This is a genomic window from Streptomyces araujoniae (genome assembly GCF_050871195.1).
GTDB lineage: Bacteria > Actinomycetota > Actinomycetes > Streptomycetales > Streptomycetaceae > Streptomyces > Streptomyces bacillaris.
Genome location: NZ_CP194070.1, coordinates 1,485,578 through 1,542,392, shown reverse-complemented (window position 1 = coordinate 1,542,392; position 56,815 = coordinate 1,485,578). Strand labels below are relative to the sequence as shown.

The 56,815-nt window shown below is 71.4% G+C and carries 52 protein-coding genes (2 of these 52 cut by a window edge); 35 read left to right on the top strand and 17 right to left on the bottom strand.

Annotation, left to right across the window (positions count from 1 at the left end):
- Positions 1-130: the 3' portion of a DUF7873 family protein gene (locus ACQ9ZG_RS06575; RefSeq protein ID WP_019763392.1), read on the top strand. Its footprint begins 602 nt before the window's first position; 130 of the gene's 732 nt are visible here — the last part of the coding sequence; its start codon lies off the left edge, out of view; its stop codon occupies positions 128-130.
- A 464-nt stretch (positions 131-594) separates the two neighbouring features.
- Here ACQ9ZG_RS06575 and ACQ9ZG_RS06570 read toward each other — a convergent pair whose 3' ends face one another.
- Entirely contained in the window at positions 595-1,806 is a 1,212-nt protein-coding gene (locus ACQ9ZG_RS06570) for a pyridoxal phosphate-dependent aminotransferase (RefSeq protein WP_109916445.1), read from the bottom strand.
- An 86-nt stretch (positions 1,807-1,892) separates the two neighbouring features.
- On the opposite strand from ACQ9ZG_RS06570, the gene ACQ9ZG_RS06565 reads away from it, so the two are divergent.
- Together ACQ9ZG_RS06565 and ACQ9ZG_RS06560 are read left to right on the top strand one after the other, a co-directional pair.
- Positions 1,893-2,570: a winged helix-turn-helix transcriptional regulator gene (locus tag ACQ9ZG_RS06565; RefSeq protein WP_237523383.1), complete on the top strand. Its 678-nt coding sequence runs from the start codon at positions 1,893-1,895 to the stop codon at positions 2,568-2,570.
- A gap of 264 nt (positions 2,571-2,834) precedes the next feature.
- Positions 2,835-3,479 (top strand): nucleoside/nucleotide kinase family protein, encoded by a 645-nt coding sequence (locus tag ACQ9ZG_RS06560; RefSeq protein ID WP_109916446.1) that lies wholly within the window; start codon positions 2,835-2,837, stop codon positions 3,477-3,479.
- A gap of 203 nt (positions 3,480-3,682) precedes the next feature.
- On the opposite strand, the gene ACQ9ZG_RS06555 is transcribed toward ACQ9ZG_RS06560, so the two are convergent.
- Both ACQ9ZG_RS06555 and ACQ9ZG_RS06550 read right to left on the bottom strand, forming a co-directional pair.
- A complete protein-coding gene (locus ACQ9ZG_RS06555) occupies positions 3,683-4,600 on the bottom strand; it encodes a carbohydrate kinase family protein (RefSeq protein WP_499281577.1) in 918 nt (305 codons plus the stop codon).
- A gap of 128 nt (positions 4,601-4,728) precedes the next feature.
- A complete protein-coding gene (locus ACQ9ZG_RS06550; protein WP_109916212.1) occupies positions 4,729-5,661 on the bottom strand; it encodes a pseudouridine-5'-phosphate glycosidase in 933 nt (310 codons plus the stop codon).
- A 105-nt stretch (positions 5,662-5,766) separates the two neighbouring features.
- Between ACQ9ZG_RS06550 and ACQ9ZG_RS06545 the strand changes: the two genes are divergently transcribed.
- A complete protein-coding gene (locus ACQ9ZG_RS06545) occupies positions 5,767-6,129 on the top strand; it encodes a cupin domain-containing protein (protein WP_018488094.1) in 363 nt (120 codons plus the stop codon).
- Between the two features lie 171 nt (positions 6,130-6,300).
- On the opposite strand, the gene ACQ9ZG_RS06540 is transcribed toward ACQ9ZG_RS06545, so the two are convergent.
- The 3 genes from ACQ9ZG_RS06540 to ACQ9ZG_RS06530 all read right to left on the bottom strand — a co-directional run bounded on the left by ACQ9ZG_RS06540 (position 6,301) and on the right by ACQ9ZG_RS06530 (position 9,448).
- Positions 6,301-7,512, bottom strand: coding sequence for an MFS transporter (locus tag ACQ9ZG_RS06540; RefSeq protein ID WP_239008997.1), 1,212 nt, complete (start codon positions 7,510-7,512; stop codon positions 6,301-6,303).
- A gap of 306 nt (positions 7,513-7,818) precedes the next feature.
- Positions 7,819-8,376, bottom strand: a complete 558-nt coding sequence (locus ACQ9ZG_RS06535) for a methylated-DNA--[protein]-cysteine S-methyltransferase (protein ID WP_109916215.1) — start codon at positions 8,374-8,376, stop codon at positions 7,819-7,821.
- 160 nt (positions 8,377-8,536) lie between these two features.
- Entirely contained in the window at positions 8,537-9,448 is a 912-nt protein-coding gene (locus ACQ9ZG_RS06530; protein WP_499280092.1) for a glycerophosphodiester phosphodiesterase, read from the bottom strand.
- Between the two features lie 192 nt (positions 9,449-9,640).
- On the opposite strand from ACQ9ZG_RS06530, the gene ACQ9ZG_RS06525 reads away from it, so the two are divergent.
- From ACQ9ZG_RS06525 to ACQ9ZG_RS06505, 5 genes are all read left to right on the top strand, one after another.
- Positions 9,641-10,321 (top strand): MHYT domain-containing protein, encoded by a 681-nt coding sequence (locus ACQ9ZG_RS06525; RefSeq protein ID WP_084996125.1) that lies wholly within the window; start codon positions 9,641-9,643, stop codon positions 10,319-10,321.
- Between the two features lie 110 nt (positions 10,322-10,431).
- On the top strand, positions 10,432-12,579 hold the full coding sequence (gene uvrB, locus ACQ9ZG_RS06520; protein WP_028419289.1) for an excinuclease ABC subunit UvrB: 2,148 nt from the start codon (positions 10,432-10,434) through the stop codon (positions 12,577-12,579).
- Between the two features lie 216 nt (positions 12,580-12,795).
- Positions 12,796-13,374, top strand: coding sequence for a TerD family protein (locus ACQ9ZG_RS06515; RefSeq protein ID WP_026237542.1), 579 nt, complete (start codon positions 12,796-12,798; stop codon positions 13,372-13,374).
- 115 nt (positions 13,375-13,489) lie between these two features.
- Positions 13,490-15,595: a TerD family protein gene (locus ACQ9ZG_RS06510; protein WP_499281576.1), complete on the top strand. Its 2,106-nt coding sequence runs from the start codon at positions 13,490-13,492 to the stop codon at positions 15,593-15,595.
- Positions 15,596-15,838: 243 nt separating this feature from the next.
- Positions 15,839-16,858, top strand: a complete 1,020-nt coding sequence (locus tag ACQ9ZG_RS06505; RefSeq protein WP_084996128.1) for a TerC family protein — start codon at positions 15,839-15,841, stop codon at positions 16,856-16,858.
- A gap of 186 nt (positions 16,859-17,044) precedes the next feature.
- Here ACQ9ZG_RS06505 and ACQ9ZG_RS06500 read toward each other — a convergent pair whose 3' ends face one another.
- The gene (locus ACQ9ZG_RS06500) at positions 17,045-17,701 is read right to left on the bottom strand and encodes an MBL fold metallo-hydrolase (RefSeq protein WP_109915457.1); all 657 of its coding nucleotides are present in this window, start codon (positions 17,699-17,701) and stop codon (positions 17,045-17,047) included.
- A 53-nt stretch (positions 17,702-17,754) separates the two neighbouring features.
- Positions 17,755-18,444, bottom strand: a complete 690-nt coding sequence (locus tag ACQ9ZG_RS06495) for a maleylpyruvate isomerase family mycothiol-dependent enzyme (protein ID WP_109915456.1) — start codon at positions 18,442-18,444, stop codon at positions 17,755-17,757.
- Between the two features lie 176 nt (positions 18,445-18,620).
- Between ACQ9ZG_RS06495 and uvrA the strand changes: the two genes are divergently transcribed.
- Positions 18,621-21,647, top strand: coding sequence for an excinuclease ABC subunit UvrA (gene uvrA / locus ACQ9ZG_RS06490; protein WP_109915455.1), 3,027 nt, complete (start codon positions 18,621-18,623; stop codon positions 21,645-21,647).
- A 235-nt stretch (positions 21,648-21,882) separates the two neighbouring features.
- The gene (locus tag ACQ9ZG_RS06485) at positions 21,883-22,311 is read left to right on the top strand and encodes a Rieske (2Fe-2S) protein (RefSeq protein ID WP_018488106.1); all 429 of its coding nucleotides are present in this window, start codon (positions 21,883-21,885) and stop codon (positions 22,309-22,311) included.
- Between the two features lie 195 nt (positions 22,312-22,506).
- On the opposite strand, the gene ACQ9ZG_RS06480 is transcribed toward ACQ9ZG_RS06485, so the two are convergent.
- On the bottom strand, positions 22,507-23,433 hold the full coding sequence (locus ACQ9ZG_RS06480) for a hypothetical protein (protein WP_109914549.1): 927 nt from the start codon (positions 23,431-23,433) through the stop codon (positions 22,507-22,509).
- Positions 23,434-23,660: 227 nt separating this feature from the next.
- Here ACQ9ZG_RS06480 and ACQ9ZG_RS06475 point away from each other — a divergent pair, with 227 nt between their 5' ends.
- From ACQ9ZG_RS06475 to ACQ9ZG_RS06405, 15 genes are all read left to right on the top strand, one after another.
- The gene (locus ACQ9ZG_RS06475; protein WP_084996133.1) at positions 23,661-24,272 is read left to right on the top strand and encodes a papain-like cysteine protease family protein; all 612 of its coding nucleotides are present in this window, start codon (positions 23,661-23,663) and stop codon (positions 24,270-24,272) included.
- A gap of 4 nt (positions 24,273-24,276) precedes the next feature.
- The gene (locus ACQ9ZG_RS06470; RefSeq protein WP_499280090.1) at positions 24,277-25,209 is read left to right on the top strand and encodes a hypothetical protein; all 933 of its coding nucleotides are present in this window, start codon (positions 24,277-24,279) and stop codon (positions 25,207-25,209) included.
- Between the two features lie 100 nt (positions 25,210-25,309).
- Entirely contained in the window at positions 25,310-27,463 is a 2,154-nt protein-coding gene (gene uvrC / locus ACQ9ZG_RS06465) for an excinuclease ABC subunit UvrC (RefSeq protein ID WP_499280089.1), read from the top strand.
- Positions 27,460-28,479, top strand: coding sequence for an RNase adapter RapZ (rapZ, locus tag ACQ9ZG_RS06460; protein WP_258311947.1), 1,020 nt, complete (start codon positions 27,460-27,462; stop codon positions 28,477-28,479). The genes uvrC and rapZ overlap by 4 nt, the downstream gene beginning before the upstream one ends.
- A complete protein-coding gene (locus tag ACQ9ZG_RS06455; RefSeq protein WP_028419300.1) occupies positions 28,476-29,510 on the top strand; it encodes a gluconeogenesis factor YvcK family protein in 1,035 nt (344 codons plus the stop codon). Before rapZ ends, ACQ9ZG_RS06455 begins: the two co-directional genes overlap by 4 nt.
- Positions 29,501-30,490, top strand: coding sequence for a DNA-binding protein WhiA (gene whiA, locus ACQ9ZG_RS06450; protein WP_026237545.1), 990 nt, complete (start codon positions 29,501-29,503; stop codon positions 30,488-30,490). Before ACQ9ZG_RS06455 ends, whiA begins: the two co-directional genes overlap by 10 nt.
- 239 nt (positions 30,491-30,729) lie before the next feature.
- On the top strand, positions 30,730-31,740 hold the full coding sequence (gene gap, locus ACQ9ZG_RS06445; protein WP_019762859.1) for a type I glyceraldehyde-3-phosphate dehydrogenase: 1,011 nt from the start codon (positions 30,730-30,732) through the stop codon (positions 31,738-31,740).
- A gap of 126 nt (positions 31,741-31,866) precedes the next feature.
- The gene (locus ACQ9ZG_RS06440; RefSeq protein ID WP_084996136.1) at positions 31,867-33,078 is read left to right on the top strand and encodes a phosphoglycerate kinase; all 1,212 of its coding nucleotides are present in this window, start codon (positions 31,867-31,869) and stop codon (positions 33,076-33,078) included.
- Positions 33,079-33,083: 5 nt separating this feature from the next.
- The gene (gene tpiA / locus ACQ9ZG_RS06435) at positions 33,084-33,860 is read left to right on the top strand and encodes a triose-phosphate isomerase (RefSeq protein WP_070203732.1); all 777 of its coding nucleotides are present in this window, start codon (positions 33,084-33,086) and stop codon (positions 33,858-33,860) included.
- Positions 33,861-33,977: 117 nt separating this feature from the next.
- On the top strand, positions 33,978-34,214 hold the full coding sequence (gene secG / locus ACQ9ZG_RS06430; protein ID WP_026237546.1) for a preprotein translocase subunit SecG: 237 nt from the start codon (positions 33,978-33,980) through the stop codon (positions 34,212-34,214).
- Between the two features lie 107 nt (positions 34,215-34,321).
- A complete protein-coding gene (locus ACQ9ZG_RS06425) occupies positions 34,322-34,657 on the top strand; it encodes an RNA polymerase-binding protein RbpA (RefSeq protein ID WP_073217477.1) in 336 nt (111 codons plus the stop codon).
- Between the two features lie 167 nt (positions 34,658-34,824).
- Positions 34,825-36,477 (top strand): glucose-6-phosphate isomerase, encoded by a 1,653-nt coding sequence (pgi, locus tag ACQ9ZG_RS06420; RefSeq protein ID WP_028419303.1) that lies wholly within the window; start codon positions 34,825-34,827, stop codon positions 36,475-36,477.
- Between the two features lie 4 nt (positions 36,478-36,481).
- Positions 36,482-36,991, top strand: a complete 510-nt coding sequence (locus tag ACQ9ZG_RS06415) for a PH domain-containing protein (RefSeq protein ID WP_109915283.1) — start codon at positions 36,482-36,484, stop codon at positions 36,989-36,991.
- Positions 36,988-38,568, top strand: coding sequence for a PH domain-containing protein (locus tag ACQ9ZG_RS06410; RefSeq protein ID WP_499280084.1), 1,581 nt, complete (start codon positions 36,988-36,990; stop codon positions 38,566-38,568). Before ACQ9ZG_RS06415 ends, ACQ9ZG_RS06410 begins: the two co-directional genes overlap by 4 nt.
- Positions 38,569-38,625: 57 nt before the next feature.
- A complete protein-coding gene (locus ACQ9ZG_RS06405) occupies positions 38,626-39,465 on the top strand; it encodes a poly-gamma-glutamate hydrolase family protein (RefSeq protein WP_109914462.1) in 840 nt (279 codons plus the stop codon).
- Between the two features lie 67 nt (positions 39,466-39,532).
- Here the strand turns inward: ACQ9ZG_RS06405 and pgl are convergent, their stop codons facing one another.
- Genes pgl through tkt form a run of 5 tightly spaced genes read right to left on the bottom strand, consistent with a single transcriptional unit; the run spans position 39,533 to position 46,127 of the window.
- Positions 39,533-40,315, bottom strand: coding sequence for a 6-phosphogluconolactonase (gene pgl, locus ACQ9ZG_RS06400; RefSeq protein WP_028419307.1), 783 nt, complete (start codon positions 40,313-40,315; stop codon positions 39,533-39,535).
- Positions 40,312-41,337 (bottom strand): glucose-6-phosphate dehydrogenase assembly protein OpcA, encoded by a 1,026-nt coding sequence (gene opcA / locus ACQ9ZG_RS06395; RefSeq protein ID WP_109915397.1) that lies wholly within the window; start codon positions 41,335-41,337, stop codon positions 40,312-40,314. Before opcA ends, pgl begins: the two co-directional genes overlap by 4 nt.
- On the bottom strand, positions 41,334-42,866 hold the full coding sequence (gene zwf, locus ACQ9ZG_RS06390; protein ID WP_018488126.1) for a glucose-6-phosphate dehydrogenase: 1,533 nt from the start codon (positions 42,864-42,866) through the stop codon (positions 41,334-41,336). Before zwf ends, opcA begins: the two co-directional genes overlap by 4 nt.
- A gap of 5 nt (positions 42,867-42,871) precedes the next feature.
- Positions 42,872-43,990 (bottom strand): transaldolase, encoded by a 1,119-nt coding sequence (gene tal / locus ACQ9ZG_RS06385; RefSeq protein ID WP_109915396.1) that lies wholly within the window; start codon positions 43,988-43,990, stop codon positions 42,872-42,874.
- A 34-nt stretch (positions 43,991-44,024) separates the two neighbouring features.
- Entirely contained in the window at positions 44,025-46,127 is a 2,103-nt protein-coding gene (gene tkt / locus ACQ9ZG_RS06380; protein ID WP_109915395.1) for a transketolase, read from the bottom strand.
- Positions 46,128-46,415: 288 nt separating this feature from the next.
- Between tkt and ACQ9ZG_RS06375 the strand changes: the two genes are divergently transcribed.
- Entirely contained in the window at positions 46,416-47,369 is a 954-nt protein-coding gene (locus tag ACQ9ZG_RS06375) for a heme o synthase (protein ID WP_026237547.1), read from the top strand.
- An 87-nt stretch (positions 47,370-47,456) separates the two neighbouring features.
- Positions 47,457-47,834: a hypothetical protein gene (locus tag ACQ9ZG_RS06370; protein WP_018488130.1), complete on the top strand. Its 378-nt coding sequence runs from the start codon at positions 47,457-47,459 to the stop codon at positions 47,832-47,834.
- A gap of 58 nt (positions 47,835-47,892) precedes the next feature.
- Here the strand turns inward: ACQ9ZG_RS06370 and ACQ9ZG_RS06365 are convergent, their stop codons facing one another.
- From ACQ9ZG_RS06365 to ACQ9ZG_RS06355, 3 genes are all read right to left on the bottom strand, one after another.
- On the bottom strand, positions 47,893-48,879 hold the full coding sequence (locus ACQ9ZG_RS06365; RefSeq protein WP_109915394.1) for a COX15/CtaA family protein: 987 nt from the start codon (positions 48,877-48,879) through the stop codon (positions 47,893-47,895).
- 86 nt (positions 48,880-48,965) lie between these two features.
- Positions 48,966-49,733 (bottom strand): ABC transporter permease, encoded by a 768-nt coding sequence (locus ACQ9ZG_RS06360; protein WP_109915393.1) that lies wholly within the window; start codon positions 49,731-49,733, stop codon positions 48,966-48,968.
- Positions 49,730-50,656 carry an ABC transporter ATP-binding protein gene (locus tag ACQ9ZG_RS06355; RefSeq protein WP_109915392.1) on the bottom strand — a complete coding sequence of 309 codons (927 nt, stop codon included), beginning with the start codon at positions 50,654-50,656 and terminating at the stop codon, positions 49,730-49,732. Before ACQ9ZG_RS06355 ends, ACQ9ZG_RS06360 begins: the two co-directional genes overlap by 4 nt.
- A 136-nt stretch (positions 50,657-50,792) precedes the next feature.
- On the opposite strand from ACQ9ZG_RS06355, the gene ACQ9ZG_RS06350 reads away from it, so the two are divergent.
- The 7 genes from ACQ9ZG_RS06350 to sufU all read left to right on the top strand — a co-directional run.
- On the top strand, positions 50,793-51,536 hold the full coding sequence (locus ACQ9ZG_RS06350) for a helix-turn-helix transcriptional regulator (protein WP_018488134.1): 744 nt from the start codon (positions 50,793-50,795) through the stop codon (positions 51,534-51,536).
- The gene (gene sufB, locus ACQ9ZG_RS06345; RefSeq protein ID WP_010070354.1) at positions 51,533-52,954 is read left to right on the top strand and encodes a Fe-S cluster assembly protein SufB; all 1,422 of its coding nucleotides are present in this window, start codon (positions 51,533-51,535) and stop codon (positions 52,952-52,954) included. The genes ACQ9ZG_RS06350 and sufB overlap by 4 nt, the downstream gene beginning before the upstream one ends.
- 98 nt (positions 52,955-53,052) lie before the next feature.
- On the top strand, positions 53,053-54,234 hold the full coding sequence (gene sufD / locus ACQ9ZG_RS06340) for a Fe-S cluster assembly protein SufD (protein ID WP_028419316.1): 1,182 nt from the start codon (positions 53,053-53,055) through the stop codon (positions 54,232-54,234).
- Positions 54,234-54,551: a bifunctional 3-phenylpropionate/cinnamic acid dioxygenase ferredoxin subunit gene (locus ACQ9ZG_RS06335; protein WP_018488137.1), complete on the top strand. Its 318-nt coding sequence runs from the start codon at positions 54,234-54,236 to the stop codon at positions 54,549-54,551. The genes sufD and ACQ9ZG_RS06335 overlap by 1 nt, the downstream gene beginning before the upstream one ends.
- A gap of 7 nt (positions 54,552-54,558) precedes the next feature.
- The gene (gene sufC, locus ACQ9ZG_RS06330) at positions 54,559-55,323 is read left to right on the top strand and encodes a Fe-S cluster assembly ATPase SufC (RefSeq protein WP_018488138.1); all 765 of its coding nucleotides are present in this window, start codon (positions 54,559-54,561) and stop codon (positions 55,321-55,323) included.
- Entirely contained in the window at positions 55,320-56,588 is a 1,269-nt protein-coding gene (locus tag ACQ9ZG_RS06325) for a cysteine desulfurase (RefSeq protein WP_028419317.1), read from the top strand. Before sufC ends, ACQ9ZG_RS06325 begins: the two co-directional genes overlap by 4 nt.
- 10 nt (positions 56,589-56,598) lie before the next feature.
- Positions 56,599-56,815, top strand: the beginning of a protein-coding gene (gene sufU, locus ACQ9ZG_RS06320; RefSeq protein WP_026237549.1) for a Fe-S cluster assembly sulfur transfer protein SufU. The gene runs 239 nt beyond the window's last position; the window shows 217 of its 456 coding nt (coding positions 1-217); it begins with the start codon at positions 56,599-56,601; its stop codon lies off the right edge, out of view.

Here is a 56,815-nt window from a genome sequence, read left to right as displayed (position 1 = left end):
CGTCAACGAACTGCTGGACCGGGTCGAGAAGCTCCAGCAGGCCGTCAAGTTCGCCCGCGAGGAGGCCAACGGCGCGGAGGTCACCGACCAGCGGGTGGGTGATGCGGTATTCGGTTACCTCTTCGGGTGACCGACCATGGATTCCCCGGCCGCCGATGACGGTGACCGGGGTGCGCGAGGAGCGCAAGCTGAAACTGAAGCTTGTCGTGAAGGCGCGGTTCCAGTGGAGGTTCGAATCCTCCCTCCGGTACGGGCCGGAGTAGCCCAAGCAGGCAGAGGCAGACCGCCGTCAATCTCAGACTCTTGCTCCAGACTCAGCATTCGCCGCCGATCGCCGGATCGAACGGGCCCGGGCCCGCGCGCGTCGAGATGCCGGTTCAAGTCCGGCCCGCAGAGCTCCGATCTGCGGTGGTCCAAAGGCAGGACGCGACGACATCATGACTGACCCGGACCCTTAAACGTGCCGGCGTGCCCGATGGGCGGCACACTCAGGGCCCGGAGGCCGGCTACGCCTCCGGGCCCGCTCCCGTTCCGGGGACGGGGACAGAGGCAGGGACAGGGACAGAGGGACAGGGCCGGAGCAGGCCGCACAGGTCACTGGCGATATCCGTTCAGGAACCGGCCGATGCGGCTGATCGCCGCGTCGAGGTCGTCGGCGTACGGCAGGGTCAGGATGCGGAAGTGGTCCGGGCGCGGCCAGCTGAAGCCCGTGCCCTGCACCACCTGGATTTTCTCGCGCAGCAGCAGGTCCAGCACGAACTTCTCGTCGTCGACGATGGGGTGCACCTTCGGATCGATGCGCGGGAACGCGTACAGCGCGCCCTTCGGCTTCACGCACGAGACACCCGGGATCTCGTTCAGCCGCTCCCACGCCCGGTTCCGCTGCTCGTGCAGCCTGCCGCCCGGCGCCACCAGCTCGCGGATGGACTGCCGTCCGCCGAGCGCGGCCTGGATGGCGTATTGCGCGGGCGCGTTGGGGCAGAGCCGCATGGAGGCCAGCATGGTCAGGCCCTCCAGATAGTTGCGGGCGTGCTGCCGCGGGCCGGAGACCACCATCCAGCCGGAGCGGAACCCCGCCACCCGGTACGTCTTCGAGAGCCCGCTGAAGGTGAGGCAGACCAGGTCCGGGGCGAGGACGGCCGCGCTGTGGTGCTCGGCGCCGTCGTACAGGATCTGGTCGTAGATCTCGTCCGCGAAGACCATCAGGTTGTGCCGGCGGGCCAGATCCAGAATGCCTTCGAGGATCTCGCGCGGATAGACCGCGCCCGTCGGGTTGTTCGGGTTGATGATCACGACGGCCTTGGTGCGGTCGGTGATCTTCGACGCCATGTCGGCGAGGTCGGGGTTCCAGTCGGCGCCCTCGTCGCAGACGTAGTGCACGGCCTTTCCGCCCGCGAGTGTGGTCACCGCCGTCCAGAGCGGGAAGTCCGGGGCCGGGATCAGCACCTCGTCGCCGTCCTCCAGCAGCGCCTGTACGGCCATCGAGATCAGCTCGGAGACCCCGTTGCCCAGGAAGACGTCGTCCACGCCGACCTCGGTCAGCCCCATGGACTGGTAGCGCTGGGCCACCGCCCGCCGCGCGGAGAGGATGCCGCGCGAATCGGTGTAGCCGTGGGCCTGCGGCAGCATCCGGATCATGTCCTGGACGATCTCCTCCGGTGCCTCGAAGCCGAAGAGCGCCGGATTGCCCGTGTTGAGCCGGAGCACGCTGTGGCCCGCCTCCTCCAGGGCGTTGGCGTGCTCGATGACCGGGCCCCGGATCTCGTAACAGACCTCGTTGAGCTTGCTGGACTGCCGGAACTCCATGCGGTGCCTCCCCGAGCCGAACTGCGATACTTGGTTTTACCAAGCTGGAGCTTGGAAAGTCCAACAACATGTCTAGACTGCGTCGTATGCCACGTCAGCAGCCCGCCGCCCAACGTCCCGTCAGACGCCGGAGCTATGACCAGTTCTGCGCCTCCGCCCGTGCCCTCGACTCCGTGGGCGACCGGTGGACGCTGCTGATCGTCCGCGAACTGCTCGCCGGACCCCGCCGCTACACCGACCTCCACGCCGACCTGCCCGGCGTCTCCACCGATGTCCTGGCCTCCCGCCTCAAGGACATGGAGCAGGGCGGCCTCGCCGTACGCCGCAGGCTCCCGCCGCCCGCCGCCGCCTCGGTCTACGAACTGACCGAGCGCGGTCACGGCCTGCTCCCCGTCCTCACCGCCCTCGCCGAGTGGGGCGCCCCGGCCCTCGCCGAGCGCCGCCCCACCGACGCCGTACGCGCCCACTGGTTCGCCCTGCCCCTGCTGCGCGCCCTGACCGGGCTCACCCAGGAGGGTGTCCTCGAAGTGCGTGTGGACGAGGGCGAGTTCCACGTCCGTACGGGAGGGGGCGCGGCGGCCGGACCGGGGGGCGAGCCGTACGGGTTCGGCCCGGCGCCCCGGCCCGACGCCCGCATCACTCTCGACGCGGAACTCTGCCTGGAGCTGGGGCGCGGCGAGGTCGCCCTCGCGGAGGCGGTCAAGGACGGACGGATCGAGGTGACGGGGGAGGGGCCGCTCGCCACCGAGCTGCGGGGCGGGTGAGGCGTGCGGGGCCGGGCCCTCCGGGGCGTGGCTTCCGGTCCGGTCCTCCGGGCCGGGGGTCCTCGGGCCGTGTCCCTCCGGCCCGTGGCCTCCGGGCTCCGCCTTCCGGGTTCTGGCGCCCGGGTTCTGGCTCCGGGCTCTGGCTCCCGGTCGGTTCCTCCGGGTTGGGGCCTCCGATCCTGGTTCTCCGATCCTGGTTCTCCGCTCTGTGTTCTCCGGATCCGTGTCCTCCGGTCCGTGGCCCCCGGCGTGGATGATGGGGGCGTGCGACTCGAAGCGATCACCTGGGAACGGCTGGCCGGTGAGCTGGCACGGCACGCGGACGGCCTGACCGCCGCCGACGGATCACCCCGGCTCGCCCTCGGCGTCGACGGTGCCCCGGCCGCCCGCACCGCTGACCTGGCCGAACGCGTCGCCGGTGAGCTGCGGCTGCGGGGCCGGCCGGTGCTCGTGGTCCCCGCCGAGGGCTTCCTGCGCCCGGCGAGCCTGCGGTTCGAGTACGGGAAGGAGGACCCGGACGCGTACGCGGACAGCTGGTTCGACACGGGCGCGCTCTGGCGCGAGGTGTTCGGGCCGCTGGAGGCGGGCGGCTCCGGGCGGGTGCTGCCCGACCTGTGGGACCCGGTGACGGACCGCGCCACGCGCACCCCGTACCGGGAGGTGCCCGAGGGCGGGATGGTGATCGTGCACGGGCCGCTGCTGCTCGGCCACTGGTTCCCGTTCGCGCTGAGCGTCCATGTGCGGCTCTCGGAGGGCGCGTTGCGACGGCGCACGCCGGAGGCGGAGCGGTGGACGCTGCCCGCTTTCGCCCGGTACGAGGAGGAGGTGTCGCCCGCCGAACGCGCGGATGTGGTGGTGCGCGCCGACGACCCTGGGCATCCGGCGTGGTCGGGAGTGGACGAGCCCTAGAGGCTTGGGGCGACCGACCGAGGCGGGGGCCTACCGGTGACGCGGGAGGCCGGGGCGGTCCCGGGCGCCCCCTTCCGTCCGGCCGTTCCCGCTGCTCCCGTTGCTCCCTCTGGCCCGGCTGCTCCCTCTGCCCCCGCTGTTCCGGCTGCGTGGGAGGCTGGCGTCGTGGCGATTGGGGGGTGGCAGGCCGCCGGCCGTGGGGGCTACGGGGGTGGCCGGCCGCCCACCGTGCCGACCGCCTCGGCCCCGGCCCGGCAGCCCTCCGCCGCGGCGGCCCGGTCGTCCGCCCCGGCCAGCACCGCCGCGAGGAACCCGCCGGTGAACGCGTCGCCCGCGCCCGTGGAGTCGACCGGGACGGGGACCGGCCGGGCGCCGACCCGCCCCGTCACCCGGCCCCCGGCCGCCACGACCGCGCCCCCGCCGCCCAGGGTGACGACGACCCGGGGGAACGTACGGCTCAACTCTGCCGCCGCCTCGGCCGGTTCGGGCAGTCCGGTCAGCAGCCGGGCCTCGTCCGCGTTCGGCAGCAGCAGCTCGGCCCCCTCGGCGTACTCCAGAAACCGCTTCGGGCCCAGCTCCGCCAGGAACCCCGCCGACGCCGGGTCCACGCTCACCGGAATCCCGCGCTCCAAGGCCGTCCGCAGGGCGAGCAACGCGGCGGCGCGGCTGGTGGCGGCGAACAGGAGGTAGCCGGAGAGGTGCAGCCATCCCGCACCGTCGAGCATCGAGGGCGCGAAGTCCTCGACGGCGAGCCGCAGGACGGCCCCGCTGTCGGTGAGGAACGTCCGCTCGGCGGCGGAGTCCACCAGCGCGATGACCGTCGCGGTCGCCACCTCGTCGTCCACCGCCAGCAGCGCCCGCACCCCGGCCCGCTCCAGCGACTCCCGGTGCCAGTCGGCGGACTCCGCCCCGGCCCGGGCCAGCAACGCCACCTCCCGGCACCCCGAACGCACCGCCCAGCAGGCGACGTTGGCCCCCGCGCCACCGGGCAGGCTGCGGATCCGGGCGGCGGTGTCCGTGCCGTGGACGAGCGGGGACCCGTGCAGCGCCACGACATCCGTGACCACCTCCCCGACCACGAGGAGCCCGCGCCCCGGGACGGGGACGCCGCCGCCTGCCAGGGGGAGGTCCCCCGCACGGCCTTCGTTCCCGGGGAGGTTCACCGTACGGCGGTCTCCATCGGAGGGTTTCACGGTACGGCGGTCTCCATCGGGGAGGTTCACCGTGCGACGGTCTCCATCGGGGAGGTTCACCGTGCGGCCGCTGCCGCGGCGATCTCCGCCGCCAGCCGTACGTTCCCGCGCACCGCCGCCAGGTTCGCCTCCAGCGACGCGCCCTCGGTCCGCCGCATCAGCTGGTCCAGCAGGAACGGGGTCACGCCCTGCCCGGTGATCCCGCGCTCCCGGCACGCGTCGAGCGCCTCCGCCAGCACCCGGTCGTGCAGGACGGGGTCCAACTGGTCGGCTTCCGGTACGGGATTGGCGACGATCAGCGCCGTCTCCGGGCCGCCCAGCGCCTCCTTGGCCCGCACCATCTCCACCACCTCCGCGGGGCTGCGCACGGTCCAGTCGACCGGGTGGCCCGAGCTGCTCAGATAGAAGCCGGGGAAGTGCGCGGTGCCGTAGCCGACGATGCCCACCCCCAGGGTCTCCAGCCGCTGGAGCGTGGCGGGGACGTCGAGGATCGACTTCACCCCCGCGCAGACCACCGTGATACCGGTCCGGGCCAGCAGCCGCAGATCGGCGGACTCGTCCTGGTTCTCGGCCCACTCCCGGTGTACGCCCCCGAGGCCGCCGGTGGCGAAGAAGCGCAGCCCCGCCCGCGCCGCCAGGAACGCGGTCGCGGAGACCGTGGTCGCTCCGCTCGCCCCGAGCGCGAGCGCGGGGGCCAGATCGCGGTGGCCCAGCTTCCGGACCGCCGGATCGGTGGCGACCCGCTCCAACTGGTCCTTCTCCAGACCCGCATGGGCCCGGCCGTCCAGCACGGCGACGGTGGCCGGGACCGCTCCGGCGGACCGGACGATCCCTTCGAGTTCGAGCGCCACCCGGAGGTTGCGGGGGCGCGGCAGCCCGTGCGCGATGATCGTCGACTCCAGGGCCACGACGGGGAGGCCGTCGGCCAGCGCCGCGCGTACCTCGGCGGTCAGGACCGGCTCGTAGGAGGTGTCGATGTTCTGTGGCATGTCCCCATCCCTGTCGCGGGTGGGAGGGCCGCAAACCACGGGGGGACGGGTTCCGGCCCGTCCTGGTGGCGGGTCGGCCGGAAGTGGTCGCTAAGGTGACCGGCCATGACGACAAACGACCAGGCCCCCGCCTCCTTCGCCGTACACATCCCGGACGCCGACCTCGAACCGGAGCCCCTCGATCCGGCCCAGATCGTTTCGGGCGAGCCCGTGGTGACGGGCAAGGTGCTGTGGGAGTCCGCCGACGGCAAGCAGGTGCGCGGGATCTGGCAGATCACCCCGGGCGTGGTCACCGACACCGAGGCGAACGAGCTGTTCGTGGTCGTCAGCGGCCGGGCGACCGTGGCGGTCGAGGGCGGCGCGACCCTGGAGATCGGGCCGGGGGACGCCTGCGTGCTGCGCGAGGGCGACCGGACGACCTGGACGGTCCACGAGACGCTTCGCAAGGCGTACCACATCAGCCTCTGAGGCCTCCGGGACCTCAGAGGCATTCAACGCCTCCAACGCCTTCAGGCCTCCAAGGCCTCCAAGGTCTCCCATGTGTGTGAGGGCTTCCATGCCTGCGAGGCCTCCATCCCTGCGAGGTTCGCGGTGCGAGGGCTCCCGAGGGGCGCGGGCGCCCTCGCTCCTTCGGCCCCCTCACACCTTGGTCACCCCCGGCCGCTCCGCCCCCTTCAGGCTCCGGCGCAGGGCGAGCGCGGCCACCGGCAGGAGCAGGGCGGCGCCGATCGCGTTCAGCGGGCCGTACCCCCACTGGGCGACGATCACCCCGGCCGTCGCCCCGCCGATGCCCGCGGCCGCGTTCATGGTCAGGTCCGACAGGCCCTGCACGGCCGCCCGTGCCTCCTGCGGTACGGAGTCGGTGAGCAGCGCCGAGCCGGCGATCATCCCCGCCGACCAGCCGAGGCCGAGGAGGAAGAGCCCCAGGGCGGTCTGGCCGTGCCGGGGCCCCGCCGTCCCCGCGAGCAGGGCGGCGCCGCTCAGCAGGCCGACCGCCAGGCCGATCACGGAGAGCCGGCCGAACCGGTCGGCCAGCCATCCCATCACGGGCGAGAACGCGTACATGCCCGCGATATGGCCGCTGATGACCAGCCCGATCAGCTGGAGACCGGCGCCGTGCCCGCCCAGGTGAACCGGGGTCATGACCATGATCGACACCATCGCGGTGTGCGACACGGTGACGGTCCCCAGGGCCAGTTTGGCCATCGGCGACGCGCGGACCGCCGCGACCCCGGCGCGCAGGGACCGCTTCTGCCGCCCCTGAGGGCCCTGCGGGGCCAGGGCGCGCGCCGTGAGCAGCGGGTCGGGGCGCAGGAGCACGGCCACGACCACTCCGGCGAGCAGGAAGGCGACCGCGGACCAGAGGTAGGGGCCCGCGGTCTCGGGCACCGGGCTGCCGCGGAACACCCGGCCCGCCGGGGCCGCGATGTTGGGGCCGACCACCGAGCCGATCGTGGTGGCCCAGACGACGGTGGAGATCGCCCGGCCCCGCCGCTCCGGCCCGACGAGGTCGGCCGCCGCGAACCGGGCCTGGAGGTTGGCGGAGGACCCGGCGCCGAACGCCGCCATCCCGAGCAGCAACAGCGGGAAACTGCGGACCACCGTGCCGAGGACCACCAGGGCGCCGCCGAACGCGCCGATCAGATAGGCGAGCACCAGACCGGGGCGCCGGCCGCGCGAGGTCATCAGGGCGGCCAGCGGCAGTGACAGCAGCGCCGTACCGGCGACGGAAGCGGTCGGGGCCAGACCGGACAGGGCCTCGGTGCCGGTCACCTCGGTGGCCAGCATCGGAGCCAGGGCGATGCCGATGGCCACACCGAGGCCGCCGAGAATCTGACTGACGACGAGCACGGCAGAGGTACGGCGCTGGAGCGCGGGCAGCCCGGCCGCCGTGACGGGCGGGGCGACGGAGCGGGGGAGTGGTGTCACCGGCGCAGTGTGCCACTACGCGAACGGCGTGTTGCACCCGTACGGGTGAACCGGCCGATGAAGCGTCCGGATCGCCACCTCCGGAAGACACTCACAGTCGGCACCCCCTGGAACAGGCCGAGTGCCGACGCTCCCAGGAACAGGTCCCGGACCGGCGCTCCTCCGGATCCAGAGGCTTGGAACCCCTCTGGACCAGAGGCTTGGAACACCGACGGCTGGAAGCGACTGCTAGAACAGCGGCTGCGGGAGCACCCCTTCCAATGCCAGCAGGTGCCGCTTCGTCTCCAGCCCGCCGCCGAACCCCCCGAGGCCACCGCCGCTCTCCACCACCCGGTGGCAGGGCACCACCACGGGCAGCGGGTTGGACCCCATGGCGGCTCCCACCGCCTGCGCCCCCTCCGGTCGGCCGACCCGGGCGGCCAGCTCCCCGTACCCGACGACCGTCCCGTAGGGCACCCCGGACGCCAGCTCGCGGAGCACCTCGCGGGGGAAACCTGCCGTCAGCGACCAGTCCAGCGCCAGGCCGAAGTCCCGCAGCTCTCCCGCGAAGTACGCCGCGAGGCTGCGTATCGGCCCGGTCAGCCGGGCCGAGCCGGGCGCTTCCACCGGCTCCGTGCCCAGCCGCGTCCGCAGACGGGAGAGCGCCGCGTCCCGGACGTCAGGCCGGGCGTGGAAGGCCACCGTGACCAGACCGGCGGGGGTCGCGGCGAGCAGCAGCGGTCCCACGGCGCTCGCCACGACGCACCATTCGACGGTCGGCTCCGCACCGGGCCCGTAGCTGTTCATGCCGTCCACGGTACGACCGCCCACTGACAACGCCCGCCCACTGGAAACGGTCGCCCACAGACGACGCCCGCCCACTGACGACGCCCGCCTGCCGACGACGTCCCCGCCCACCGGCGACGTCCGGCTCCCCGCCGCCCCGCGAGGCGGTCGGCGGATGAGGTCAGCGGGTGGCGTCGCGTACCACGTCGGGGTAGTTGGAGATGATGCCGTCCACGCCGTAGGCGTGGACCTTCGCCGCGTCCGCCGCGCTGTCGACCGTCCAGGTGTTCACCCGCAGCCGCTTGCCGTGGGGGCCCTTGAGCCGCTGCACGGCCGCCACGTAGTCGGCGCCGATCGTCGTGTACGAGGGGTTGATCTGGTCGGTGAACGCCGCGTAGGAGGGGAGGTCGGTCACCTCGGGCGTGCCCAGGAAGCCGGTGGTGACATCGGGGCGCAAGGCGTGCACCTCCTTGATGCTGTCGGCGCCGAAGCTCTGTATGACCAGCCGGTTCCGTACGTGCGAGGGGCCCAGCCACCCCTCCTTGCGCAGCACGCGCAGGATGTCCCGCTCGATGCCGGGGTAGCTGGCCGGGCTCTTGATCTCCAGGAGCAGCTTCTGCCGGTTGCGGTCCAGGCGGTGCAGGAACTGGGTGAGCGTCGGCACCCGGGTCTCCGCGAACCGCTCCTCGAACCAGCTGCCCGCGTCCAGCTGAGCGATCTCGGCGGCGGTGAAGTCCTTGACCGCCCACGGCGCGCGGTCGGGGAAGACCTCCTCGACGTCCGTCGTGCGCTTCAGGTCGGTGTCGTGCACCACCACCAGCACGCCGTCCTTGGTGCGCTGGACATCGTTCTCCACCCAGTCGATGCCGAGCGCCTTCGCCGCGTCGACGGCGGCGAGCGTATTCTCCGGCGCGTAGCCGGAGGCGCCCCGGTGGGCCAGGACGACGGGGCTCGCCGGCCGCTCCGGGGTCCGGGCATCCGCCGTCCGCGGCTGGGCGCCGGGCAGCAGGGCGCCGGCGCCGAACACGGTCGCGGCGGCCGTGCCGAGCACGACGGCAGCTGCGGCCAGGGCGGTTGTGGTGCGGACGGACACGTCGACTCCTCGTACCGGGTGGGGGCCACAACAAGCGTGGCGGTGGCCTGCCAACGCAGGGTACGGCGGTGGTGACCGCAGCGTGAACGTCAGAGGTATCGCAACTATAGAATGCTTGTCCTAATATCTGTCTGCCGAGTCCGTCCCCTGGGGACCCTCTCGAAATCGGGCCTTCAGGAAGGGTGTGCCAGCGTGCGGGGAACGGTCGACGGATTCACCCATGGACCGGTGATCCTGGCCCTGGCCTTCCTCGTGGCCTGTCTGGGGGCCGCCGTGGGCCTCCGCTGCGCCATCAGGCCACCCCGTACGGCACGTGCGGGGCATCCCCCGGCGGCAGGCAAGGGGCGCCCCTCCGGCACCGTCAGGCTGCTGTTCGGCGCACTCTCCGTGGGCTTCGGCATCTGGATCATGCACCACGTGGCCATCACGGGCTTCACCGTCGTGGAGGCGCCCCTCTCCCGCGACCGGCCCCATGTGCTCATCGGCCTGGTCGTGGTCGTCGTGATGGCCGGCGTCGGCCTCTTCGTCGTCGGCTACCGGGGCGCCACCCGCATGGCGCTGATCACGGGCGGCGCCCTCACCGGCCTCGGTATCGCCTCCACGCACTATCTGGGAATGGCGGGAATCCGCTTCCAGGGGCACTTCACGTACGAGACGCCCCTCGTCGTCCTCTCGGTCCTGATCGCCGCCACCGCCGCCACCGCCGCCCTCCGGGCCGCGCTCTCCACCCGCACCCTCCTCTCCGGCCTGGGCGCGGGCGCCATGATGGCCCTCGCCGTGACCGGGATGCACTACACCGGCATGGCCGCGCTGGGTGTACAGCTGCAGCCCGGTGCGCCCGCAGTCGTCTCCGCCGACCCGCCGGCGGACTGACCGCCTCCGCCGCCCGCGAAGGGGCACCGGACGGCCCGCGTGGCGCTGGCGGAGGGCCTGCGTGGCGCGGATCCGAGGCCGTTGTCAGTGGGGGGCCGTACGGTGGTTGCATGCGGCCCGTTTCCAAGATCGAACGTTCGGTGGCGCCCTTCGAGGTCGTCAGTCCCTACCAGCCCAGCGGCGACCAGCCGGCGGCCATCGCCGAGCTGGACCGGCGTATCCGCGCAGGTGAGAAGGATGTGGTCCTGCTCGGCGCGACCGGCACCGGCAAGTCGGCGACCACCGCCTGGATGATCGAGAAGCTGCAGCGCCCCACCCTGGTCATGGCGCCGAACAAGACGCTCGCCGCCCAGCTGGCCAACGAGTTCCGCGAGCTCCTGCCGAACAACGCGGTGGAGTACTTCGTCTCGTACTACGACTACTACCAGCCCGAGGCGTACGTCCCGCAGTCGGACACCTACATCGAGAAGGACTCCTCCATCAACGAGGAGGTCGAGCGGCTGCGCCACTCCGCCACGAACTCGCTGCTCACCCGGCGCGATGTCGTCGTGGTCGCCTCCGTCTCCTGCATCTACGGCCTCGGCACGCCCCAGGAGTACGTGGACCGGATGGTCCAGCTCAAGGTCGGCGAGGAGATCGACCGCGACCAGCTGCTGCGCCGCTTCGTCGAGATGCAGTACGCGCGCAACGACCTCGCCTTCACCCGCGGCACCTTCCGGGTCCGGGGCGACACCATCGAGATCTTTCCGGTCTACGAGGAGCTGGCCGTCCGCATCGAGATGTTCGGGGACGAGATCGAGGCCCTCTCCACCCTCCACCCGCTCACCGGCGAGGTCATCAGCGAGGACCCCGTGGTCCACGTCTTCCCCGCCAGCCACTACGTCGCGGGTCCCGAGAGGCTGGAGCGGGCCGTCCGGGGCATCGAGCAGGAGCTGGAGGAGCGGCTGGCCGAGCTGGAGAAGCAGGGCAAGATGCTGGAGGCCCAGCGCCTCCGGATGCGGACGACGTACGACATCGAGATGCTCCGCCAGATCGGCAGCTGCTCCGGCGTCGAGAACTACTCGATGCACTTCGACGAGCGGGCCCCCGGCACCGCCCCCAACACCCTCCTCGACTACTTCCCCGAGGACTTCCTGCTCGTCCTCGACGAGTCGCACGTCACCGTGCCGCAGATCGGCGCGATGTACGAGGGCGACGCCTCCCGCAAGCGGACCCTCGTCGACCACGGCTTCCGGCTGCCGTCCGCCATGGACAACCGCCCCCTGAAGTGGGAGGAGTTCCTGAAGCGGATCGACCAGACCGTCTATCTCTCCGCCACCCCGGGGAAGTACGAGCTGTCGCGGGGCGACGGGTTCGTCGAGCAGATCATCCGCCCCACCGGCCTGGTCGACCCCGAGATCGTCGTCAAGCCCACCGAGGGGCAGATCGACGACCTGGTGCACGAGATCCGCACCCGCACCGAGCGCGACGAGCGGGTCCTGGTCACCACCCTCACCAAGAAGATGGCCGAGGACCTGACCGACTACTTCCTGGAGCTCGGCATCCAGGTCCGCTATCTCCACAGCGACGTCGACACGCTGCGCCGCATCGAGCTGCTGCGCGAGCTGCGCTCCGGCGAGTACGACGTCCTGGTCGGCATCAACCTCCTCCGCGAGGGGCTCGACCTCCCCGAGGTCTCCCTCGTGGCCATCCTCGACGCCGACAAACAGGGCTTCCTGCGCTCCGGCACCTCGCTCATCCAGACCATCGGCCGCGCCGCGCGCAACGTCTCCGGCCAGGTCCATATGTACGCGGACAAGGTCACCCCGGCGATGGCGCAGGCCATCGACGAGACCAACCGCCGCCGCGAGAAGCAGATCGCCTACAACACCGAGCGCGGCATCGACCCGCAGCCGCTGCGCAAGAAGATCAACGACATCGTCGCGACCATCGCCCGCGAGGAGATCGACACCGAGCAGCTCCTCGGTACCGGTTACCGCCAGGGCAAGGAGCCGAAGACCCCGGTCCCGGCGCTCTCCACCCAGACGGCCAAGGGCGGCGGCAAGGCGGGCGCCAAGGGCAAGGGCAAGGGTGCCTCCGCCGGCGCGGTGGTCGGCGACCGTCCCGCGGCCGAACTGGCCGGGATCATCGAGGAGATGACCGACCGGATGCGGGCCGCCGCCGCCGACCTCCAGTTCGAGGTGGCTGCCCGGCTCCGCGACGAGGTGGGCGAACTGAAGAAGGAGCTGCGCCAGATGAAGGAGGCGGGCCTCGCCTGAGGCCCGGCCCTCCGGGCACGCCACCGGACGGCCCTCCCGGGCCACCGGACGGCCCTCCCGGGGGCGAGGCGACCGCCGCGCGCCCGTGGACCGCCCGGTGTGTTGCAAGACCGACACAAAAACGGACCGAACCTGCTGCCGCGCCGGGGGGACTGCGTAGGGTGCGGGGAAACCGCACACGGACGGTTGCGGGGCAATGCGGAGAGGGGACAGCGCGTGACGGTCAATATGACCAAGGGTCAGGCCATCAGCCTGCAGAAGAGCGACGGGGGGACCCTGACCGCGGTACGGATGGGGCTCGGCTGGCAGGCGGCTCCGCGCCGCGGTCTGTTCGGCTCGCGCACCCGGGAGATCGACCTGGACGCCTCGGCGGTGCTCTTCGCCGACAAGCAGCCGGTCGATGTCGTCTTCTTCCGCCACCTGGTCAGCGACGACGGCTCGGTCAAGCACACCGGCGACAACCTGGTCGGCGGCGCCGGCTCCGGCGGCGACGACGAGGCGATCCTCGTCGACCTCCAGCGCGTCCCGGTCCACATCGACCAGATCGTCTTCACGGTGAACTCCTTCACCGGACAGACGTTCCAGGAGGTCCAGAACGCCTTCTGCCGCATCGTCGACGAGACCAACGGCCAGGAGCTGGCCCGGTACACCCTGGACGGCGGCGGCCAGTACACCGCCCAGATCATGGCCAAGGTCCACCGCGCGGGCGGCGGATGGCAGATGACCGCGCTCGGGAACCCGGCCAACGGCCGCACGTTCCAGGACCTGATGCCGTCCATCCTTCCGCACCTGTAGGCGCAGCGGACCGAACAGACCGGCGCCGGAACGCGCAGCTCCCGGAGGCACCCGCCTCCGGGAGCTGCACCGCTCGGTGCCCGGCGCACCACACATCGTCGAGGGGGACAGCGCAATGACGGCCGAGCTGGTCCGGGGGCAGAACCACACCTTGTCCCGGACCCGTCTGGAGATCCGGATCTCGGCGGGCTCACCCGTCGTGGCCGGCGCCACCCTCGCCGACGAGAGCGGCACGGTACGCGGCGCCGAGTGGGTCGCCCACCCCGGCGCGCACCGGCTCCCCGGCCTGGAGGTCTCCCGGCAGGCCGCGGCCGGCCACCGCCTCGCCGTCGACCTGGAGGCCCTGCCCGAGGCGGTGCACCGGGTCACCGTGCTGCTCGCCCTCCCGGTGGGCACCGGAGGGCCGGCCAGGTTCGGCGCCACCGCCGCGCCCTTCGCCGCCGTCACCGGACTCGACGGCACCGAGATCGCCACCTTCACACTGACCGGCCTGGACGCCGAGACCGCCGTCAACGTCCTGGAGCTGTACCGCCGTCAGGGCGCCTGGAAGGTCCGCGCCGTCGGTCAGGGGTACGCGACGGGGCTGGCCGGGATGCTCACCGACCAGGGCCTGTCCGGCGCGTCCGAGGTGGCCGCCGCCATCCAGGAGGCGGTCGTCCACTCCCTGGCCCGCTCGGTCGCCCCGCCACCGCCACGCACCGCCGAGGCCGACCGGGTACGGCAGACGTCGGGCCCGCACGCGCCGCCCCCGGCCTCATCCGCCCCCACGACGCCGTCCGGCCCCGGCCCCGGTACGAGCCCCGGCCCCGGTACGGCCCCCGGCCACGGCGCGGCCCCCGTCCCCGGCGCGGAACCTGTGACGGATCCCGCCACACCCACCGCGGGCGCTCCCACCCCGGGCACCCCCACCGCACCACCCGGCTCAGGCACGCCCGCCCCAGGCGTCCCCGCCCCTGCCACCGCGGGCACCACGGCCCCCCACGCCCCCGCCGGCCCCATCAGCTACGCGCACCCCCGCCGCCCCGGTCCGCCGCCCGCCCCGCCGGTGCCGCCGCCCACCCCGGCGCCCGCGCAGCCCGGGCAGGCGCCGCAGCCGGTGGCCGGGGACGCCACCGGCTGGTCCATGGACGAGCGGCTCTACAACCAGATCTGGGGCATGTTCGAGGACCTGTCCCGCGCCGTCGCCGCCTACCGCAGCGCCGTGGACTTCGCCGAGTCCCGGATGGGCCAGGAGCTGGACCGAGCCCTCGCCGACCCGCGCAACCGGATCGGCGGCGCGGGCGACCGGGCCCGTGAGGAGGCCCGTGCCAAGCGCGACGAGCTGACGGCCCGGGCCCGGGAGGCCCTGGACCGGGACCTCGGCCAGCTGGCCGCCGAGGCCTCCGTCGTCGAGCCCGCGCTCCCGGCCGCGTACGCCGGGTGGGACAACCCCGTCTGGCACGCCCACCGCATCCCGATGGAGCTGCCGATGGCCCTGCGCCTGGGCGACCTCCATCTGCCCGAGCGCGCCGACCTGCGCATCCCGCTGCTGGTCCGGCTGCCGCTGGAGCGGGGGATGTGGGTGGACAGCGGGCGTACGGGTTCCGAGGCCGCCGCGCTCATGGACGGCGACCGGCTCCGCCGCCAGGCGATGGAGACCGCGGTCCTGCACGCGGCCCGGCTGCTCTCGGTCTATCCGCCCGGTGAGTTCTCGGTGCATGTCATCGACCCGGCGGGCGCGGCGGCGGGCCCGCTCGCGCCGCTGGTCGACGCGGGCGTCCTCGCCGGGCCCCCGGCCGCCGGGGCGCAGGGGGTGGCCTCCGTCCTGGCCCACCTGACCCGCCGGGTGGACCTGGTGCAGATGGCGGTCCGGGCCGGTGCGGCCGACTCGCTCCCGCCCGACCTGGACACCGGCGAGCAGCTCCTGGTCGTCAACGACTTCCCGCACGGCTTCGACGACCGGGCCGTCACCCAGCTCCGCTACCTCGCCGACGAGGGCCCGGCGGTCGGTGTCCATCTGCTGATGGTGGCGGACCGCGAAGATGCGAATGCGTACGGACCGGTGCTGGACCCGCTGTGGCGTTCGCTGCTGCGGATCACCCCGGTCGCGGACAACCACCTCGCGGATCCCTGGGTCGGTCACGCGTGGACCTATGAACCGCCGGTGGTGCCTCCGGGCAGCCGCGTCCTGGAACAGGTCCTCGCGGCGGTCACGACGGCCCGCAGAGCCGCCGGCCGCTGATCTCCCCACACCATCCTGACCTGCATATTTTACTAACTCTTTACTATTTTCTTTACCTTTGCTTGGCGATGCCTGTACTGTTCGGTCCACGGAGGGGAGTACTCCTTACGCGACGTCCCGTCAGTACGGACCGTGACCGGTCCCGGGGCGTCGGCCCGGCGCGCAGCCCATGCCGCCAGGGTGGAAGAGACCTCCGGCAGCGACGACGCTGATCAGTAGCCGTAGCGAACTGCCGGAGGCGCAGTGGACGTTTCATGGACTCTTTGGGCTGTGACCATCATCGGTCTCTCCGCCCTGATCGCCGTCGACTTCTTCATCGGGCGCAAGCCCCATGACGTGTCGACCAAGGAAGCCGGGATCTGGACGATCGTCTGGATCGCGCTGGCCGTGTTCTTCGGCCTCGGCCTGCTGGTGTTCGGCAACGGCCAGGCCTCCGGCGAGTTCTTCGCCGGATTCATCACCGAGAAGTCGCTGAGCGTCGACAACCTCTTCGTCTTCGTCCTGATCATGGCGAAGTTCTCGGTGCCCTCGCACCTCCAGCAGCGGGTGCTGCTCATCGGTGTGCTGATCGCCCTGGTGCTCCGGGCGGTCTTCATCGCGGCCGGTGCCGCCGTGATCGCGAACTTCTCGTGGGTGTTCTACATCTTCGGCGCGTTCCTGATCTACACCGCCTGGAAGCTCATCCAGGAGGCGCGGGCCGGCGAGGAGGAAGAGGAGTTCGAGGAGAATCGTCTCCTCAGGTCGATCGAGAAGCGCTTCGGGGTCGCCGACCAGTACCACGGCACGAAGCTCTTCATCCAGAAGCACGGCAAGCGCGTCATGACCCCGCTGATGGTGGTCATGCTCGCCATCGGCACCACCGACGTCCTGTTCGCGCTGGACTCGATCCCGGCGATCTTCGGCCTGACCCAGGACCCGTACATCGTCTTCACGGCCAACGCGTTCGCGCTGATGGGCCTGCGCCAGCTGTACTTCCTCATCGGCGGTCTGCTGAAGAAGCTGGTCCACCTCAGCTACGGCCTGTCGGTGATCCTCGGCTTCATCGGCGTCAAGCTGGTGCTGCACGCCCTGCACGAGTCCGGGGTGCACGTGCCCGAGATCTCCATCCCGTTCTCCCTCACCGTCATCTGCGGCGTCCTGGTGGTCACCACGATCACCAGCCTGATCGCCAACAAGAAGCAGGAGGCGGCCGAGGCCGAGGCGGCGGCCAAGGCGAAGAGCGCCGACGCGACCGACGAGCAGCCGGAGAGCGTCAGCAGCTGACCCCGGGCCGCCCGCGGCGGCACAGGGACCTCACCGGCAGCGGCCGGGGCTGGAACGGCGCAGGCCGTCCGCCCCGGCCGCTGTGCGTGCGCGCCGTCGGAGGCCTGTCGTCGGAGATCCGCGAGGAACGCACGGACAACGGTGGCGTCGGGTCCGACGCGGACCGCAGTACGGGGATTCCGTCGGCTACCAGCCGCGCGCCCGCCACTCCGGCAGGTGCGGACGCTCGTCGCCGAGGGTCGTGTCGTCGCCGTGGCCCGGGTAGACCCAGGTCTCGTCCGGCAGGCGCTCGAACAGCTTGGTCTCGACGTCGTGCAGCAGGCTCGCGAACGCCTCGGGGTCCTCGTGCGTGTTGCCGACCCCGCCGGGGAAGAGGCAGTCCCCGGTGAACAGGTGCGGGGCCCCGTGCGGGTCGTCGTAGACCAGCGCGATGGAGCCGGGCGTGTGGCCGACCAGGTGGCGGGCGGTCAGCTCGACCCGGCCCACCGTGATCGTTTCCCCGTCCTCCACGGGCACGTCCGTGGCGACGGGGATGCCCTCGGCGTCGTACCGGCCGGCGTACGTCCGGGCCCCGGTGGCCGCCACCACCTCGGCCAGCGCCTGCCAGTGGTCGCCGTGCCGGTGGGTGGTGACGACGGAGGCGATGGAGTCGTCACCGATCAGCGCCAGCAGGGTGGCGGGCTCGGCCGCCGCGTCGATCAGGAGCTGCTCGCCGGTGGCCCGGCAGCGCAGCAGATAGGCGTTGTTGTTCATCGCGCCGACGGCGACCTTGGAGATCATCAGATCCGTCAGTTCGTGCACGCTCGCCGGTCCGCCGACCTTCACCGCTCCGCTGTACGTCATACGGCTCACCCTAATCCGTGTGACGTACGGCGGGGACGGAGTCCGGACAGCCGCTACAGCGGAGGCAGCGCCGGCAGCGGGCCTCCGCCGACGGCCAGGGCGGAGCCGTCACGCCGGCCGGCCAGCCAGCCCAGGAGATCGGCCGCCGTGCCCCGTACCGACACGGCCGGGCCCTCCGCACCGCCGCCCGTGGTCCAGGTCCGGCCGTCCTCGGCGGTCACCGTGGTGGCGGGGACGTCCGGGTGCCCGCTGAAGCGGTCGGTGAGGAAGACGATCTCCCGCCCGGTGAAGTCCGCCGACAGGTCCTCCAGCTCGTATCCGGCGTCCAGGTCGACGTGGTGGATCTCCACCTCGATCAGCCGGCGGAAGGGGACCCGGGACGCGGAATCCGTCACACCGTTGCGCAGAGTGACCGTACGGGACCAGTCGGCCGGTTCGGCGGCCACCGCCTGGAAGCCGTCCGCGCTCGCCCGGAGGTCGGCCAGCTGCTCGGCCGGGGAGCGGGTGGCTCCGGAGGCGATGTCGGCGTCCCGCATTTCGCTGCTCGCGTACATCGGCAGCCCCCGGAGAACATTTCCGAGCGCGTCGGCGTTACGTGACAGGTGGGCCAGAACATGGCCCCGGCTCCATCCGGGCAGCCGCGACGGCTCGGCGAGGGCGGCCTCGTCCCATTGACCCACTTCACCGAGCAGCCGATCGGTCGCCTCGCGTACAGCTCCCAGGTCATGCGCATGATCCATCATGCGGCCGAGCCTAGCTCCGCCACTCGTTCGGGTGAAGGTGCCTCAGGGCGACCGTAAATCGAATGTGCGTGCTATACGCTCGGAGGAGACAAAGCTTCCCCACCGCTGTGGCGCCCCCCATACCCTGGACCGGGGGCTCAGTTCCCCCGTCTCTCTCCAGAAAGGTGCGGACCGGCGTGGCCGACCGTCTCATCGTCCGTGGCGCGCGCGAGCACAACCTGAAGAACGTCTCGCTCGATCTCCCCCGTGACTCCCTCATCGTCTTCACCGGGCTCTCCGGGTCGGGCAAGTCGTCCCTCGCGTTCGACACGATCTTCGCCGAGGGCCAGCGGCGCTACGTGGAGTCCCTCTCCTCGTACGCCCGGCAGTTCCTCGGCCAGATGGACAAGCCGGACGTCGATTTCATCGAGGGTCTCTCCCCGGCCGTCTCCATCGACCAGAAGTCGACCTCGCGCAACCCGCGCTCGACGGTCGGCACCATCACGGAGGTCTACGACTACCTCCGCCTGCTCTTCGCCCGGATCGGCAAGCCGCACTGCCCCGAGTGCGGCCGCCCCATCGCCCGCCAGTCGCCGCAGGCCATCGTGGACAAGGTCCTCGGCCTGCCCGAGGGCAGCCGCTTCCAGGTCCTCTCGCCGCTCGTCCGCGAGCGCAAGGGCGAGTTCGTCGACCTCTTCGCCGACCTCCAGACCAAGGGGTACAGCCGCGCCCGGGTCGACGGCACCACCATCCAGCTCTCCGAGCCGCCCACGCTCAAGAAGCAGGAGAAGCACACCATCGAGGTGGTCGTCGACCGCCTCACCGTCAAGGACAGCGCCAAGCGCCGCCTCACCGACTCGGTGGAGACCGCGCTCGGCCTCTCCGGCGGCATGGTCGTCCTCGACTTCGTCGACCTCCCCGAGGACGACCCCGAGCGCGAGCGGATGTATTCGGAGCACCTCTACTGCGCCTACGACGACCTCTCCTTCGAGGAGCTGGAGCCGCGCTCCTTCTCCTTCAACTCGCCCTTCGGCGCCTGCCCCGACTGCACGGGCATCGGTACGCGGATGGAGGTCGACCCGGAGCTGATCGTCCCGGACGAGGAGAAGTCGCTGGACGAAGGGGCGATCCACCCCTGGTCCCACGGCCACACCAAGGAGTACTTCGGCCGGCTGATCGGCGCCCTCGCCAAGGCCCTCGGCTTCCGCACGGACATCCCCTGGGCCGGACTGCCGCAGCGCGCCAAGAAGGCCCTGCTGTACGGCCACAAGATCCAGACCGAGGTCCGCTACCGCAACCGGTACGGGCGCGAGCGCGCCTACACCACGCCCGCCTTCGAGGGCGCGGTCCAGTTCGTCAAGCGGCGCCACACCGAGGCCGAAAGCGACTCCAGCCGCGAGCGCTTCGAGGGCTACATGCGCGAGGTGCCCTGCCCCACCTGTGAGGGCTCCCGGCTCAAGCCGATCGTCCTCGCGGTGACGGTCATGGAGAAGTCCATCGCCGAGGTCTCCGCGATGTCGATCAGCGAGTGCGCCGAGTTCCTCGGCCGCCTCAAGCTGAACGCCCGCGACAAGAAGATCGCCGAGCGGGTGCTCAAGGAGGTCAACGAGCGGCTGAAGTTCCTGGTCGACGTCGGCCTGGACTACCTCTCGCTCAACCGCGCGGCCGGCACCCTCTCCGGCGGCGAGGCCCAGCGCATCCGGCTCGCCACCCAGATCGGCTCCGGCCTGGTCGGCGTGCTGTACGTCCTGGACGAGCCGTCCATCGGCCTCCACCAGCGCGACAACCACCGGCTGATCGAGACCCTGGTCCGCCTCCGCGACATGGGCAACACGCTCATCGTCGTCGAGCACGACGAGGACACCATCAAGGTGGCCGACTGGGTCGTCGACATCGGCCCCGGCGCCGGTGAGCACGGCGGCAAGGTCGTCCACTCCGGATCGCTCAAGGAGCTGCTCTCCAACAAGGAGTCGGTCACCGGCCAGTATCTGTCCGGCAAGCGGTCCATCCCGACCCCGGACGTCCGCCGCCCGGTCGACCCCGAGCGCAGCCTCACGGTCTACGGCGCCCGCGAGAACAACCTGCACGACATCGACGTCTCCTTCCCGCTCGGCGTGCTCACCGCCGTCACCGGAGTCTCCGGCTCCGGGAAGTCGACCCTGGTCAACGACATCCTCTACACCCACCTGGCCCGCGAGCTGAACGGCGCCAAGTCGGTTCCCGGGCGCCACACCCGGGTCGACGGCGACGACCTGGTCGACAAGGTGGTCCACGTCGACCAGTCCCCGATCGGCCGGACCCCCCGGTCCAACCCGGCGACGTACACCGGGGTCTTCGACCACGTCCGCAAGCTCTTCGCGGAGACGATGGAGGCGAAGGTGCGCGGCTATCTGCCGGGCCGCTTCTCCTTCAACGTCAAGGGCGGCCGCTGCGAGAACTGCTCCGGCGACGGCACGATCAAGATCGAGATGAACTTCCTGCCCGACGTGTACGTCCCGTGCGAGGTCTGCCACGGTGCGCGCTACAACCGGGAGACCCTGGAGGTGCACTACAAGGGCAAGTCCATCGCCGAGGTGCTGGACATGCCGATCGAGGAGGGTCTGGAGTTCTTCGAGGCCGTCCCGGCCATCGCCCGCCACCTCCGCACGCTCAACGACGTGGGTCTGGGGTACGTCCGGCTCGGCCAGTCCGCGCCGACGCTCTCCGGCGGTGAGGCGCAGCGCGTCAAGCTGGCGAGCGAGCTGCAGAAGCGCTCCACCGGCCGCACGGTCTACGTCCTGGACGAGCCGACCACCGGTCTCCACTTCGAGGACATCAGCAAGCTGATCACCGTCCTCTCCGGCCTGGTCGACAAGGGCAACTCGGTGATCGTCATCGAGCACAACCTGGACGTCATCAAGACCGCCGACTGGGTCATCGACATGGGCCCCGAAGGCGGGAACGGCGGCGGCATGGTCGTGGCCGAGGGCACGCCGGAGCAGGTCGCCTCGGTCCCCGCCAGCCACACCGGGAAGTTCCTCCAGGGGATCCTGGACGCGGACCGGATCAGCGAGGCCGCGGTGCCGTCGGGGCGTGGCGCGGCCCGTAGGACCGCCGCCCGGAAGACCACCGCGGCGAAGAAGACGGCGGCGCCGAAGAAGGCCGCCACCGCCGCCACCGCCACCAAGAAGGCCGCGGCGACCAAGGCCACCGCGAAGAAGGCGACGCGCCCCCGCAAGGCGTGAGCCGGTGACGGTGGCCCCTCCCGCCCAGGAAGGGGCCACCGTCGTCTTCGAGCGGCGGTCCGGCGGTGACCGGGCCCGGCCGCAGGCCGTCCGTTCCCCGCCGGTATCGTCGGTTCCGTCACCGGCGGGGAACGGGCGGCCACGGCTCTCGTCCGTCGCCTCCCTGCCCGGCCGGAGACACCCGCACCACCCGCACCCTCCCGCCCCACCCCGAACAACGATCCGTGGAGTCCGCATGCCCGGCCTGCCCGCCGCCCGTCGTACCGTGCTGAAGGGCGCCGCGCTCGCCGGTGCCGCCGGGCTGGGGGCCGCCGCCTGCTCGACCGAGTCCAAGCTCGGTCACGCCAAGGAGCCCACGCCCACCGCCCCCGTCGCGCTCGGTGCGGCCTCCGAGGTGCCCGTCGGCGGTGCCAAGCTCTACCGCGAACAGCGGCTCGTCGTCAGCTGCCCGGCCAAGGGCGAGTACAAGGCGTTCAGCGCCCAGTGCACCCACGGCGGCTGCGTCCTGACCAAGATCGAGGGCACCGAGGGCCACTGCGCCTGCCACGGCAGCCGGTTCGACGCGACCACCGGCGAGGTCCTCCAGGGCCCGGCCACCGTGCCGCTGCCCGCCGTCCCGGTCACGGCCGAGGGCGGACAGCTCGTCGCGGGCCCGGACGCCTGACACCTCACGGCCCGGCAGCCCCGGCCGACGGCTGAGCCCCCGCCCGGCCCGCACGTCCGGGCCTCCCGCTGGGCTCTGACACCTCACGCCCGGCCCGCACATCCGAGGCCGCCTCCGTACGGCTCACGGTCCGGCGGCCCGGCCTCGCCGCACGCGGCGGGGCGACCCCGCGGACGGGGCCCCGCCCGGCGGCCGTCAGTCCCAGTCCCAGTCGATGCCGACGAGCCCCCGCCGTACGTCCTCCTCGACCACGTGCACGGTGCGGTGGAGACCCGTCAGCGTGAGGTCCCGGCGGGCCGCGCGGGCCGCCCCCGCCGAGGACTGCTCGAACCGGCGGCACCGCACCGGCAGCGCGGCCTCGTCGAAGCCGACCTGGAGCACGTACTGCCCACCGCCGAAGGTGAAGCCCCGTACGTACTCGTCGCTGGGCCCTCCCGTACCGTCCTCGAAGCCGTAGCCGAAGAGGTACGTCTCGCCCGACCGCAGCCGGGTGTCGAAGAGCAGCTCCGCCACCAGCACCCCCGCCCCCGCGTCCCAGCGCACCCGCCCGGTCCGGCAGTTCTCCCCGGCCCGCACCGCGATCCGCGACGGGTCGCACCCCGGATCCCCGCGGTGGACGGCCAGATAGCGGTCGACGCCGTCCCGGTGGGCGCGTACGAGATGGAGCGAGGTGCGGCCCGCCAGCTCCCGCCGGGCCCCGATCCGCACCCGCTCCTGGTGGTCCACCGTGTGCAGCCCGCCGTCCACCGGTGACTCCATCGCCGCCAGCAGCCGTTCCACCGCGCCGGAGGACTCCAGCAGCGAGCGGTACGGGCGGGCCGCCGGACGCTCCGCCTCCGCGCCCGGCCCACCGTCCCGCAGCAGCCGCAGCAGCGAGTCGTCCGGCAGCGCCAGCACCTCCTCCAGCGCGCGCACGGCCCGCAGGGACTCCGGGCGGCGGGGCCGGCGTACGCCCTGCTGCCAGTAACTCAGGCTGGTCACCCCGAGCTTGACGCCCCGGTGGGCCAGATGGTGCTGCACCCGGTGGAGGGGGAGCCCGCGCACCGAGAGGGCGGTGCGCAGGGCCAGATGGAAGGGGCCGGTGTGCAGGATGCGGGCCAGTTCTCTCTCGGTCTGCCGCACAGGGCGCCTCCGGTGAACGTTCACGTGGGGGAGAGGGGACACCGCCCCCGGGCGATGCGGGGGAGCAGGTGACAGGGCTGCGCCGTTCACACGGGCGTCGCGCCGTTCACACCGTGATGTCACTCCGTATTGAAGCGTGTTGACCTGTTCCGGACAACGATCGATCCTTCTCATCAGCGTCCGGACGCGCTCCTCCGATCCCCGCCCCCCGCATTGGGAGGAACGCCATGCGCAACCCGAGAATCCGGCCCCGAAGGCTCTCGTTCACCGCCCTCCTGGCCGCCGCCCTCCTCGCCGTCCCCGCGGCCACCGCCACGGCCGCAGAGCCCGCCGCCCGGGACGGCGGGGCCTCCGTCGCCGCCGCCCAGCGCCTCGACATCACCATGCAGGCCCAGCAGAAGAGCAACTGGTGCTGGGCGGCCGGCGGCAACACCATCGCCGCCTGGTTCGGCCGCAGCTACTCCCAGAACCAGTTCTGCAACGCCGCCTTCAACCGGAACCAGAACACCGAGTGCCCCAACTCGCAGGCCACCCTCGGCAACGTCCAGACCGGACTCTCCTGGACCGGCGTCCGGCCCGGCAGCTACGTCACCGGCTGGCTGCGCTACGCGACCGTGCAGAGCGAGATCAACGCCCGGCGGCCCATCGAGACCCGCATCCAGTGGTCGTCCGGCGGCGGGCACATGCACGTCGTCTACGGGTACGACGACGCCAACAGCTGGGTCTACTGGGGCGACCCGTGGCCCTCCAGCGACCGCTACAACTGGGCCTCCCACTCCTGGTACGTGAACAACAACCAGTTCTCCTGGACCCACTCGCTCTACCGGATCGGGGCGTGAGGACATGACCGCGACCACCCGGCGCCTCGCCGTCGCCACCGCACTCGCCGCCACCGCCCTGCTCGCCGCCGCACCCGTGGCCTCCGCCGACGGACCCCCCGCCCCGCCGAAGCTGACCGCCGCCACGCTCGAAGCGGCCCACGAGGCGGCCTCCGCACCGGCCACCCTGGACACCCTGTCCCGGTTCTTCGCCCGCGAGGGGGCGGTGGCCCGTACGGCCGCCGCACCGCGCATCGAGGCGGGGGCCGTTCCCGTAAGGACCCTCTCGGCCGCGTTCGTCGCCGGGAAGCCGGGCGCCGCGCCGAGCACCCTGGACTACCTCGCCGCCACCGCCGTCTCCTCCGACGGGCAGAAGGCCTCCCTGTGGACCGTCCCCGGGGCCGGCGGGAGCGGGACGTGGCAGGTGGTGAACATCGCCACCGGTGACGACGAGGCCCGCTACACCGCCCAGGGGGCCCGCGCGCTCCCCGGCGGCACGGTCTTCCGCGAACCGCAGATCGACGCCTGGTACGTCCACGACGCCTCCCGGGTCCTGCCGCTGGACCAGGACGCGAGGACGGCCGTGGGGGCCGGTGGGATCACGCTCGACGCCTACCGGGCCCGGGTGAAGGAGGCCTACGGCGACAAGCTGCCCGGCTCCGGCTACGCCAAGTCCGGCAAGGCGGGGGGCTACGGCCCCGAGGCGGCGGGCGCGGACACCGGACGGGCCCCGGCCCCCGGCCCCGGCGTCCAGGAGCCGCAAGCCGCCCTCGGCGACCGGGCCGCGGCTCCCGGCCCCGCGCTCGCCGACGCGGCGGGCACCGGCACTCCGGACACCGCCCTGACCACCGTCTCCACGATGGCCGGGGCCGGGGCCCTGCTCGCCCTGGCCCTCGGCGGCGCCACCGCCGTACGCCACCGGATCCGCACCCGGCGCAGCCCCGCGCCGGACGCCTGAGCGAAGCGCTCCGGGGCCGCCACGGCCCCCCGGCACCCCGGAGCGCACCGGTCACCCGGAGGACGACGCACTGTCACACCCCGCAAGTAGGGTGGGAGGCATGGCAGACCCCTCCAGCTACCGCCCCAGCCCGGGGCAGATCCCCGACTCCCCGGGGGTCTACAAGTTCCGCGACGAGCACCGCCGGGTGATCTACGTCGGGAAGGCCAAGAACCTCCGCCAGCGCGTCGCCAACTACTTCCAGGACCTGGCCCATCTCCACCCGCGTACGCGCACCATGGTGACGACCGCCGCCTCCGTCGAGTGGACGGTCGTCTCCACCGAGGTCGAGGCGCTCCAGCTGGAGTACACCTGGATCAAGGAGTTCGACCCCCGGTTCAACGTCAAGTACCGGGACGACAAGAGCTATCCCTATCTCGCCGTCACGCTGAACGAGGAGTTCCCCCGCGTCCAGGTGATGCGCGGCGCCAAGAAGAAGGGCGTGCGCTACTTCGGTCCGTACGGGCACGCCTGGGCGATCCGCGAGACGGTCGACCTGATGCTCCGGGTCTTCCCCGTCCGCACCTGCTCCGCCGGGGTCTTCAAGAACGCCGCCCGCACCGGCCGCCCCTGCCTGCTGGGGTACATCGACAAGTGCTCGGCCCCCTGCGTCGGCCGGGTCACCCCCGAGGAACACCGGGAGCTGGCCGAGGACTTCTGCGACTTCATGGCCGGGCGCACGGGCACCTACATCCGCCGCCTGGAGAAGGACATGATGCAGGCGGCCGAGGAGATGGAGTACGAGCGCGCCGCCCGCCTCCGGGACGACGCCGGGGCCCTCAAGCGGGCCATGGAGAAGAGCGCCGTCGTCCTCGCGGACGCCACCGACGCCGATCTGATCGCCGTCGCGGAGGACGAGCTGGAGGCCGCCCTCCAGATCTTCCACGTGCGCGGCGGCCGGGTCCGCGGCCAGCGCGGCTGGGTCACCGACAAGGTCGAGGCGGTCGACACCGCCGGCCTCGTCGAGCACGCCCTCCAGCAGCTGTACGGGGAGGAGCGCGGGGACGCCGTCCCCAAGGAGGTGCTGGTCCCCGCCCTGCCCGAGGACACCGCGGCGGTCTCCCAGTGGCTCGCCGAGCGCCGGGGCGCCCAGGTCAGCCTGCGCATCCCGCAGCGCGGCGACAAGAAGGACCTGATGGCGACGGTCCAGCGCAACGCCCAGCAGGCGCTCGGCCTGCACAAGACCAAGCGCGCCTCCGACCTGACCACCCGCTCCCGGGCGCTGGAGGAGATCGCGGAGGCGCTCGGTCTGGACGCCGCCCCGCTGCGCATCGAGTGCTACGACATCTCCCATCTCCAGGGCGACGACGTGGTGGCCTCCATGGTGGTCTTCGAGGACGGCCTCGCCCGCAAGAGCGAGTACCGCCGCTTCCAGATCAAGGGCTTCGAGGGCCAGGACGACGTCCGCTCGATGCACGAGGTGATCGGCCGCCGCTTCAAGCGCTATCTCCAGGAGAAGGAGCGGACGGGCGAGTGGGAGCAGACCCCGCCGGTCTCCGGGGAGGCCCCGCACCCCGGACAGCTCCCCCCGCCGCCCGGCCCCGGCCAGGAGGGCGTCCAGGCCCCGGCCCCCACCCGGGCCCCCTCGCTCCCGGACACCCCGCAGGGTGCCCAGGCCCCGACGCAGGGCGCCCCGCCGCCGACCGACGACACCGACCCCCGCGAGAGCGACGGTCGCGAGGACGACGGCCGGCCCAAGCGGTTCGCCTATCCGCCGCAGCTCGTCGTGGTCGACGGCGGACAGCCGCAGGTCGCCGCCGCCCGGCGCGCCCTGGACGAGCTGGGCATCGACGACATCGCCGTCTGCGGCCTGGCCAAGCGCCTCGAAGAGGTCTGGCTGCCCGATGACGACGACCCCGTCGTCCTGCCGCGCTCCAGCGAGGGCCTCTACCTCCTCCAGCGCGTCCGCGACGAGGCCCACCGCTTCGCCATCACCTACCAGCGCTCCAAGCGGGCCAAGCGCATCCGCTCCAGCCCCCTCGACGATGTGGCCGGGCTCGGCGAGACCCGCAAACAGGCGCTGATCAAGCATTTCGGCTCGGTGAAGAAGCTCCGGCGGGCGACAATCGAGGAGATCTGCCAGGTCCCCGGGATAGGGCGCCGGACGGCCGAATCGGTGGCGGCCGCCCTCGCCGCCGCCGCTCCCGCGGCCCCTGCCGTGAACACGGCCACAGGAGAGATCATGGAAGAAGAGGACGACGGGGGCACGTCATGACCGGACCCACCGGCCGGGCCGCCCGCCAGGACGCCACCACGCGCCCCGGCGACCCCGGCCACCAGCAGCATCAGCAGCACGAACGAACAGACCGAGCAGACGGAGCAGACGTGAGTACGAACACCACGACCGAGACGGGCGAGGCAGCGGTGCCGGCCATCCCCGAGCTGGTGATCATCTCCGGCATGTCCGGCGCCGGCCGCAGCACCGCCGCCAAGTGTCTGGAGGACCTCGGCTGGTTCGTCGTCGACAACCTGCCGCCCGCGCTGATCCCCACCATGGTGGAGCTGGGCGCCCGCTCCCAGGGGAACGTGGCGCGGATCGCCGTCGTCGTCGACGTGCGCGGCCGCCGCTTCTTCGACAACCTGCGCGAATCCCTCGCCGACCTGGAGGCCAAGCACGTCACGCGGAGGATCGTCTTCCTGGAGTCCTCCGACGACGCCCTGGTCCGCCGCTTCGAGTCGGTCCGCCGCCCGCACCCCCTCCAGGGCGACGGCCGCATCGTCGACGGCATCGCCGCCGAGCGCGACCTGCTGCGCGAGCTGCGCGGCGACGCCGACCTGGTCATCGACACCTCCAGCCTCAACGTGCACGAGCTGCGGGCCAAGATGGACGCCCAGTTCGCGGGCGAGTCCGAGCCGGAGCTGCGCGCCACGGTGATGTCCTTCGGCTACAAGTACGGCCTGCCCGTCGACGCCGACCTCGTCGTCGACTGCCGCTTCCTGCCCAACCCGCACTGGGTCCCCGAGCTGCGCCCCTTCACCGGCCTCAACGAGGAGGTCTCCGGCTACGTCTTCGACCAGCCGGGCGCCAAGGAGTTCCTCAACCAGTACACGGAGCTGCTCCAGCTGATCGCCGCCGGTTACCGCCGCGAGGGCAAGCGGTACGTGACCATCGCCGTGGGCTGCACGGGCGGCAAGCACCGCTCCGTCGCCATGTCGGAGAAGCTCTCGGCCCGCCTGGCCGCCGAAGGAATCGAGACCGTCCTCGTCCACCGGGACATGGGGCGCGAGTGACCGGTCGCAATCTGCGGATGCGCCGGCTGAGCCGCGCCGGCGCGGCGCTCTCCGGCCGCAGACGCGGCGGGCAGCCCAAGGTCGTCGCGCTCGGCGGCGGCATGGGCCTCTCGGCGTCCCTGGCGGCGCTGCGCCGGATCACCGGCGACCTCACGGCCGTGGTCACCGTCGCGGACGACGGCGGCTCCAGCGGCCGGCTGCGCGAGGAGCTGGGCGTGCTGCCCCCCGGCGACCTGCGCAAGGCGCTCGCCGCGCTCTGCGGCGACGACGACTGGGGCCGCACCTGGTCCCGGGTGGTCCAGCACCGCTTCGAGTCCCAGGGCGACCTGCACGGCCACGCGGTCGGCAACCTGCTGATCGTGGCCCTCTGGGAACAGCTCGGCGACCACGTCCAGGCGCTCGACCTGGTCGGCAGGCTGCTCGGCGCGCACGGCCGGGTGCTGCCCATGTCCGCCGTGCCGCTGGAGCTCCAGGCGCTGGTCAAGGGCCACGACCCCGAGCTGCCCGACGCGATCGTCACCGTGCGCGGCCAGGCGACCGTGGCGCTCACCCCGGGCGAGGTGCAGTCGGTGCACGTCGTCCCGCCCGACCCGCCGGCCGTCCCGGAAGCGGTCGCCGCCGTCCTGGACGCCGACTGGGTGGTCCTCGGCCCCGGCTCCTGGTTCTCCTCGGTGATCCCGCACCTCCTGGTGCCGGAACTGCTCGACGCACTGGTCACCACCAAGGCCCGCAAGGTCCTGTCGTTGAATCTCGCACCACAGCCCGGTGAAACCGAGGGGTTCTCACCGCAGCGTCATTTGGAGGTTTTGGGACGACACGCCCCTAAACTCGCCTTGGACGTGGTGCTGGCCGACGAGGCAGCCGTGCCCGACCGTGCATCGCTCGACGACGCCGCCCAGCGGCTCGGGGCCGCGGTCGAGCTGGCGCCGGTGGCATCGCCCGACGGCGTTCCGGTCCATGATCAGGAGCTGTTGGCCGCCGCGTACGACCGTATTTTTCGGATGCATGGAAGGATCGGCCCATGGCGATGACGCCAGCGGTGAAGGACGAAATCTCTCGGCTTCCCGTCACCCGGACCTGCTGCAGGAAAGCAGAGGTCTCGGCGATTCTTCGGTTCGCGGGCGGGCTGCACCTGGTGAGCGGCCGCATTGTGATCGAGGCCGAGCTGGACACCGCGATGGCGGCGCGCCGGCTCAAGCGCGACATCCTCGAAATCTTCGGGCACAGCTCGGAGCTGATCGTGATGGCCCCCGGCGGGCTGCGGCGCGGCTCGCGCTACGTCGTACGGGTGGTGGCGGGCGGCGACCAGCTGGCCCGCCAGACCGGCCTGGTGGACGGCCGCGGCCGCCCCATCCGCGGGCTGCCGCCGCAGGTGGTCTCGGGGGCCACCTGCGACGCCGAGGCCGCCTGGCGCGGGGCGTTCCTGGCACACGGCTCGCTCACCGAGCCCGGCCGCTCCTCCTCGCTGGAGGTCACCTGCCCCGGACCGGAGGCCGCCCTCGCCCTGGTCGGCGCGGCGCGCAGGCTCTCCATCGCCGCCAAGGCCCGTGAGGTGCGCGGGGTGGACCGGGTCGTCGTCCGCGACGGCGACGCCATCGGCGCCCTGCTCACCCGGCTGGGCGCCCATGAGTCGGTGCTGGCCTGGGAGGAGCGCCGGATGCGGCGCGAGGTCCGCGCCACGGCCAACCGGCTGGCCAACTTCGACGACGCCAACCTGCGCCGCTCGGCCCGCGCGGCCGTCGCCGCCGGTGCCCGGGTCGGGCGCGCGCTGGAGATCCTCGGCGAGGAGGTCCCCGAGCACCTCGCGGCGGCCGGCCGGCTCCGCATGGAGCACAAGCAGGCGTCGCTGGAGGAGCTGGGCGCACTGGCCGACCCGCCGCTCACCAAGGACGCCGTGGCCGGGCGGATCCGCCGCCTGCTCGCCATGGCCGACAAGCGCGCCCAGGATCTCGGCATCCCCGGCACCGAGGCGACGCTCAGCGAGGAGATGGCGGACGGTCTGGTCGGCTGAGCCGCCGCCGGCCCGGGACCAACGTCCCGGGCCGCGCCGGGACGTTGGTCCCGGCGCGTCCGGAGGCCCGTGCACCCTACTGGGGAGTACGGGCCTCCCGTCGTTTTCCCGTGGCGTGTACGGGCCCTCTCGATGTCACCCCAGGGGCCTCGGAGAGGTAGGGTCGATAGCGGTCGGGGACATCCCTATACACCTCGTCGGCTTCAGAAACCGGCGTACCTATACGAGGAGATCGGTTCGTGACGATCCGCGTAGGCATCAACGGCTTCGGCCGCATCGGTCGCAACTACTTCCGCGCGCTGCTCGAGCAGGGTGCGGACATCGAGATCGTGGCTGTCAACGACCTGGGTGACACTGCGACCACGGCCCACCTGCTGAAGTACGACACCATCCTGGGTCGTCTCAAGGCAGAGGTCAGCCACACCGCCGACACCATCACCGTCGATGGTCACACGATCAAGGTGCTCTCCGAGCGCAACCCGGCCGACATCCCCTGGGGTGAGCTGGGCGTCGACATCGTCATCGAGTCGACCGGCATCTTCACCAAGAAGGCCGACGCCGAGAAGCACATCGCCGGTGGCGCCAAGAAGGTCCTCATCTCGGCTCCGGCCAAGGACGAGGACATCACCATCGTCATGGGCGTCAACCAGGACAAGTACGACGCGGCCAGCCACCACGTCATCTCCAACGCCTCCTGCACCACCAACTGCGTGGCGCCGATGGCCAAGGTCCTCGACGAGAACTTCGGCATCGTCAAGGGTCTGATGACGACGGTCCACGCGTACACCAACGACCAGCGCATCCTGGACTTCCCGCACTCGGACCTGCGTCGCGCCCGCGCCGCCGCCGAGAACATCATTCCGACCACGACGGGTGCCGCCAAGGCCACCGCCCTGGTCCTCCCGCAGCTCAAGGGCAAGCTCGACGGCATCGCCATGCGCGTCCCGGTCCCGACCGGTTCCGCCACCGACCTCGTCGTCACCCTGGACCGCGAGGTCACCAAGGACGAGGTCAACGCCGCGTTCAAGAAGGCCTCCGACGACGGCGCCCTCAAGGGCTTCCTGACGTACACCGAGGACCCGATCGTCTCCTCGGACATCGTCGGCGACCCGTCGTCCTGCACCTTCGACTCCTCCCTGACCATGGTCCAGGAGGGGAACACGGTGAAGATCCTCGGCTGGTACGACAACGAGTGGGGTTACTCCAACCGCCTCGTCGACCTCACGGTCTTCGTCGGCAACCAGCTCTGATCCCCGGGGTCGGCAGCACCACGAGCGGCACCACGATGTGAGCGAGGGGCTCGACCGGCGCAACGACACGCCGGTCGGGCCTCTTAGCATGTTCATCCGTCCTTGCAAGGAGTAACGGAAGACCAGATGAAGACGATCGACGAACTTCTCACCGAAGGGGTCGCCGGCAGGCGGGTATTCGTCCGCGCCGACCTCAACGTGCCGCTGGACGGCACCACCATCACCGACGACGGCCGGATCCGCGCCGTCCTGCCGACCGTCGCCAAGCTCGCCGAGGCCGGCGCGCGCGTCGTCGTCGCCTCGCACCTGGGCCGTCCCAAGGGCGCCCCGGACCCGGCGTTCTCGCTGGCGCCCGCCGCCGCGCGCCTGGGTGAACTCCTCGGCGCCGACGTCGCCTTCGCCACCGACACCGTGGGCGACTCCGCCCGCGCCGCCGTCGCGGGCCTCACCGACGGCCAGGTCGCCGTCGTCGAGAACCTCCGCTTCAACGCCGGTGAGACCTCCAAGGACGACGCCGAGCGCGCCGCCTTCGCCGACCGGCTGGCCGAGCTGGCCGATGTGTACGTGGGCGACGGCTTCGGGGCCGTACACCGCAAGCACGCCTCCGTCTACGACCTCCCGGCCCGCCTGCCGCACTACGCGGGCTACCTGATCGCCACCGAGGTCGGCGTCCTGGAGAAGCTCACCACCGACGTCAAGCGGCCCTACGCCGTCGTCCTCGGCGGGGCCAAGGTCTCCGACAAGCTCGGCGTCATCGACCACCTGCTGGAGAAGGCCGACCGCATCCTGATCGGCGGCGGCATGGTCTTCACCTTCCTCGCCGCCCAGGGCCACGAGGTCGGCGCGTCGCTGCTCCAGGAGGACCAGATTCCGGTCGTCAAGGAGTACATCGAGCGGGCGAAGGAGCGCGGCGTGGAGTTCGTCCTCCCCGTCGACGTGCTGGTCGCCGGAGAGTTCCCGGACATGAAGACCAAGGCCCCGGCGAACCCCGCCACGGTGGCCGCCGACGCCATCCCCGCCGGACAGATGGGCCTGGACATCGGCCCCGAGTCCCGCAAGCTCTACGCCTCGAAGCTCGCCGACACGGCCACCGTCTTCTGGAACGGCCCCATGGGCGTCTTCGAGCACCCCGACTACGCCGAGGGCACCCGCGCGGTCGCCCAGGCGCTCATCGACTCCCCGGCGTTCACCGTCGTCGGCGGTGGCGACTCCGCCGCCGCCGTCCGCATCCTGGGCTTCGACGAGAACGCTTTCGGACACATTTCGACCGGTGGCGGTGCCAGCCTCGAATACCTCGAGGGCAAGACGCTTCCCGGCCTCGCCGCACTGGAGGGCTAACCCCGATGACCACCCGCACCCCGCTGATGGCGGGCAACTGGAAGATGAACCTCAACCACCTCGAGGCCATCGCCCACGTCCAGAAGCTCTCGTTCGCCCTCACCGACAAGGACTACGACGCCGTCGAGGTCGCCGTCCTGCCGCCCTTCACCGACCTGCGCTCCGTGCAGACCCTGGTCGACGGCGACAAGCTGAAGATCAAGTACGGCGCCCAGGACATCTCCGCGCACGACTCCGGCGCGTACACCGGCGAGATCTCCGGCCCGATGCTCGCCAAGCTGCGCTGTACGTACGTGGCCGTCGGGCACAGCGAGCGCCGCCAGTACCACGGCGAGAGCGACGAGATCTGCAACGCCAAGGTGAAGGCCGCCTACAAGCACGGCCTGACCCCGATCCTCTGCGTCGGCGAGGGCCTGGACGTCCGCAAGGCCGGCGACCAGGTCCCGTACACCCTCGCGCAGCTCGACGGCGCCCTGAAGGACCTCCCGGCCGAGCAGGCCGAGTCCATCGTCATCGCCTACGAGCCCGTCTGGGCCATCGGCACCGGCGAGGTCGCCACCCCCGAGGACGCCCAGGAGGTCTGCGGGGCGATCCGCGGCCGGCTGGCCGAGCTGTACTCGCAGGAGCTGGCCGACGCCGTCCGTATCCAGTACGGCGGCTCGGTGAAGTCCGGCAACGTGGCGGCCATCATGGCCCAGCCCGACGTCGACGGCGCCCTGATCGGCGGCGCCGCGCTCGACGCCGACGAGTTCGTCAAGATCGTCCGCTTCCGCGACCAGTGAGTATGCGGTAGCGCGGATCCGTCGTACCCTTGCGGGGGCCGAGAGGGCAGTCCACCCCTCCGGCCCCCGCAGTACGTACAGGCAGTAGTCGAGAATTCCGGAAAGTAGGGACCAGCCGTGGTTATGGCGTTCCAGATCGCTCTGATCGTCTTCAGCCTGCTGCTGATGCTGCTGGTGCTCATGCACAAGGGCAAGGGCGGCGGCCTCTCCGACATGTTCGGTGGCGGAATGCAGTCCTCCGTCGGCGGCTCCTCGGTGGCCGAGCGCAACCTCGACCGCATCACCGTCGTGGTCGGCCTGATCTGGTTCGCCTGTGTCGTCGTCCTCGGTCTGCTGGTCAAGCTCGGGGACTGACCCCGCCCGCGAATCCCGGTGACGGTGTAACTCCTTTCACTGGACGTGCGTTGGGCCTTACGTAGACTGAGGCTTCGTCGAGCACCATCAGGCAGGGAGTTACGACCGTGGCAAGTGGCAACGCGATCCGGGGAAGCCGGGTCGGAGCGGGGCCGATGGGTGAGGCCGAGCGGGGCGAGTCCGCGCCGCGCCTGCGCATCTCCTTCTGGTGCTCGAACGGGCACGAGACACAGCCCAGCTTCGCCCATGACGCGCAGGTGCCGGACACCTGGGACTGCCCGCGCTGCGGCTTCCCGGCCGGCCAGGACAAGGACAGCCCCCCGGACCCGCCCCGCACCGAGCCGTACAAGACGCACCTCGCGTACGTACGGGAGCGGCGCAGCGACGAGGACGGCGAGGCGATCCTCGCCGAGGCGCTGGCCAAGCTCCGCGGCGAGATCTGACCCACGCACCACCCCCGTCGTTCACCGGCCGGACACCCCACGGGTGTCCGGCCGGGCCGCTTTTCCGCCGCACGCCCCGCGTCCGCGCCTGCACGCCTCCTCGATCAATTAGGTTGGAGGGGCAGCGGGGATGCTGACGTACAAGAAGAAGTGGGCGGATATCCGGGATGAACGCAGCAAGCCGAACCAAGCTCAACCAGACCCCCGAGTGGACGGCTCTCGCCAAGCACCGCGAGGAGTTCGGCGCCACCGGACTGCGCGAGCTCTTCGCGCAGGCGCCGGACCGTGGCACCGCCTACACCCTCCGGGTCGGTGACCTCCACCTCGACTACTCCAAGCACCTGGTCACCGACGAGACGCTGCGCCTGCTGCGCGAACTCGCCGCCGCCACCGGGGTCGCGGAGCTGCGGGACGCCATGTTCCGCGGCGAGAAGATCAACACCACCGAGGACCGGGCGGTCCTGCACACCGCGCTCCGCGCCCCGCGCGACGCGGTCATCGAGGTCGACGGCGAGAACGTGGTGCCCGCCGTCCACGCCGTCCTCGACAGGATGGCGGCCTTCGCCGAGAAGGTCCGGGCGGGGGAGTGGACCGGCCACACCGGCAAGCCCATCAAGAACATCGTCAACGTCGGCATCGGCGGCTCCGACCTCGGCCCCGCCATGGCGTACGAGGTGCTGCGCTCCTTCACGGACCGCTCGCTCACCGTCCGGTTCGTCTCCAACGTCGACGGCGCCGACCTCCACGAGGCGGTCCGCGACCTGGACCCGGCCGAGACGCTCTTCGTCATCGCCTCGAAGACCTTCACCACCATCGAGACGATCACCAACGCCACCTCCGCCCGCGACTGGCTCCTCACCGAGCTGCGCGCCGGCCAGGACGCCGTCGCCCGGCACTTCGTGGCGCTGTCGACCAACGCGGAGAAGGTCGAGGAGTTCGGCATCGACACGGCCAACATGTTCGAGTTCTGGGACTGGGTCGGCGGCCGCTACTCCTACGACTCCGCGATCGGCCTCTCGCTGATGATCGCCATCGGCCCGGACCGGTTCCGCGAGATGCTCGACGGCTTCCACCTCGTCGACGAGCACTTCCGCACCGCCCCCGCCGAGGAGAACGCCCCGCTCCTGCTGGGCCTGCTCGGCGTCTGGTACGGCAACTTCTTCGACGCCCAGTCGCACGCGGTGCTGCCCTACAGCCACTACCTGTCCAAGTTCACCGCGTACCTCCAGCAGCTGGACATGGAGTCCAACGGCAAGTCCGTGGACCGCCGGGGCGACCGCGTCGACTGGCAGACCGGCCCGGTCGTCTGGGGCACCCCCGGCACCAACGGGCAGCACGCCTACTACCAGCTGATCCACCAGGGCACCAAGATGATCCCGGCGGACTTCATCGGCTTCGCCGCCCCGGTCCACGACCTGCTGCCCGGCCTGATCGCCCAGCACGACCTGCTGATGGCCAACTTCTTCGCCCAGACCCAGGCGCTCGCCTTCGGCAAGACGCCCGACGAGGTCCGCGCGGAGGGCGTGCCCGAGGAGCTGGTCCCGCACAAGACGTTCCGGGGCAACCACCCCACGACGACGATCCTCGCCGACAAGCTGACCCCCTCGGTCCTCGGCCAGCTCATCGCGCTCTACGAGCACAAGGTCTTCGTCCAGGGCGCCATCTGGGACATCGACTCCTTCGACCAGTGGGGCGTCGAACTCGGCAAGGTCCTCGCCAAGAAGATCGAGCCCGTGCTGACCGGAGAGGCCTCCACCGCGGAACTCGACAGCTCCACCGCCGCCCTGGTCACCGCCTACCGCACGCTGCGGGGGCGCTGAGCCCATGCAGGCGGGGGAGGGGACGGCGGACATACGGCTGCGGCCGCCGCGCAACACGCTGAACGAGCGGGTGGTGGGCTGGTGGCGGGTCCAGTCGCTGCTGACGACCGCCGTCCCCGTCGTCCCGCTCGCCGTGCTCGGCGCGCTGATCGGGCCCGCCCGGTTCTGGCTGCTGCTGCTCGCCGCGGTGTTCGCCGCGGCGGGCGGCACGGCCGCCGTCCTCCTCCCGCGCTGGTGGTTCCGCATCCACCACTGGGAGGTCACCGAGGACGCGGTCTACGTACGCACCGGGTTCTTCCGGCAGGAGTGGCGGATCGCGCCGATGTCCCGCATCCAGACCGTGGACACCGTGCGCGGCCCGCTGGAACAGCTCTACCGGCTCGCCACCGTCACCGTCACCACCGCCTCCGCCAAGGGCGCGGTCCGGATCGAGGGCCTGGACCACGAGGTCGCCGCCGAACTGGCCGAACGGCTCACCCGCATCACCCGTGACACCCCCGGCGACGCCACATGAGCACCCCGCGGGCCCCGTACGACGACTGGCGCCGCCTCGACCCCCGTACGGTCTGGGTCACCGCCGTCGTCGTCGCGGGCGTCGTGGCGGGCGCCGCCCTCCCGGCCACCCTCGGGCTCGCCAACTGGCTCGGGCTCCCCGGCGCGGTCCTCTGGGTGCTCGCCGCGGCCGTGCTGGTCATCGGGGCCGCGGCGGGCGCCGACCGGGTCCGCTGGCACCGCACCCGCTACCGGATCGGCGAGGAGCGCGTCGACCTCCACACCGGCCTCCTCCTCGTCAAACGCCGCTCCCTGGCCCGCGGCCGCATCCGTACGGTCGACCTCACCGCCAATCTGCTGCTGCGCCTCCTCGGCCTGGTCACCGTCAGGATCGGCACCGGCGAACAGGGCGGCGAATCCACCCTGGAGCTGGACCCGGTCACCCGCGCCGAGGGCGAACGGCTCCGCCGCCTCCTCCTCGAACGCGCCGCCCCCACCCCGCCCGGCGTCCACCGCGACGGTGAACTGGCCGCCCTCGACCCGCGCTGGATCCGCTACGCCCCGGTCTCCTTCGTCGCCCCCATGCTCGGCGGTGCGGCGTTCGGCGCGGTCCTGCAGATCAGCGACTGGCTCGGCGCCCAGGGCGAGGTCATCGCCTGGGCCGGGGACCGGTTCCAGGAGACCCCGCTCCTCTGGGTGATCGTCATACTGGTCACCGCCGCCCTGGCCGCCGGGATGATCGGGGCGCTCGGCCTCTGGATCGAGATGTGGTGGAACTACCGCCTGGAGCGCGAGCCCGGCGGCACCCTGCGGGTCCGCCGCGGGCTCCTCACCTCCCGGTCCATCTCCGTCGAGGAGGCCCGGCTGCGCGGCGTCGACCTCGTCGAACCCCTCGGCGTACGGCTGTTCGGCGCCGCCCGGCTGGACGCCATCACCACCGGCCTCGCCCAGGACCACGAGGCGAAGAACGCCGACCACAACACCGTCCTCCCGGTGGTGCCGCGCCCGCTGGCCGACTCCGTCGCCGCCGACGTGCTCCGGGAGACGGCCACCCCGACCGGGGCCGCGCTGACCTGCCACCCGCGCGCCGCCCGGGGCCGCAGGCTGCGCTGGTCGCTCGCCGCCGCCCTCGCACCGGTTCTGCTCCTCACCCTCCTCGGCGCGCTGCTCACCCCCGTACTGCTCTGGACCGCCCTCGGCCTCGCGGCGGTGTCCCTGCCGCTCGCGGTGGCGCTGGCGCTGGACGCGTACCGGGGGCTCGGCCACGCGCTCTCCGGCCGCTACCTGGTGACCCGCTCCGGCACGCTCCGCCGCTCGACGGCCGCCCTGGAGCGGGCCGGGGTGATCGGCTGGACCGTCAAGCAGTCGTACTTCCAGCGGCGGGCCGGGCTGCTGAGCATCACCGCCACCACGGCCGCCGGAGGGGGCGCGTACACGGCGTACGACACCGATGCGACCGAGGGCCTCGCCTTCGCCGCCGAGGCCGTCCCCGGGCTGCTGGAGCCGTTCCTGGAGCGCGCCGGCGCGGCGGTGGGAGAGACCGGCTCCGGCACAGAGCGGACGGTCGGTGACAGAGGGCCTGTGCCGGGCACTCCGTGACAGAGGGCACCAACCCGGCGTTGTGTGCGTGACCCCGCGTAGGCGACGATATCGATCATGACCTTCACCCACCGTCGTACGGTACTCACCGCCCTCGCCACCGCCGCCGTCAGCGGCCCGCTGCTCGGCTCGCTCACCGCGACCCCCGCCCACGCCACCGGCGACCTGGACATCTACACCTCCAACACCGACCTCTACAAGAAGCTCGCGGGCAAGGAGGGCGTGGAGTTCGCCCGCCGCTACAAGAGACACGAGTACGTCGACGACTCGACCCCGCAGAAGTACCCGTACAACCGGACCACCGTCATGGCCCTGCACGGCGGAGGCATCGAGACCGGCACCTCCGAACTCTGCCTCGCCATAGCCGGATACCACCCCGCCACGCTCGCCCCGCTCCAGGACGGCCACGGGACGCACGACTACTGGATGTTCGAGGGGCTGCGCACCTCGGGCAACCGCGACCTGCACGTCACGGCCAAGAACTGCGACGACCATGTCGCGCTCTCCATGGCGTTCGGCAGCCTCAACGTCCTGAGCCTGCACGGCTGTACGGCGGCGCAGGCGGGCACCGTCCCGCAGGCCGTGGTGGTCGGCGGCCTCAACACCCGGTTCAAGTCCCTGCTCAAGGCGGAGTTCGACGCGGTGGGCATCGCCTGGCGGGACGGGAACGAGACGCCCGACCTGGCCGGCGTCAACCCCGACAACCCGGTGAACCGCACCATGCTGTCCAAGGGCGGTCAGCTGGAGCTCACCACGGAGCTGCGCGCTGCGATGTTCACGAACAACACCCGCGCGGGCCGGGCCGGCTCCACGACCGCGGTCTTCGACCGGTTCGTGGGCGCCTGCCGGGCCGCGATCACGAAGCTGGAGCAGGGGACCGACCAGGTCATCCTCTGACCGGGAGGGCCGACGCACCGGGCCCGGCCCGCCGGGGAAGGCGGGCCGGGCCCGGTCGTGCGTACGCTCAGGCGGACGCCGGCGGATACAGCGCGCGCGGCAGCCGCGAGGCCGCCGCCGCGTCCAGCAGCCAGAGCGTGCGGCTGCGCCCGTACGCGCCCGCCGCCGGGGCCTGGATCTCCCCGGCGCCCGACAGCGCGATGGCCGCCGCCTCCGCCTTGTCCTCGCCCGCCGCCAGCAGCCACACCTCACGCGCCGCGCGGATCGCGGGGAGCGTGAGCGAGATGCGCACCGGCGGCGGCTTGGGGGCCCCGTGCACACCGACGACGGTGCGCTCGGTCTCCCGTACCGCGGGCAGTTCCGGGAAGAGCGAGGCCACATGCGTGTCCGGGCCGACGCCCAGCATCAGCACGTCGAAGGAGGGCACCGGACCGTGGTCCTCCGGCCCCGCGGCGGCGGCGAGTTCGGCCGCGTACGCCGCCGCCGCCTCGTCCACGTCCTCGCCGTACGGGCCGTCCGAGGCCGGCATGGCGTGCACCCGCGCCGGGTCCAGCCCCACCGCGTCGAGCAGCGCCTCCCGGGCCTGGGTGACGTTCCGCTCGGGGTCGCCCTCGGGCAGGAACCGCTCGTCGCCCCACCACAGGTCCAGGCGCGACCAGTCGACCGCGTCCCGGGCGGGGGCGGCGGCGAGCGCGGCCAGCAGGCCGTTGCCGTTGCGCCCGCCGGTCAGCACCACCGAGGCGTGGCCCCGGGCGGCCTGGGCGTCCACGATCCTCGTGATCAGCCGGGCCGCCGCGGCCTGCGCCATCAGCTCCTTGTCGCGGTGCACGACCAGCTGGGGAGGCGTCACTTGGCGGCCGCCTTCTTCGCCGGGGCCTTCTTCGCGGCGGGGGCCTTCTGCCCGCCCTCGGCGGGCTTCTCCGCCTCTGCGGCCTTCACCTCGCCGCCCGCGTGGAGCTTCTCCACCCCGAACTTGACCGCGGACTCGTAGGTGTTGTCCGGGTCCAGCCGGCGCAGCTCCTCCGCCAGCAGCTCGGCGGTCTCGCGCCGCTTGAGCGCCACCGCGCGGTCCGGCTGGCCCTGCATGGAGAGCGTGGCCAGCGAGCCGTCGGCCCGGTCGAGCACGATGACGCCGTTCTTCGTCTCCAGCCGTACGGCGGTCAGCCCCGGGCCCTGGGAGAGCGTGCGCTCCACCGGGACGCCGAGCCGGTCGGCGAGCCACATCGCGAGCAGTTCGCAGCTCGGGTTGTCGCTCTCGCCCTCGACGGTCGCGCCGATCACCGTCGCCGGCTGCTGGTCCAGGGCGGCGGCCAGCATGGAGCGCCACGGGGTGATCCGGGTCCAGGCCAGATCGGTGTCGCCGGGGCTGTACGCCGCCGCCCGCACGGCCAGCTCGTCGAGCGGGGCCTCGGCGGAGTAGGTGTCGGTGATCCGGCGCTGGGCGAGCGCGCCCAGCGGGTCCTTCGCCGGGTCGGCGGGGGCGTCCTCGGGCCACCACACCACGACCGGGGCGTCGGGGAGCAGCAGCGGGAGCACCACCGACTGGGCGTGGTTGGCGAGTTCACCGTGGAGCCGCAGGACGACGGTCTCCCCGGTCCCGGCGTCCGACCCGACCCGGACCTCGGCGTCGAGGCGGGCGTCGCGCCGGGCGCGCGGCGAGCGGCTGACCCGCTTGATCACCGCGATGATCCGCGAGGGGTGCTCGCGGGACGCGTCACCGGCCGACTTGAGCGCGTCGTACGCGTTCTCCTCGTCCGTGACGATGACCAGCGTGAGCACCATGCCGATGGCGGGGGTGCCGATCGCCCGGCGGGCCGAGACCAGCGCCTGGTTGATCTGGCTGGATGTGGTCTCCGTGAGATCGATCTTCATGGCCGCCTCCAGCTCCGTCCGTCCCGTGCGAGCATCTCGTCGGCCTCCGCCGGACCCCAGGTGCCGGCCGCGTACTTGGCGGGCTTGCCGTGCTTGGCCCAGTACTCCTCGATCGGGTCGAGGATGGTCCAGGAGAGCTCGACCTCCTGGTGGCGCGGGAAGAGGTTGGCGTCCCCGAGCAGCACGTCCAGCAGGAGCCGCTCGTACGCCTCCGGGCTGGACTCGGTGAAGGACTCCCCGTACGCGAAGTCCATCGTGACGTCCCGGACCTCCATCGAGGTGCCGGGCACCTTGGAGCCGAAGCGCACGGTCACGCCCTCGTCGGGCTGGACCCGGATGACCAGGGCGTTGCCGCCCAGCTCCTCCGTGGCGCCGGACTCGAAGGGGAGGTAGGGAGCGCGCTTGAAGACGACCGCGATCTCCGTGACCCGGCGGCCGAGCCGCTTCCCGGTCCGGAGGTAGAACGGCACGCCCGCCCAGCGGCGGTTGTTGATCGTCAGCTTGATCGCCGCGTAGGTGTCGGTCGTCGACTTGGGGTCGATGCCCTCCTCCTCGCAGTAGCCGAGGACCTCCTGGCCGCCCTGCCAGGCGTGCTCGTACTGGGCGCGCACGGTGTGCAGACCGAGGTCCTCGGGCAGCTCGACGGCGGTGAGCACCTTGAGCTTCTCGGCGACCAGGGCCTTGGGGTGGAAGGAGCCGGGCTCCTCCATCGCGGTGAGCGCCAGCAGCTGGAGCAGGTGGTTCTGGATGACGTCACGGGCGGCGCCGATGCCGTCGTAGTAGCCGGCCCGGCCGCCGATGCCGATGTCCTCGGCCATCGTGATCTGTACGTGGTCGACGTAGGACCTGTTCCAGATCGGCTCGAACATCGTGTTGGCGAACCGCAGCGCCAGGATGTTCTGGACCGTCTCCTTGCCCAGGTAGTGGTCGATCCGGAAGACCTCGTTGGGCGGGAAGACGTCGTGGACGATCTGGTTGAGCTCCTGCGCGCTGGCCAGGTCGTGGCCGAACGGCTTCTCGATGACGGCCCGCCGCCAGGAGCCCTCCTTCTGGTCGGCCAGGCCGTGCTTCTTGAGCTGCTGGACGACCTTGGGGAAGAACTTCGGCGGCACGGAGAGGTAGAAGGCGAAGTTGCCGCCCGTCCCCTGTGCCTTGTCGAGCTCCTGGATGGTGGACTTCAGCGTCTCGAACGCCTCGTCGTCGTCGAAGTTGCCCTGGACGAAGCGCATCCCCTGGATGAGCTGCTGCCAGACCTCCTCGCGGAACGGCGTACGGGCGTGCTCCTTGACGGCATCGTGGACGACCTGCGCGAAGTCCTCGTCCTCCCAGTCGCGGCGGGCGAAGCCGATGAGCGAGAAGCCCGGTGGCAGCAGGCCGCGGTTGGCCAGGTCGTAGACGGCAGGCATCAGCTTTTTACGGGACAAATCGCCCGTGACGCCGAAGATGACCAGGCCCGACGGCCCCGCGATACGCGGGAGCCGTCGGTCCTGTGCGTCACGGAGCGGGTTGGCTCCGGGAACAGCAGACAAAGTGGTCAGCCCTCCGAGGGGGCGAGGCGCGAAAGCTCCGCCTCGGTCGACTTGAGCAGATCGTTCCAGGACGCCTCGAACTTCTCGACGCCCTCGTCCTCCAGCAGCTGCACGACGTCGTCGTACGAGATGCCGAGCTTCTTGACCGCGTCGAGGTCGGCGCGGGCCCGGTCGTAACCGCCGGCGACGGTGTTGCCGGTGATCTCGCCGTGGTCGGCCACGGCCTCCAGGGTCGCCTCCGGCATGGTGTTCACCGTGTTCGGTGCCACCAGGTCGTCGACGTACAGGGTGTCCTTGAGGGACGGGTCCTTGACACCGGTGGAGGCCCAGAGCGGACGCTGCTTGTTGGCCTGCGCCTTGTCCAGCGCCTCCCAGCGCTCGCCCGCGAAGACCTCCTCGTACGCCTCGTAGGCCAGCCGCGCGTTGGCCAGGGCGGACTTGCCCTTGGCGGCCTTCGCCTCGTCGGAGCCGATGGCGTCCAGGCGCTTGTCGATCTCGGTGTCCACGCGGGACACGAAGAAGGACGCCACCGAGTGGATCTTGGAGAGGTCCAGGCCCGCGGCCTTCGCCTTCTCCAGGCCCGCCAGGTAGGCGTCCATGACCGCGCGGTAGCGCTCCAGCGAGAAGATCAGCGTCACGTTGACGCTGATGCCCCGGCCGATCGTCTCGGTGATCGCCGGGAGGCCCGCCTTGGTGGCCGGGATCTTGATGAGCGTGTTCGGCCGGTCGACCAGCCACGCCAGCTGCTTGGCCTCGGCGATGGTGGCCGTGGTGTTGTGCGCCAGGCGCGGGTCGACCTCGATGGAGACCCGGCCGTCCTGGCCGTCGGTCGCGTCGAAGACCGGGCGCAGGATGTCGGCGGCGTCGCGGACGTCCGCCGTCGTGATCATGCGCAGGGCCTCCTCGACGGTGACCTTGCGGGCGGCGAGGTCGGTGAGCTGCTGCTCGTAGCCGTCGCCCGAGGAGATCGCCTTCTGGAAGATCGACGGGTTGGTGGTGACGCCGACGACATGGCTCTGGTCGATCAGCTCGGCCAGGTTGCCCGAGGTGATCCGCTTGCGCGACAGGTCGTCGAGCCAGATCGCCACGCCCTCGTCGGAGAGGCGCTTGAGTGCGTCTGTCATGGGTTGCATCTCCTACTGGTGGTGTCTAAGGGCGTCAGCGCGCTGCGGCTTCGAGGGATTCCCGCGCGACGGCGGCCACGTTCTCGGCGGTGAAGCCGAACTCGCGGAAGAGGACCTTGGCGTCGGCCGAGGCACCGAAGTGCTCCAGCGAGACGATCCGGCCGGCGTCCCCGACGTACCGGTGCCAGGTCAGGCCGATGCCCGCCTCCACGGCGACCCGCGCCTTGACCGACGGCGGGAGCACGCTCTCCTTGTAACCCCGGTCCTGCTCCTCGAACCACTCGACGGACGGCATCGAGACCACCCGGGTCGGCACCCCGGCCGCCTGGAGCTGCTCGCGCGCCTCGACGGCGACGTGGACCTCGGAGCCGGTCGCGATGAGCAGCACCTGCGGCGCCGCGTTCTGCCCGGAAGGCGTCTCGGCCTCGAAAAGGACGTAACCGCCCTTGGCCGCGTCCTCGTTCGCCTCGTACGTCGGCACGCCCTGGCGGGTCAGCGCCAGACCGTGCGGGGCGCCCACCCCGAACTCCTTGGTGTAGCGGCGCAGGATCTCGCGCCAGGCGATGGACGTCTCGTTGGCGTCGGCCGGGCGGACGACGTTCAGACCCGGGATGGCGCGGAGCGACGCCAGGTGCTCCACCGGCTGGTGGGTCGGGCCGTCCTCGCCGAGACCGATCGAGTCGTGCGTCCACACGTACGTCACCGGCAGGTGCATCAGCGCGGAGAGGCGCACCGCGTTGCGCATGTAGTCGGAGAAGACCAGGAAGGTCCCGCCGTAGATGCGGGTGTTGCCGTGCAGCGCGATGCCGTTCATCGCGGCGGCCATGGCGTGCTCGCGGATCCCGAAGTGGATCGTGCGGCCGTACGGGTCGGCCTCCGGCAGCGGGTTGCCCACCGGGAGGAACGACGACGTCTTGTCGATCGTGGTGTTGTTCGAGCCCGCGAGGTCGGCCGAGCCGCCCCACAGCTCGGGCACGATCTCGCCCAGCGCCTGGAGGACCTTGCCGGAGGCGGCGCGGGTGGCCAGGGACTTGCCGGGCTCGAAGACCGGGAGCTTCTCCTCCCAGCCCGCGGGCAGCTCGCCCGCCGCGATCCGGTCGAAGTCGGCGGCGCGCCCGGGGTTGGCGGTGCGCCACGCGGCGAACGCCTTGTCCCACTCGGCACGGGCCTCACGGCCGCGGTCCAGGGCCTCACGGGTGTGGCCGATGACCTCGTCGGAGACCTCGAAGGTCTGCTCCGGGTCGAAGCCCAGGACCCGCTTGGTCGCCGCGATCTCCTCGCCACCGAGGGCCGAGCCGTGGGCCGCCTCGGTGTTCTGGGCGTTCGGGGCGGGCCAGGCGATGATCGAGCGGGCCGCGATGAACGAGGGGCGCTCGGTCTCGGCCTTGGCCGCCTGGAGCGCCGCGTACAGACCCGCCGGGTCCAGGTCGCCGTTGGCCTGCTGCTCGACGCGCTGGACGTGCCAGCCGTACGCCTCGTAGCGCTTGAGGGTGTCCTCGGAGACCGCGGTCTCGGTGTCGCCCTCGATGGAGATGTGGTTGTCGTCCCAGAGCAGGACCAGGTTGCCCAGCTTCTGGTGCCCGGCCAGCGAGGAGGCCTCGGCGGCGATGCCCTCCTGGAGGCAGCCGTCACCGGCGACGACCCAGACGGTGTGGTCGAACGGGGAGGTGCCGGGGGCCGCCTCGGGGTCGAAGAGGCCGCGCTCGTAGCGGGCGGCCATGGCCATGCCCACCGCGTTGGCGACACCCTGGCCCAGCGGGCCCGTCGTCGTCTCGACGCCGGCCGTGTGGCCGTACTCCGGGTGGCCCGGGGTCTTGGAGCCCCACGTGCGGAACGCCTTCAGGTCGTCCAGCTCCAGGCCGTAACCGGCGAGGTAGAGCTGGATGTAGAGGGTCAGGCTGGAGTGGCCCGCCGACAGGACGAACCGGTCGCGGCCGGTCCACTCGGCGTCCGCCGGGTCGTGCCGCATGACTTTCTGGAACAGGGTGTACGCGGCGGGGGCCAGGCTCATCGCCGTGCCCGGGTGGCCGTTTCCGACTTTCTGTACGGCGTCCGCGGCGAGGACGCGGGCGGTGTCCACCGCCCGCTGGTCCAATTCGGTCCACTGGAGGTCTGAGGTGGTCGGCTTGATGCTCACCCTGCGTCAGGGCTCCTCTCCACTGTTCGTAGGCCGGTGGCTGATACCGCACCGGGCGCTGCCGAGCCTACCCTCGCCGGGGCCCACACCTTCCGGCTCTTTCCAGGGTGAGGGCGACCCGGGCACTTCGCCTCCCGGCGGACCGTCTCCGTACATCCCGCAGTCACCCCCAACACGACCCCACCCCCGCGAAGGACGGTGTGGGCCCAACGTCTACAGTGGTCGGGTTCGCGCAAGTCTTCACAAGGGCCCTTCGGCCCGGAGCTTGCTGGGATTTCTCTGTCAGGGGTGTGCGTGACGGCCGTCGAGTCCCGACCCGCCGGGGTCGCCTTGACTCCCAGCCCAGGGGGCCATCGCCCGTACGGGGCCCGTGTCAAGGCATTCGTGGCGCTTACGAAGCCACGGATCATCGAGCTGTTGCTCATCACCACGATTCCGGTGATGTTCCTCGCCGCCCAGGGCGTACCCGACCTGTGGCTGGTGTTCGCCACCACCTTCGGGGGATACCTCTCGGCGGGCGGCGCCAACGCGCTCAACATGTACATCGACCGCGACATCGACGCGCTGATGGACCGCACGTCGCAGCGTCCGCTGGTCACCGGGATGGTCAGCCCGCGCGAGTGCCTCGTCTTCGGCATCTCCCTCGCGGTCGTCTCGACCCTCTGGTTCGGACTGCTCGTCAACTGGCTGTCCGCCGGACTCGCCCTCGGGGCGCTGCTCTTCTACGTCGTCGTCTACACGATGCTCCTGAAGCGCCGCACCTCCCAGAACATCATCTGGGGCGGCATCGCCGGCTGCCTGCCGGTGCTCATCGGCTGGTCGTCCGTGACGAACTCCCTCTCCTGGGCCGCCGTCATCCTCTTCGCCGTCATCTTCTTCTGGACGCCGCCGCACTACTGGCCGCTCTCCATGAAGGTCAAGGACGACTACGCCCGGGTCGGCGTCCCGATGCTCCCGGTCATCGCCTCCAACCAGGTGGTCGCCCGCCAGATCGTCCTCTACAGCTGGGTGATGGTCGGCGTCTCGCTCCTCCTCACCCCGCTGGGCTACACCGGCTGGTTCTACCTCTCGGTGGCGCTGCTCGCGGGCGGCTTCTGGCTCTGGGAGGCCCACGGGCTGCAGAACCGTGCCAGGGCCGGGGTGACCGGCGCCAAGCTCAAGGAGATGCGGCTGTTCCACTGGTCGATCACCTACGTCTCGCTGCTCTTCCTGGCCGTCGCGGTGGACCCCTTCCTCCGCTAGGCACCGGCCTCTACGGGCGGGTCACGTGGCAGAAGCCACGGGACCCGCCCGTCGCCGTTCGAACTACTCGTCGGTAGCATCCTGTTCATGGCAGAGACGGCAGCAGACGCAGCAGAGACCGGGCAGACCTCCCGGAGCGACGCCCGGAAGGCGGCCCGCGCGGAGCGCAGGGCGGCGAAGCTGGCCCGCGAGATCGGGGCCTTCGCCAAGGAGCACGGCGGCGCCGAGGGGCAGCTCGCCTACATCGGCGAGGCGGGCGCCCGCATCGTCCTGGTCGGCCAGGACGGCGCCTGGGGCGATCTGGTGGCCCCGACGTACGCCGTGGCCGAGAGCGCGGTGGAGAAGTCCGGGATCACGGTCCACGAGGAGTTCGACGGCGACTTCGCCCTCAAGGTCCGCACCGGCCCGTACGAGTGGTCGCGGATGGCCGGGATCCAGGTCGGCGGCCCGTCCAACGACAGCTGAGCCGCACGCCAAAGGGGCGGCGGGCATGTGCCCGCCGCCCCTTTCGCCGTACCACCGCTCAGAGGGCCTGCGCCGACTCCCGCTGCTCGGCGGAGGCGGACGGGCCCGGCAGCGGAGCCGGTACGTCGTCTCCGCGCTCGCGCATGCTCAGCACCAGGCGGATCACGGCGATCCACAGGACGGCCGAGCCGAACATGTGGATGCCGACCAGGATCTCGGGGACGTCGGTGAAGTACTGCACGTACCCGATCGCGCCCTGGGCGAGCAGCACCACCAGCAGGTCGCGGGCGCGGGCCCGGGTGTCGGCGGGGGCGTCGACCACGCGCAGGGCCAGCCACATGGCGATGGCGAGCACGCAGACCACCCAGGCGGAGACGGCGTGCACATGGGCGGCGACCGACCAGTCCCACGGCATGCGCGGCACGTCGCTGCTGTCGCCCGCGTGCTTGCCGGAGCCGGTCACCGAGGTGCCCAGCACGATCAGGACCACGGTGGTCGCCACGATCGCCCAGGCGAGCCGGCGCACCGGCAGGGGAGCGCGGGGCCGGGCCGGGCCGTCCCCCTCGCCGATCCGGACCCAGGTGATCACGGTGACCGCGAGCAGCACGTTGGCGAGCAGGAAGTGCCCGGCCACCGTCCACGGGTTGAGCCCCGCCCAGACGGTGATGCCGCCGAGGACGGCGTTGCCCAGCACGATCCAGAACTGCGACCAGGCCAGCCGGGTCAGCTTGCGGCGGCGCGGCTTCATCGAACTGACGGCGATGATCGTCCAGCCGACCGCGGCCGACAGCACATAGGTCAGCATCCGGTTGCCGAACTCGATCGCGCCGTGCAGCCCCTGCTCGGGGGTGGCGAACAGGCTGTCGTCGGTGCACTTGGGCCAGGTGTCGCAGCCGAGGCCCGAACCGGTCAGCCGGACGGCCCCGCCGGTGATGATGATCAGGACGCTCATCATGACGGCGGAGAGCGCGGCACGCTTGACGATCCTGGTGGACGGCGTCCAGCGCTTGGCGATGGCAGAGATGGGGGTTTCCACGCGGACCATCGTAGGAGGTGGCTTGTGCACGTTTTCACGAGGGGTGGGTTCGTGCCCCTTGCCCGGGAAGATCCCGTACGGCGGTCAGCCGGGCGCTACTCCCAGCGGAAGAACCTCGCCGCCGCGCCCAGCCCCAGCACTGCCCACCCGGCCAGGATCCCGGCCTCGGCCCACGGCATCCCCGCGCCGTGCTGGAGGACGTCCCGCAGCCCCTCCGAGAGCGCCGAGATGGGCAGCAGCCCCAGCACCGACTGCACCGCGTCCGGGAACCTGTCCAGCGGCACGATGACCCCGCCGCCGACCAGCAGCAGCAGGAAGACCAGGTTGGCGGCGGCGAGCGTCGCCTCGGCCTTCAGCGTCCCGGCCATCAGCAGCCCCAGCCCCGAGAACGCGGCCGTCCCGAGGACCAGGAGCAGCAGCACGGCGAAGGGGTTGCCCTGCGGCGACCAGCCCAGCGCGAAGGCGATCGCCGTCAGCAGCACGATCTGGAGCACCTCGGTGACCAGCACCGAGAGGGTCTTCGCCGTCATCAGCGCCCAGCGCGGCAGCGGGGAGGCCCCGAGCCGCTTGAGGACCCCGTAACGGCGTTCGAAGCCGGTGGCGATGGCCTGGCCGGTGAAGGCGGTGGACATCACGGCGAGCGCCAGGATGCCCGGGGCCAGGAAGTCGACCGACGCGCCCGAGCCGGTGTCCACGATGTCGACCGCGCTGAACAGCACCAGCAGCAGCGTCGGGATGATCACCGTCAGCAGCAGCTGCTCACCGTTGCGCAGCAGCATCCGGGTCTCCAGCGCGGTCTGCGCGGCGATCATCCGGGGGAGCGGGGCGGCGCCGGGGCGCGGGGTGTACGTACCGGCGCTCATGCGCGCAGCTCCTTGCCGGTCAGTTCGAGGAAGACGTCTTCCAGGGTGTGCCGCTCCACCGCGATGCCCTCGGGCATCACACCGTGCTGGGCGCACCAGGAGGTGACGGTGGCCAGCAGTTGCGGGTCGACCGCCCCGGAGACGCGGTACGTGCCCGGGAGCGGCTCGGCGGCCTGGGAGCCGTCGGGCAGCGCCTTGACCAGCGAGCCCAGGTCGAGCCCGGGGCGTCCGGTGAAGCGCAGGGTGTTCTCGGCGCCGCCGCGGCAGAGCTGCTCGGGGGAGCCCTGGGCGATGACCCGGCCCGCGTCGATGATCGCCACGTCGTCGGCGAGCGCCTCGGCCTCGTCCATGAAGTGGGTGGTCAGCACCACGGAGACCCCGTCGGCGCGCAGCTCGCGGACCAGGTCCCAGGTGGAGCGGCGGGCCTGCGGGTCGAGCCCGGCGGTCGGCTCGTCCAGGAAGACCAGCTCGGGCCGGCCGACCACCGCGAGGGCCAGGGCGAGGCGCTGCTGCTGGCCGCCGGAGAGCCGCCGGTAGGCGGTGCGGCCGCAGGAGCCGAGGCCGAGCCGCTCGATCAGGGCGTCCACGTCCAGCGGGTGGGCGTGGAGCATGGCCATGTGCCGGAGCATCTCGTCGGCGCGGGCGCCGGAGTAGACGCCGCCGGACTGGAGCATGACCCCGATCCTCGGGCGCAGCCGCCCTGCGTCGGCGACCGGGTCGAGCCCGAGGACCCGTACGGTGCCGGCGTCCGGGCGGCGGTAGCCCTCGCAGGTCTCGACGGTGGTGGTCTTCCCGGCGCCGTTCGGGCCGAGTACGGCGGTCACCGCGCCGGCCCGGACCACCAGATCGAGGCCGTCCACCGCGGTCTTCGTGCCGTACCGCTTCACCAGGCCGGTGACCTGTACGACGGGCTCGTTCTCCATGGCAGGGAAGTCTAGGCAGGGCATGGAGGAGGCCCTTCCCCGGGGCCAGATTAGGTAACCCTAAGTGACGAACCACACCGTAGATCGTTCCGGACCGTGGTTGTCAGTGCCGAAGGAATTACGCAACAATGGTGTTGTGAAATACGACGGAGGGGCTCCTCAGGAGGAACTCGCGACCGGTGAGCGTTCGACGCGCAACCGGGTCGCGCGCTCCATCCTGGACCACGGGCCCTCGACCGTCGCGGATCTCGCGGGGCGCCTCGGCCTCACCCAGGCCGCCGTCCGCCGCCACCTGGACGCCCTCGTCTCCGACGACGTCGTCGAAGCCCGTGAACAGCGGGTCTACGGGGCGCGGACCCGGGGCAGGCCCGCCAAGGTGTTCGCCCTCACGGACTGCGGCCGGGACGCCTTCGACCAGTCCTACGACAAGCTGGCCGCCGACGCCCTGCGCTTCATCGCCGCATCCGGCGGGGACGAGGCCATCATCGCCTTCGCCCGCGCCCGGATGGCCGCGATGGGCGAGGCGTACCGCGCCGCGGTCGAGGCCGCCGAGCCCGAGCGGCGCACGGAGGCCCTCGCCAGGGCCCTGAGCGCCGACGGGTACGCTGCTACGGCGCGAAGCGCGCCGGGCCCCCAGCAGGGAGAGCAGCTCTGCCAGCACCACTGCCCGGTGGCGCATGTCGCCGAGCAGTTCCCACAGCTGTGCGAGGCGGAGACGGAATTCTTCTCCAGCCTCCTCGGGACCCATGTGCAGCGTCTGGCCACCCTCGCCCACGGCGACGGCGTGTGCACGACATACGTGCCGCGCAGCGGCCACGCAGCACCCCCACAGACCACCCATTCAGCATCTGCAAGCACGGCCGGGAGGAACCCCGCATGACGCTCCCCACGGAGACTGCCCACCCTGAGCTCGAGGGTCTGGGTACGTACGAATTCGGCTGGGCCGACTCCGACGCGGCAGGCGCGGCGGCGAAGCGCGGCCTCTCCGAGGCTGTCGTCCGCGACATCTCGGAGAAGAAGAACGAGCCCGAGTGGATGCTGAAGCTGCGGCTCAAGGGTCTGAGGCTCTTCGACAAGAAGCCCATGCCCAGCTGGGGCTCGGACCTGTCGGGCATCGACTTCGACAACATCAAGTACTTCGTGCGCTCCACGGAGAAGCAGGCGGCCTCCTGGGAGGACCTGCCCGAGGACATCAAGAACACGTACGACAAGCTCGGCATCCCCGAGGCGGAGAAGCAGCGCCTCGTCGCCGGTGTCGCCGCGCAGTACGAGTCCGAGGTCGTCTACCACCAGATCCGCGAGGACCTGGAGGAGCAGGGCGTCATCTTCCTGGACACCGACACCGCGCTGAAGGAGCACCCGGAGCTCTTCAAGGAGTACTTCGGCACCGTCATCCCGGTCGGCGACAACAAGTTCGCCTCGCTGAACACGGCCGTGTGGTCCGGCGGCTCGTTCATCTACGTGCCCAAGGGCGTCCACGTGGACATCCCGCTCCAGGCCTACTTCCGTATCAACACGGAGAACATGGGCCAGTTCGAGCGGACGCTGATCATCGTCGACGAGGACGCCTACGTCCACTACGTCGAGGGCTGCACCGCCCCGATCTACTCCTCGGACTCGCTGCACAGCGCCGTGGTCGAGATCATCGTGAAGAAGGGCGGCCGCTGCCGCTACACGACCATCCAGAACTGGTCGAACAACGTCTACAACCTGGTCACCAAGCGGGCCGTGGCCTACGAGGGCGCGACCATGGAGTGGGTCGACGGCAACATCGGCTCCAAGGTGACCATGAAGTACCCGGCCGTCTACCTGATGGGCGAGCACGCCAAGGGCGAGACGCTGTCCATCGCCTTCGCGGGCGAGGGCCAGCACCAGGACGCCGGCGCCAAGATGGTCCACATGGCGCCGAACACCTCCTCGAACATCGTCTCCAAGTCGGTGGCGCGAGGCGGTGGCCGTACGTCCTACCGCGGGCTGATCGAGATCGGCGAGGGCGCGCCGGGCGCGAAGTCCAACGTCCTCTGCGACGCTCTGCTCGTCGACACGATCTCCCGCTCGGACACCTACCCCTACGTCGACGTCCGCGAGGACGACGTGTCGATGGGCCACGAGGCGACCGTCTCCAAGGTCTCCGAGGACCAGCTCTTCTACCTGATGAGCCGCGGACTCACCGAGTTCGAGGCCATGGCGATGATCGTGCGCGGCTTCGTCGAGCCGATCGCCAAGGAGCTGCCCATGGAGTACGCCCTGGAGCTCAACCGGCTGATCGAGCTGCAGATGGAGGGTTCGGTCGGCTAGGTCCGCACCCGAGGACCACCGGGACGGCCGTTCGCGGCCGTCCCCGCCCCACCGAACCACCCCCCTTCTTGACTGAGAAAGCGAGCACTACGACAGCCATGGCTGAGGCTCAGAACACTCCGGTGGGCTCCACCACCGCCGGCTCCATCGCGGTGGCCGCCGAGTCGACCGTCGCCACGCGCATGAGCGCACCCCCGTCCTTCGACGTCGCGGACTTCCCCGTCCCGCACGGTCGCGAGGAGGAGTGGCGCTTCACCCCGCTGGAGCGGCTGCGCGGGCTGCACGACGGCACCGCCGTCGCCACGGGCAGCGGCGTCAAGGTCGCGATCGAGGCGCCCGAGGGCGTCACCGTCGAGACCGTCGGCCGTGACGACGCCCGGCTCGGCAAGGCCGGCACGCCGGTGGACCGGGTCGCCGCCCAGGCCTACAGCTCCTTCGAGCAGGCCTCGGTCGTCACCGTCGCCAAGGAGGCCGTGCTCACCGAGCCGATCCGGATCGCCGTGCACGGCGAGGGCGGCACCGCCTACGGCCACCAGGTCATCGAGCTGGGCGCCTTCGCCGAGGCCGTCGTCGTCATCGACCACACCGGTGACGCGGTGCTCGCCGCCAACGTCGACTACGTGCTGGGCGACGGCGCCAAGCTGACCGTCGTCTCCGTCCAGGACTGGGACGACACGGCCGTCCACGTCGGCCAGCACAACGCGCTGGTCGGCCGGGACGCCTCCTTCAAGTCGATCGTCGTCACCTTCGGCGGCGACGTCGTGCGCCTGCACCCGCGGGTCGCCTACGCGGCCACCGGCGGCGAGGCGGAGCTCTTCGGCCTGTACTTCACCGACAAGGGCCAGCACCAGGAGCACCGCCTCCTGGTCGACCACAACACCCCGCACTGCAAGTCCAACGCGGTGTACAAGGGCGCGCTCCAGGGCGACGGCGCCCACGCCGTCTGGATCGGGGACGTCCTCATCCAGGCCGCGGCCGAGGGCACCGACACCTACGAGATGAACCGGAACCTCGTCCTCACCGACGGCGCCCGGGTCGACTCCGTACCCAACCTGGAGATCGAGACCGGCGAGATCGCCGGGGCCGGCCACGCCTCGGCGACCGGCCGCTTCGACGACGAGCAGCTCTTCTACCTCCAGTCCCGCGGTATCCCGGCCGAGGAGGCCCGCCGCCTGGTCGTGCGCGGCTTCTTCGCCGAGCTGGTCCAGCAGATCGGCCTGCCGGACGTCGAGGAGCGGCTGATCGAGAAGATCGAGGCCGAGCTGAAGGCGTCCGTCTGATGGCCTTCGTCAAAGCCTGTGCGCTGAGTGAGCTGGAGGAGGACACCCCCAAGCGGGTGGAACTCGACGGCACACCGGTCTCCGTCGTCCGCACCGAGGGCGAGGTGTTCGCGATCAACGACATCTGCTCGCACGCGAACGTCTCCCTCTCCGAGGGCGAGGTGGAGGACTGCGCGATCGAGTGCTGGCTGCACGGATCGGCGTTCGACCTCCGCACCGGCAAGCCGTCCGGCCTTCCCGCGACGCGCCCCGTCCCCGTATACCCCGTAAAGATCGAAGGGGACGATGTGCTCGTCTCCGTCACCCAGGAGTCCTGAGTCACCCATGGCAACGCTTGAAATCCGCGACCTGCACGTCTCCGTCGAGGCCGACAACGCCACGAAGGAGATCCTCAAGGGCGTCGACCTGACCGTGAAGCAGGGCGAGACCCACGCCATCATGGGCCCCAACGGGTCCGGCAAGTCCACCCTCGCGTACTCGCTGGCGGGTCACCCCAAGTACACGATCACCGGCGGTTCGGTCACCCTGGACGGCGAGGACGTCCTGGAGATGTCCGTCGACGAGCGCGCCCGCGCCGGCCTCTTCCTCGCCATGCAGTACCCGGTCGAGATCCCCGGTGTCTCGGTCTCCAACTTCCTGCGCACCTCCGCCACCGCCGTCCGCGGCGAGGCCCCCAAGCTGCGTACGTGGGTCAAGGAGGTCAAGGAGACGATGGCCGGGCTCCAGATGGACCCGTCCTTCGCCGAGCGCAACGTCAACGAGGGCTTCTCCGGCGGTGAGAAGAAGCGCCACGAGATCCTTCAGCTGGAGCTGCTCAAGCCGAAGATCGCCGTCCTGGACGAGACCGACTCCGGCCTGGACGTCGACGCGCTCAAGACCGTCTCCGAGGGTGTCAACCGGGTCCGCGCGACCGGCGAGGTCGGCACGCTGCTGATCACGCACTACACCCGGATCCTGAAGTACATCCAGCCCGACTTCGTGCACGTCTTCGCCAACGGCCGGATCGCGGCCTCCGGCGGCGCCGAGCTGGCCGACCAGCTGGAGAACGAGGGCTACGAGGCATACACGAAGGGTGGCGCTTCCGCGTGACTGACGCCCGACAGGGGCTCACCGGCCTCCTCGACACCGAGGCGATCCGCAAGGACTTCCCGCTCCTGGACCGCACGGTCCACGACGGCAAGAAGATCGTTTACCTGGACTCCGCGGCGACCTCGCAGAAGCCGCGCCAGGTCCTCGACGCGCTCAACACGTACTACGAGCGCCACAACGCGAACGTGCACCGAGGCGTCTACACGGTCGCCGAGGAGGCCACCGCGCTGTACGAAGGCGCCCGTGACAAGGTCGCGGCCTTCATCAACGCACCCAGCCGCGACGAGGTGATCTTCACCAAGAACGCCTCGGAGTCGCTCAACCTCGTCGCCAACATGCTGGGCTGGGCGGACGAGCCCTACCGGGTGGACCGCGAGACCGAGATCGTCACCACGGAGATGGAGCACCACTCCAACATCGTGCCCTGGCAGCTGCTCGCGCAGCGCACGGGCGCGAAGCTGAAGTGGTTCGGCATCACCGACGACGGCCGGCTCGACCTGTCGAACATCGACGAGATCATCACCGAGAAGACGAAGATCGTCTCCTTCACGCTGGTCTCCAACATCCTGGGCACCGTCAACCCGGTCGAGACGATCGTCCGCCGCGCCCAGCAGGTCGGCGCGCTGGTCTGCATCGACGCGTCGCAGGCCGCCCCGCACATGGTGCTGGACGTACAGGCGCTCCAGGCCGACTTCGTGGCCTTCACCGGTCACAAGATGGTCGGCCCGACCGGCATCGGCGTGCTCTGGGGACGGCAGGAGCTCCTGGAGGACCTGCCGCCGTTCCTCGGCGGCGGCGAGATGATCGAGACCGTCTCGATGCACTCGTCCACCTACGCCCCGGCGCCGCACAAGTTCGAGGCCGGTACGCCCCCGATCGCCCAGGCCGTCGGCCTCGGCGCGGCCGTGGACTACCTCTCCTCGATCGGCATGGAGAACATCCACAACCACGAGAAGGCCATCACCGAGTACGCGGTGAAGCGTCTCCTGGAGGTTCCGGACCTGCGGATCATCGGCCCGGCGACGGCCGAGGACCGCGGCGCGGCGATCTCCTTCACGCTCGGCGACATCCACCCGCACGACGTGGGCCAGGTCCTCGACGAGCTGGGCATCTGCGTCCGGGTCGGCCACCACTGCGCCCGCCCGGTCTGCCTGCGGTACGGAATTCCCGCGACGACGCGAGCGTCGTTCTATCTGTACTCCACGCCCGCCGAGGTCGACGCACTGGTGGACGGGCTGGAGCACGTCCGGAACTTCTTCGGCTGAGGGCGGACTGGTGAAGCTTGATTCCATGTACCAGGAAGTGATCCTGGACCACTACAAGCACCCCCACGGGCGCGGCCTGCGGGACGGCGACGCAGAGGTGCACCACGTCAACCCGACGTGCGGTGACGAGATCACTCTCCGGGTCAAGTACGACGGTGAGACCATCACCGACGTCAGCTACGAGGGCCAGGGCTGCTCGATCAGCCAGGCCAGTGCCTCCGTACTGA

Excerpts from the sequence above, each read along its gene's own strand:
- ACQ9ZG_RS06570 (WP_109916445.1), bottom strand. The coding sequence starts at position 1,806 with ATGGAGTTCCGGCAGTCCAGCAAGCTCAACGAGGTCTGTTACGAGATC.
- ACQ9ZG_RS06565 (WP_237523383.1), top strand. The coding sequence starts at position 1,893 with ATGCCACGTCAGCAGCCCGCCGCCCAACGTCCCGTCAGACGCCGGAGC.
- ACQ9ZG_RS06550 (WP_109916212.1), bottom strand. The coding sequence starts at position 5,661 with ATGCCACAGAACATCGACACCTCCTACGAGCCGGTCCTGACCGCCGAG.
- ACQ9ZG_RS06545 (WP_018488094.1), top strand. The coding sequence starts at position 5,767 with ATGACGACAAACGACCAGGCCCCCGCCTCCTTCGCCGTACACATCCCG.
- ACQ9ZG_RS06535 (WP_109916215.1), bottom strand. The coding sequence starts at position 8,376 with ATGAACAGCTACGGGCCCGGTGCGGAGCCGACCGTCGAATGGTGCGTC.
- uvrB (WP_028419289.1), top strand. The coding sequence starts at position 10,432 with ATGCGGCCCGTTTCCAAGATCGAACGTTCGGTGGCGCCCTTCGAGGTC.
- ACQ9ZG_RS06510 (WP_499281576.1), top strand. The coding sequence starts at position 13,490 with ATGACGGCCGAGCTGGTCCGGGGGCAGAACCACACCTTGTCCCGGACC.
- ACQ9ZG_RS06500 (WP_109915457.1), bottom strand. The coding sequence starts at position 17,701 with ATGACGTACAGCGGAGCGGTGAAGGTCGGCGGACCGGCGAGCGTGCAC.
- ACQ9ZG_RS06495 (WP_109915456.1), bottom strand. The coding sequence starts at position 18,444 with ATGATGGATCATGCGCATGACCTGGGAGCTGTACGCGAGGCGACCGAT.
- ACQ9ZG_RS06485 (WP_018488106.1), top strand. The coding sequence starts at position 21,883 with ATGCCCGGCCTGCCCGCCGCCCGTCGTACCGTGCTGAAGGGCGCCGCG.
- ACQ9ZG_RS06475 (WP_084996133.1), top strand. The coding sequence starts at position 23,661 with ATGCGCAACCCGAGAATCCGGCCCCGAAGGCTCTCGTTCACCGCCCTC.
- ACQ9ZG_RS06470 (WP_499280090.1), top strand. The coding sequence starts at position 24,277 with ATGACCGCGACCACCCGGCGCCTCGCCGTCGCCACCGCACTCGCCGCC.
- uvrC (WP_499280089.1), top strand. The coding sequence starts at position 25,310 with ATGGCAGACCCCTCCAGCTACCGCCCCAGCCCGGGGCAGATCCCCGAC.
- rapZ (WP_258311947.1), top strand. The coding sequence starts at position 27,460 with ATGACCGGACCCACCGGCCGGGCCGCCCGCCAGGACGCCACCACGCGC.
- whiA (WP_026237545.1), top strand. The coding sequence starts at position 29,501 with ATGGCGATGACGCCAGCGGTGAAGGACGAAATCTCTCGGCTTCCCGTC.
- ACQ9ZG_RS06440 (WP_084996136.1), top strand. The coding sequence starts at position 31,867 with ATGAAGACGATCGACGAACTTCTCACCGAAGGGGTCGCCGGCAGGCGG.
- tpiA (WP_070203732.1), top strand. The coding sequence starts at position 33,084 with ATGACCACCCGCACCCCGCTGATGGCGGGCAACTGGAAGATGAACCTC.
- pgi (WP_028419303.1), top strand. The coding sequence starts at position 34,825 with ATGAACGCAGCAAGCCGAACCAAGCTCAACCAGACCCCCGAGTGGACG.
- ACQ9ZG_RS06415 (WP_109915283.1), top strand. The coding sequence starts at position 36,482 with ATGCAGGCGGGGGAGGGGACGGCGGACATACGGCTGCGGCCGCCGCGC.
- ACQ9ZG_RS06410 (WP_499280084.1), top strand. The coding sequence starts at position 36,988 with ATGAGCACCCCGCGGGCCCCGTACGACGACTGGCGCCGCCTCGACCCC.
- ACQ9ZG_RS06405 (WP_109914462.1), top strand. The coding sequence starts at position 38,626 with ATGACCTTCACCCACCGTCGTACGGTACTCACCGCCCTCGCCACCGCC.
- opcA (WP_109915397.1), bottom strand. The coding sequence starts at position 41,337 with ATGAAGATCGATCTCACGGAGACCACATCCAGCCAGATCAACCAGGCG.
- tal (WP_109915396.1), bottom strand. The coding sequence starts at position 43,990 with ATGACAGACGCACTCAAGCGCCTCTCCGACGAGGGCGTGGCGATCTGG.
- ACQ9ZG_RS06370 (WP_018488130.1), top strand. The coding sequence starts at position 47,457 with ATGGCAGAGACGGCAGCAGACGCAGCAGAGACCGGGCAGACCTCCCGG.
- ACQ9ZG_RS06365 (WP_109915394.1), bottom strand. The coding sequence starts at position 48,879 with ATGGTCCGCGTGGAAACCCCCATCTCTGCCATCGCCAAGCGCTGGACG.
- ACQ9ZG_RS06360 (WP_109915393.1), bottom strand. The coding sequence starts at position 49,733 with ATGAGCGCCGGTACGTACACCCCGCGCCCCGGCGCCGCCCCGCTCCCC.
- ACQ9ZG_RS06355 (WP_109915392.1), bottom strand. The coding sequence starts at position 50,656 with ATGGAGAACGAGCCCGTCGTACAGGTCACCGGCCTGGTGAAGCGGTAC.
- sufB (WP_010070354.1), top strand. The coding sequence starts at position 51,533 with ATGACGCTCCCCACGGAGACTGCCCACCCTGAGCTCGAGGGTCTGGGT.
- sufD (WP_028419316.1), top strand. The coding sequence starts at position 53,053 with ATGGCTGAGGCTCAGAACACTCCGGTGGGCTCCACCACCGCCGGCTCC.
- ACQ9ZG_RS06335 (WP_018488137.1), top strand. The coding sequence starts at position 54,234 with ATGGCCTTCGTCAAAGCCTGTGCGCTGAGTGAGCTGGAGGAGGACACC.
- sufC (WP_018488138.1), top strand. The coding sequence starts at position 54,559 with ATGGCAACGCTTGAAATCCGCGACCTGCACGTCTCCGTCGAGGCCGAC.